The sequence below is a fragment of the Alkalibacillus silvisoli genome, from assembly GCF_039521975.1.
Lineage (GTDB): Bacteria > Bacillota > Bacilli > Bacillales > Alkalibacillaceae > Alkalibacillus > Alkalibacillus silvisoli.
On record NZ_BAAACZ010000030.1, the window covers coordinates 1 to 51042 of the forward strand.

The window sequence follows — 51042 nt, forward strand, 5'->3', positions numbered from 1 at the left end:
TTAACTTAAATCAAGTGATAAAACGCGTCTTCGACTTTGGTTGATTCTTATCTAGTTTTGAAGGTATTGAAACCTTTTAAAAATGTTTAAAAGAGTTTAAGAAAAATGAATTAAAGCTCTTGCATTTTTACTCGAAGGTGAATATAATATAATTTGTTACAGCAAATAAGACATGTTTAACTAATTTTTGTCCGGTGGTTATGGCAGAGAGGTCACACCTGTTCCCATGCCGAACACAGCAGTTAAGCTCTCTAGCGCCGATGGTAGTTGGGGTTTTTCCCCTGCGAGAGTAGGACGCCGCCGGGCTAATTATTTCTCCTTCCTGGACAGTTTTAAATATTCCAGCGTAGCTCAGTGGTAGAGCAGTTGGCTGTTAACCAATTGGTCGCAGGTTCGAATCCTGCCGCTGGAGCCATTTTTCTGGAGAGCTGTCCGAGTGGTCGAAGGAGCACGATTGGAAATCGTGTAGGCCGCCAACGCGGTCTCGAGGGTTCGAATCCCTCGCTCTCCGCCATAGATCTTTATATACGGCCCATTGGTCAAGTGGTTAAGACACCGCCCTTTCACGGCGGTAACAGGGGTTCGAATCCCCTATGGGTCATTTCTCGGAGGATTAGCTCAGCTGGGAGAGCACTTGCCTTACAAGCAAGGGGTCGGTGGTTCGAGCCCGCCATCCTCCACCATTTCTAATAATGTCATTATTTTTAATCTGGGTTCTGAATTAAAAGAACTGCAGTCAATAGCGCGGGGTGGAGCAAACCCGCTACATTGAAAAACATCTTCGCAGGTTTGCGAGGAGCGTAGGCTTCAATGAAAATACTTGCAACGCGACGAGCAGTCGTACGAATTAAACTTATATAGTCTGGGTTCTAATTAAAAGAACCGCAGTCAATATCGCGGGGTGGAGCAGTCTGGTAGCTCGTCGGGCTCATAACCCGGAGGTCGTAGGTTCAAATCCTGCCCCCGCAACCAAATTATATTACCGTAACTACATTGAAATACTACTATGTAAGGTGATATCGGGAGCAACCTAGGTTGCAACCAATAATGGTCCGGTAGTTCAGTTGGTTAGAATGCCTGCCTGTCACGCAGGAGGTCGCGGGTTCGAGTCCCGTCCGGACCGCCACTTTTATAATTACATAGCGTGAATTTCACAATTTTATTTATTAATTATCTGGCTCGGTAGCTAAGCGTAAACATCAATGAACCACATCCGTGTAGCTTTGCGAGCAAGAAGACATCTAAGAAAAACAAAAGTCTGTGAGCACACAAATGCTTCATAAGTAAGCGTGAGTTCTACAATATTATTTACTGTTTATTTGGCTCGGTAGCTAAGCGTAAACATCAATGAACCACATCCGTGTAGCTTTGCGAGCAAGAAGACATCTAAGAAAAACAAAAGTCTGTGAGCACACAAATGCTTCATAAGTAAGCGTGAGTTCTACAATATTATTTACTGTTTATTTGGCTCGGTAGCTCAGTCGGTAGAGCAACGGACTGAAAATCCGTGTGTCGGCGGTTCGATTCCGTCCCGAGCCACCATGTGTTTGGAGGGGTAGCGAAGTTGGCCAAACGCGGCGGACTGTAAATCCGCTCCCTTTGGGTTCGGCGGTTCGAATCCGTCCCCCTCCACCATTTAAATAAATTAAAAACGTAGGGGTATAGTTTAATGGTAAAACGAAGGTCTCCAAAACCTTTGATGTGGGTTCGATTCCTACTACCCCTGCCATTTTTATATGGCGGTCGTGGCGAAGGGGTTAACGCACCGGATTGTGGCTCCGGCACTCGTGGGTTCGATTCCCACCGATCGCCCTTTTTTGGGCCATAGCCAAGCGGTAAGGCAACGGGTTTTGGTCTCGTGATTCCCAGGTTCGAATCCTGGTGGCCCAGCCATTATATGCGGAAGTAGTTCAGCGGTAGAACACCACCTTGCCAAGGTGGGGGTCGCGGGTTCGAATCCCGTCTTCCGCTCCAGTATCACATTATTTGTATGTCGATCATACTGTATACGGTGGCGGCATAGCCAAGTGGTAAGGCAGAGGTCTGCAAAACCTTTATCACCGGTTCAAATCCGGTTGCCGCCTCCAAAATTATAAGAATACATAATCCAAAGTTGGTAAACAAACTTTTTGTTTATCAACTTTTTTTGTTTTATTTGAAATATTATTTTAATAATTAAATGTACGATTGACACAAAAAATTAATAAGGTTATAATTATTATAAATTTTCAGTTAAATTAATTTACTTAATTATTTAAATATGAAAGCGTTTACTATAATACTAAGGAGATCGGGTAACTGATGGACTTATCTAATTTACTTACAGAACAAAGAAATGAAAAAAGTATGAACTTAGACCAACTAAATACTTATGATATTTTAAAAACGATTCACCGAGAAGATCAAAAGGTTGAAAAAGCAGTTGAGGAAGTACTGCCAGAAATAAATGAGGTCGTTGAGAATGTGTATAAACGCTTAGCGAGTGGCGGCCGTTTATTTTATGTAGGTGCTGGTACGAGTGGAAGGTTAGGTTTTTTAGATTCATCTGAATGTCCACCAACTTTTATGACGTCACCTGAAACGGTACAAACTTTAATGGCTGGTGGCATTGATGCTTTTTTTGAAGCTGTTGAAGGGTCAGAGGATCATGAAGAACAAGGTGAGAAAGATATCGCCCGGAAAAATATTACCGATTTAGATGTCGTACTTGGAATCACAGCAAGTGGGAGAACGCCTTATCCTATTGGTTCTTTAAAGTATGCACAATCAAAAGGGGCTTACACCGTTTCACTGACTTGTAATAAAAATTCAGTGATTAGTCATCACGCTAATGCAGCGATTGAAGTATTAGTTGGACCTGAAGTATTAACTGGATCAACTAGAATGAAAGCTGCAACTGCGCATAAAATGGTCTTAAATATGATTAGTACAACGACAATGGTGAAGCTAGGGAAGGTCTATGAAAATTTAATGGTAGATGTACAGGCAAGTAATTATAAATTAATGAATCGGGCAAGACGAATTATTATGGATCTTACAGACGTTTCTTATGATGAGGCAGACCGTGTATTAGCTGCAACAGATAATCAGGTTAAACCAGCACTCGTCATGCTTAAAAGCGGTGTTAATTATGAAGAGGCTAAAAAGGCGATTACAAAATCTGATGGTTATGTAAGAGAAGCGATCAATTATGCTGTTGGTAAAAGTGATGTTTGAAATCGCATTGGTAGATAACTATTAATGCGTTTCATATATTAAAAAGTAAAAAGGGGGAGGACACGTTGAACAATATGTTCAAAGGTCACTACTTATTAGTATTAATGTCAGTATTGTTTTTGATCTTTGCGGTTGGTTGTGCTCCAGATGAGGCACCAATTGATGATGGTGAAGGCGAACCATCGGAAGAAGAGGAAACAACTGACGAAGATGAAACAGGGGATGCAGATGCTACTGATGGTGAAGTTAGTGGCGAGTTAGAAATTCAATACTTTGTTGGAGGATATGGAGATTCATGGTGGAAAGAAGTAATTGAAGACTTTGAAGCTCAATATCCAGATGTAGAAGTTGTTGAACATGCAGGGGCAAATATTAATGAAGAAATGAGAACGCGCTGGGTTTCTGAGGATCCACCTGATGTTGTTTACATCGATGGAGCAGGTTCAAGTGAAACTCAAATGGTAGAAGATGGCCAGTTAATGAATTTAACTGAGTGGGCAGAGGATATCGAATTAGAAGACGGTTCACCTTTAGTGGACAGCTTTATTGCTGAGCCATCAACATACGATGGTGAGTTATATAGCTTACCATTAGTATTCGATGCATGGGGTACTTGGTATGATATGGCTCGATTTGATGAGCATGGGTATGAAGTACCTAGTGATTTTGAAGGCTTTATGAGCACAATGGGTGACATTCAAGATAATGAAGATATTGAGCCTTTTGTTACAACAGGTCAACACCCTTATTATTTCTCTAGAGGTATGTTATATCCAGCCTTTGGTGCTTACGGTGGAAATGAGCTTTTAGCTGATATTATTCAAGGTGAAGAAGGCGCTTGGGAAACGGGTGAAGCTGTAGAAATTATGGAAAACGTTGAGCGTATGGTGGATGCTGGTTATGTTGATTCAGGTTTAGGTGCATTAAACCATACACAATCACAAATGAACTTCTTATTACATGATAATGCCTTTATTCCAGTCGGTTTCTGGTTACCAAATGAAATGGAAGGTGACACACCAGAAGACTTACAATATGGTTTTATTCCATCACCAATGAATCCTGAAGGCGAACCTATGGCAATCGTACCTGACTTAAGGCCTTTAGCAATTGCTGAGGAAGCTTCTAATCCTGAAGCAGCAAAAGCATTTGTTGAGTTCGTGTTCACTCGTGAATATGCTGAGTTATTCTCAGAGCATACGGGTGCAATTATGAACTTAGAAGATGTTGATTTATCGAATAACCCAGATGTACCTGAATATTTAATTGAGGCAAATGAAATGATTAATGATCCAGAACAAGTTCAAATCTACTATATGCCTCACCCAATGAGTGCAGACTTAGAAACACCATTAAGTGACTCACTAGTGTCATTACTACTAGGAAATATTACAGCTGAAGAGTTTATTGAAGAGGCTGAGGAGGCAGCTGCGGGTTACCGCGGTGAATAAAAGTAGCTGTATGGAATGTAGCGCAGTCTACATTCCATACATTTTTATCAAACTTTTAATAAAAGTGCCATTTATATTTTCGCCATTAGTTAAATCATTCTCATAATGAGCTAGTTTTTTAATACATATAAATAAGCCTTTTCCTTTAGGACAAATAACCTGACATACGAAAGAGTGATTGTATGGTACAGAGTAAAAAACAGAAATATTTATTTTTAGCGTTTTGTTTAATTCCAACCTTTATTATGTTTAGCATTTTTACATTATATCCTTTGTTTAGTGGACTTTATTATTCATTTTTTGAATGGTCGGGGGCTTCTCAAACTAGAGAATTTGTCGGCTTTGATAATTATACTAGACTTTTCAACGATGACATTATTCCTGCTACAATTTGGCATGATTACTTTTTAGTTATTACCAAAGTAGTTGGGATCATGATTATGGCATTATTTATTGCAGTTGCACTAACCCAGCTTAAGATTAAAGAAGCACCATTTTATCGTATAATATTCTTCTTCCCGAATATTATGTCAGTTGTTGTAATTGGTATTCTTTGGACATTTATCTATAATCCGAATCTAGGTTTAGTAAACTCAGGATTAGAGATGATTGGTTTGGAAGAGTGGACTAGGCCTTGGCTTGGTAGTGAAAGGTGGGCTTTACCGAGTTTGGTATTGCCATCAATTTGGGCTGGTATTGGTCTGTTTATGCTGTTACTAATGGGTGGTATAGCGAATATATCGAAAAGTAACTATGAAGCCGCTCGTATTGATGGGGCAAATGAGTGGCAACAGTTTTGGCATGTCACTTTACCACTTATTTGGCCGCAAATTAAGATTTCAATTTTATATATTGTTATTACAACATTGAACGGTTCATTTATCATTGTTCAAGTAATGACTGGTGGTGGGCCGAACAATTCGACACACGTCATGGGTTCATATTTATACCAGCAAGCATTCAATCAGTATAACTTCGGCTATGGTGCAACAATTGGTGTTATGATTCTAGTTATTTCACTGATTACAATTATCATTCTACAATTCTTATTAAAAAGAGAAAAAGTTGAATACTAAAGGGGGGAGTCGCAATGAGAAGAACATTTGGTGAAATGCTGGTTAGGTCAGGAATTAGATTGCCTTTAATATTATGGTCTTTAGCTGTTTTATATCCGATTTTTTGGATGTTTTTAGGATCGTTTAAAACAAATGCTGAAATATATGCTAATCCGTGGGGAATTCCTGAACAGTTTAACTTTGATAACTTCATAACAGCATGGACAGATTATAATATTGATACAAGTGTATTTAATAGTTTAATAGTAACAGGTATTGGCGCGTTATTATGCCTTGTTCTTGCGATTCCTACTGCATACGCACTTGAGCGGATCCGTTTTAAAGGAAGTCAAATGTTATTTACGTTATACATTTCAGCGATGATGATCCCAATGGTGTTAGGTTGGATTCCATTATTCTTCTTATTAGCTCAGTTTAATATGTTAGATAATATTTTTGGTTTAGCTATTGTTTATGCAATCTCGCAATTGCCTTTTACGATATTCGTGTTAACGAGCTTTATGGGGACAATTCCTAAATCATTAGAAGAGTCTGCTGCAATAGATGGTATGTCTCCATATGGCGTACTCTGGAAAATTGTCACGCCTTTAACCATGTCAGGGATTATAACGGTTACGATCATGAATGCGATACAATTTTGGAATGAGTACTTCATGGCATTAATTTTCTTGCAGTCTAGTGAAAACTATACATTAGCACTAGCAATCGACTTTATTAGTAATGAAGCACAATATACGAATGCTTGGGGCGTATTATTTGCCAGCTTAGTGTTCGCGATTGTACCGGTGATCATCTTATATGCTATCTTTCAGCGTCGTATTACGAAAGGGATGGCAGAAGGTGCGATTAAAGGTTAAAATAATTAGTCTTAAAATCCTCTGTGTAAGCAGAGGATTTTTTGATACACTTAAGATAGAATAATAGAAAGTGCTTGTTTTTTATTTTTATATCATCTATACTGTAATCAAACATCAACATATAGATGTTTGTTTTAATTTCAAAACTATATATAGTGTTATAGCTTGTGTTGATGCCTTTAAAAGGCTTAAAAGGGAATTTGGTGAGAAACCAATACTGCCCCCGCAACTGTAAACGTGACGAAATGGAAAACCACTTTATAAGGTTAGTGTTTGCTACTTATAAGGGAAGGTCCAGATTAGGAAGAAGCGTAAGTCAGGAGACCTGTCTACATGAGCCGAGTTACATTTTCTTCGGGGTGATAAGAGAATGAAGCGACTTGTCATACATATTGGCCTAAATACCAGCCAAAGTATACTCTTGCTGTCGTTTTATTCGCTTCCCCCCCCGTGGAGGCGATTTTTTATTTTTAGGAGGATTATATGACGACATTAACTAAACATGAAACACGGGTTATGAATGGGGAGGTAAAAGAAGCTTTCTCTGAAAAACGACTAAATTTATTTATTAAACAAGTAACAGAAGGATATGAACACTTAAAACTAATATCCTATGAAGACAAAGTCTTAAAAGCTCTTCAAAGTAAAGATGAAGTAACCCCTGAACAAATTACAAATGAATTATTGTTGCGTGGACTAGAAAACATTAGCCCACAGGAGCCAGATTGGACGTATGTCTGTGCCAATATTTACTTGAGGAAGCTTTATCAAAACGCGGCTATTAACCGCGGGTATAATGCGAAAAATAAATACGGTTCATTTATCGAATTACAGCAAGTTTTATCAAATAAAAATATTTACAGTGATCAAATTTTAAAACATTACACAAAAAGTGAAATTGAACAGGTAGCTTCTAAAATTAGTTCTGAACGTGACCATTTCTTTACTTATATTGGTTTAAGAACGTTAGCCGATCGTTATTTAGCCAAAGATCATAACGGTCACACTTATGAACTACCGCAAGAACGTTTCCTAACAATCGCCATGACACTAATGATTAATGAGCCTAAGAATAAACGCCTCGAATTAGTAGAAGAAGCTTACTGGGCATTAAGTAACCTTTACATGACTGTTGCAACACCAACTTTATCAAATGCCGGGAAGTCTTATGGCCAGTTATCAAGCTGTTTTATCGACACGGTCGACGATAGTTTACAAGGTATTTATGATTCGAATACAGATATCGCTAATTTGTCGAAAAATGGTGGCGGAATTGGGGTTTATTTAGGGAAAATTCGCTCTCACGGAAGTTCCATTAAAGGGTTTAAAGGTGTATCGAGCGGTGTCATGCCATGGATGAAGCAGCTTAATAATACAGCTGTTAGTGTCGATCAACTTGGCCAAAGACAAGGTGCGATTGCGGTTTATTTAGATGTGTGGCATCAAGATATTTATAAATTTTTAGATGCGAAATTAAATAATGGTGATGAGCGTCAACGTACACATGATTTATTCACAGGTGTGTCACTTCCAGATTTATTCATGGAAAAAGTAGATGCACGTGATGACTGGTATTTATTTGACCCGCATGAAGTACGAGAAGTAATGGGCTTTAGTTTAGAAGACTATTACGATGAAAAGCGAGGCTCAGGGTCATTTAGAGAGAAGTATGAGGCATGTGTGAATCATCCTGATCTATCGAAAGAGAAAGTTCCAGCAATTGATCTTATGAAGCGGGTTATGGTTAGTCAATTAGAGACTGGAACACCTTATATGTTTTATCGTGATGAAGCGAATCGTCAAAACCCGAACTCTCACCAAGGGATGATTTATTGCTCGAATCTTTGTACTGAAATTATGCAAAACCAAAGTGCGACGACAGTAGAAGAGCAGTATACAGAAGATGGTAAAATTGTCGTCACGAAAGCCCCTGGTGATTTCGTCGTTTGTAATCTTTCGAGTATTAATTTAGGGAAAGCTGTCTTTGATAATGTGCTAGAACGTTTAATCCCGATTCAAGTTAGAATGCTGGATAATGTAATTGATCTGAATACAATTCCAGTCCTGCAAGCGCAATTAACAAATCAAAAATATCGCGCAGTTGGATTGGGCACATTTGGTTATCACCATTTACTCGCACTTAAAGAGATTGTATGGGAGTCAGATGAAGCGGTTGAATTTGCGGACGAGCTGTATGAAAAAGTGGCTTATTTAACAATCAAATCGAGTATGGAACTAGCCAAAGAAAAAAGTCCTTATCCATTATTTAAAGGCTCAAAGTGGCATGACGGTAGTTATTTCGATGATAAAGGCTATCAAGGTGAGGCGTGGGATGAACTGAGGCAAGACGTACACACGCATGGACTGAGAAATGGGTACTTAATGGCTGTAGCACCAAACTCAAGTACGAGCATTATTGCAGGTAGCACTGCCAGTATCGACCCGATTTTCAAAAAGTTTTACTCAGAAGAAAAGAAAGATTACAAGATTCCAGTAACGGCACCTGATTTAAGTCCAAAGACATTCTGGTATTATAAGTCAGCTTATGACATTGATCATACATGGACAATTAAACAAAATGCAAAACGCCAGAAACATATCGACCAATCAATCTCGTTTAACTTTTATGTAAGAAACACGATTAAAGCGAAAGAATTACTGGATTTACATCTATCAGCCTGGAAGTCAGGATTTAAGACCACTTATTATACAAGGTCAACATCATCAGATATAGAAGATTGTGAAAGCTGTGAGTCATAAGGAGGAATCGTATGAGTCAAACAATACATGAAAGAAAACTATATGACATTCATGCACCAAATGCATCAACAGGGATTATTAATGGCGAAAGTTCAAACGTTTTAAACTGGGATGATGTCAGGTTTAAATGGGCTTATCCGATGTATAAAAATATGCTAGCGAACTTCTGGACACCATTTGAAATAAACATGTCAAGTGATCAAAAGCAGTGGGCAGAGCTAACTGATGCTGAACGCGAATCATTTAAGAAAATTATTGGACTACTGGCCTTTTTAGATTCAGTACAAACCGATTATTCAGCAAAAGTAGCAGATTATTTAACCGACTCAAGCTTAGCAGCACTAATGCAAGTGTTATCATTCCAAGAAGTCGTTCATAATCAGTCTTACTCCTATGTCTTATCCTCACTCGTTGAAAAGGGGGAGCAAGATGAGATCTTCGAGTATTGGAAGCATGATGAGGTGTTAATAGAACGAAATCAATTTATTGCTGATGGTTATGATCGCTTCGTCGAAGAAAAATCACCACAAGCCTTTATTGAATCCGTTGTGTATGATGTTGTGTTAGAAGGTCTGTTTTTCTATGCAGGCTTTGCGTTTTTCTACAACTTAGCCCGTAATCAAAAGATGGTCTCAACAAGTACGATGATCAATTATATTAACCGTGATGAGCTGTTACATGTTAATTTATTCGCGCATATTTTTAAAGAAACATTAAATGAAAACCCTGAACTTAATACAGAAGAAAATCTTCAGTTTGTGACAGAGACATTTAGAGAAGCAACAGAACTAGAAGTGAAGTGGGGCGAACATATTATAGGTAATAAAATTGATGGGATTAACATGGAAGAATTAGAACAATACATCCAACACACAGCAAACAAACGTTGTAAATTAATGGGCGCACCAACTCCATTCCCTGAAGTGACAGAAAACCCACTCAAATGGATTAAAGCTTACAAAGAAGTCGATGAAGGTAAATCAGATTTCTTCGAGCAAAAATCAAGACAGTATACGAAAGTGTCAGATGATAATGGATTTGATGAATTATAAAATGAGCAAAAACCAAGAGCACCTTTAAATAGGTGCTCTTACCTTTTTACATCATAAACGCAACAAATGCTATGACCGGGAAAGCAGCAGAAAGCATCATCGCCGTTTTTTGAGTCGTTTGGAAATAAGCAGTTGTCTCTTTGTCGATATTTGGATGTTGAAGGATCTCCCTACTTGAGAATAGTCTAATGAGTCCAACGATAAAGACCAATAGAGCGACAGCAAGCGGTATAATTGCACCTTGAGAACCATCGCCTTCTTCTAAATGCATAAAGCCTACGATGATTAAAATAATTGGGATAATTTCGATCACCGCAACCTTAACCATAAACCGGGTCGTTAATTTTTGTGTAAAATCTCTAGTCACTTCCCCCTGGTTTAGTTGATTTTCTAGTTGATTCATAGATTGACCAAAAGCGATAACAATACCCACCACCACAATGATAGTAGCTATGGCAAAAAACCAAACTGGATCCATTAATCATTTCTCCCTTTCTTATGTATTTTATCCTATAATATATATTAACGAATCATTGACAAAATACGTTTCAAATACTAAGATAAAATATGTTCATTATTATGCCGGTGTGGCGGAATTGGCAGACGCGCACGACTCAAAATCGTGTTCCTTCTGGAGTGTCGGTTCGAACCCGACCACCGGTATTTTTAGGTTAATTTTAGTTAAGGTTAGAAATTCATTAATTACTCACAAATGTTGATGTATTAGCATTTGTGAGTGTTTTTTTATCTTAGACAATACGTTAGAAAACGTTAGAAAATAATTTTTTTCTACACATTTTCTACACATTTATGAGTGACATGTTTTCAAATATCTTTGTTGTATTATTTTCATCTTCTTCTCTTAATTCTTTAATAACATGTGAATAATCTCTATAAGTAGTATCAATATCACCATGTCCTAGACGTTCGCTAACATATAAAATAGATACTCGCTTATACAATAAGACACTTGCGTGAGTATGTCTCAGTCCATGAACTGTTATAGGTTTTTTGATACCTAAGTCCTTTAAAACGTTTTTTAGAAGTTTGTTAGCATTATTGTTACTAATAACACTATACTTTGACGATTGGCTAAAGAAAACAAGTTGATGGATATTAGTAGGTGTTTCACCGAACAGCTTTTCAAATACATTCATGGTTTTTGGATCTATTTTTATTTTTCTAATGGACTGAACATTTTTTGTAGTTCCAAAACCTTCATGCATTTTGTTTAAATATCCCCAAGTTTTATCAACGTTTATAGTATTGTTTTGAAAATCAAAATCTTTACGAGTAAGTCCAACTAACTCACCATAACGCAAACCAGAACTTAGACCTAGTAACAACAGATAATATCCTAGTCCTCGATCTAATCGGTTACGAAGTTCCTTTAGCAACATTTCACTTTCTTCAAATCCTAGGTGTTTTTCATTAGAAGGTTTTGCTTGTACGTTTCCTGTGACTTTAGCTTTACGTGTAAAATCAACGTTAATAATGCTTTCATCAATTGCTTCATGTACACACCCTCGAATATGTGCATTTACTTTTTCAACTGTTTCTTTTGCATGATCAGAGCCATACCAATTTAAAAACTCTTGATATTCCTTTTTACGAATATCTTGAATAGGTTTATCATTAAAATAATTTTTAATGATTTTTAAAGTGTATTCATAATGTGTACGTGTACTATTAGCAATATCAGACTTAAAAACTTTATACCATTCCTCAAAATACTCATAAAGAGGGATCGGTTTTAAGTTGGGTACTATACCTTTTCTTAAATTAGTTTCAACATCAGCAGCTGCAACCCTAGCCTCTTTTTTTGTTGCAAAACCACCTTCTCTAATCGGTTTATATTTACCGTTCACCATACGACTAACAGTGTATTGCCAGGTCTTACCTCGCTTTTGAAAACTCGCCATGTTTACACCTCCTTCCTTAACCTTATTTAAGCATACATTTTTTGTTTTTTGGTAGCATTTCTATAGATCTTTTCTACTCGTTCTCTTGCAATCTCTGCTGGTACATTAAAGTCCTCTGCTAGCGTCCAATGAATTTGATCATCTTTTAGTTTGTATTGGGTTAACATGTGAAATGGAATAGCAGCATAGATCGTAAAGTGTTTTGCATCACGTTCCTGTAATTCTCTGAATGCTTCAGGCATCATCACTTGATTACCAGTGTGCCTAAAGATGTGGCATAACTCATGGAAGAACGCTTCACGTTGTTTGTGTGTCGGTAAATCATAACTAACATTAATTAATTTCAGATCATCTTCTTCAAAAGAATAAGTAAACGGTTGGTCCATAGTTAAGTAGATACCTAACTTACAGCTAATATCGCTTATATAAAGGTCGTCAGGATATAATAATCCATTCTTCCTATAAAATCGACTTACCCAGTTTTCTAGAGTAGTAGGTTGGTACGTTAATTTTGTCATAAATTATCACCTCAAGTGACATTATAAGAACAAACGTTCCTAATTTCAACACTAAAAAAGGTATAGTCATTATTTGACTACACCTTTTAGTTTACTTTTTTGTTCTTTCCATGGTATTACTTTGCTATTTAACCAATCAATACTATGTGTTTTGACTTTGAAATCATCAGCTTGTTTCATGGCTTCATTAGAGAAACGAGAAGAAGTAATAAATCTTGCAAGTAAGCAATTATGGTTTCTCTTAGCTGAACTTAGTTCTCTTAGTTCTCTTACAGTAATTTCATTACCAGACCTTATGTAATGTTTAATTTGAACAGCTTCATATGTTTGATGGTGTCGGTTATAGATTAATAAATCAACCCCACCATCAGCACCTTCTGATGTTTCTTGTGGCTTGTAACCTTTGTCTTTGAAATATAAATAACACAAACGTTCAAATTCTCTCCACGATAACTTCTCCAAAGGGAGTTTTAGTATCTCATCATCATTTAACATCCTATTGTGTGGTACGTCATTACCTTTGTTTTTTTGTATATTTTTTTCTTGCTTATATGTTGAAGTATTCTGATGGGTAGACTTGCCCTTATTTGTCTTTTTGTTTGACGTTTTAGGAATAAGAACACTAACAACTATTGGTACAAAAATAACCAATCCCAACGATATAAAGGGATTATCAATATTTTGTAAAGGTCCCATAAATACAAGATAAGCCATAATTAATGCTGTTAGTCCTGGTAGTATTGCTAACATTGTTACACTCCTAATACTTATTATTATGCTTCCATTTCACATATTCAATATGTTCTTTTATGTCCTCAATCTGTTCTTTTGAAAGACCTTCTAAATCAAAAAAGTGTAAGTTATTATCTTCTAATGGTCTTGGTGATCTACCTCGAATTAAATACTCGACTGATACTTCATATAAATCAGCTAATTTTACTAAGGTTTTATAATCAGGGGTTCTATCACCTTTTTCATAACTAGATAAGGTATTGTTTTTAACTCCTATTTTTTCGGCTACACTATTTTGTTTAAGTTCTTTTTGCTCACGACATAATCGCAATCTTTCATGTAACTCCATAGTTACACCTCCAACTTTATAGTATCATTTTTCGCATTTCGAGAAATATATTTTCTCAAATCGTGAATAAAATTGTTGACATTCACAAAACGTGAATGTAGAATGAACTCATATTCACGAATTGAGAACTAATTGAGAGGGGGAAAGGGATTGGAATTCAACTTCGGTGCTAAGGTCAAGGAAATTAGAATAGAAAAAGGTTTAAAACAAAGCTATGTCAGTTCAGAGATTGGCTATAAATCACCTTCAATGTTAAGTGAAATAGAATCAGGAAAAAAAAGCCTAGATGTAAGCAAAATACCAAGATTAGCAGAAGTGTTAGACGTAAATATAGAACAGCTTTTTTTTGACAAGAATGTTCACAATTCGAGAACTATTGAGTGTGATGAGAAGTAAACTTTCATTTTATATTATTTTTTGACTTTCTTTTGTCGAATTTTGGAAAGGGGTGTAATTTCGTGCAACAACAATTAAATGTAAATCTTAATATTCCTGTACCAGAAGGAACAGTGTTAATTAAAAAAGTCGAGCTTGAAGAATTAAAGCGTAATGAGCTTACTGGAGTTTATTGGACAATGAAAGACTTAGAAAATCGGGTTAATCGGAAACAAGAGTGGATCAAAGAGAACATACTGTACCGACAAAAGTTTAAAAAATTATTAGATGTAGAAAACGGTGGGTTTGTTTATTACCCACAAAAAAGAGGTCAAACATGGTCTTTTCATGCAATTAAGATGGCGGATTTCTTAGATCGCCACTTTCAAGAGATCTTTAATCAATACTAGGAGGGTTTTATTTATGAGCAAATACACACATATCTTTTTTGATGAATTTATGAATTTAAACCAATCACAACAAGCGTTTGTTATGTCGCTTATGATTTCAACATTTACCACGACATTTGATGATTTTAAGAAGGATTACATCAGTGATCAAGAAGTTTATGAATCATTATCAGAAGCAATCAAAACTGCTAAAGAAGTTAGGGAGGTTATATGATGGCACACTTCAGAATGCTTCAACTTGATTTTTGGAAAGACGTTAAAGTCCTAGAAGAATTTACGCCAGAGGATAGACTGTTTTTTATTTATTTACTGACTAATCCCTATACATCATCAATAGGTATTTATCAAATAACGAAAAAAGCTGCTGCCTTTGAACTGGGTTATTCTATTGAATCAATTAACAGTCTGTTTGATCGGTTTGAAAATCATCACAAGTTAATTAAATACAACTCTAAAACTAGAGAGATAGCAATTAAAAACTGGGGAAAACACAACTTTAGAAATTCTGGTAAACCAATATTGGATATGATTTCTAAGGAACTAAAATCATTGAAGGATATCGAATTAATAAAATACGTTTCAGGTCAAATTACAGACCCAAAAATAAAAACATTGTTCGATAATTATTACGATACGTATAACGCATCGTGTAACGATACGTATGACGACACGTATAACGATACGTTCAAAGATGAAGTAGAAAAAAGTGAAAAAGTAGAAGAATGCCGAGATGACGGTATTTTTAACGATACGTCAACGATTCGTCAACGCACCGTACCACGTAAGGGGGGGCAAGAAGTAGAAGTAGAAGTAGAAATAGAACAAGAAGTAGAAGAAGAAGTAGAAGTAGAAGAAGAAGTAGAAATAGAACAAGAAGTAGAAGAAGAAACTCCACAAGCAACTACAACTACTACTAATCTATCAGATGGGTACTTTAATTGTTTTGGTCAATTACCAAACCAATATCAACTTAATGATCTTAATAATTTTAGTAAAAGTCTAGAAGATGATGCTATTCTCTTTGCCATGATTAAAGCTTCTGATCAAGATAAATCTTTTGGGTATGCAAAAGCCATTATTAAAGATTGGATTAAAAAAGGTGTTACGACTTATGATGCTGCTTTAAGAGAACAAGAACAATTTAGTCAATCAAAGCAACCGCAAAAACAGGAAGTGCTACCAAAGTGGTTTAAGGAACGAAAAGAAAAGCCACAACAAGAAGATTATGAACAATTAAGTGAAGAACATAATCAAGAAGTGAACTCTTTTTTTACTCAATTTAAAAAAGGAGTTAAAAATGAGAAGTAGAGAACCATTATGGGATTTTTATAGAAGTGTATTTATGCTATTTGTCTTTTGGCATCATTTTTACTTAACTTTCCCTGATCTCTTTGATTACGTTAAGTGGTTCAACCCATTTGCTGAATTATTTGTAGGGTTAGCAGGTTTTATGATCGGTTGGATCTACTTAAACCGTAGTCATGGCTTAAAGTTCTTTAAAAAAGGGGTTTATGTGTTAGGTGCATATCTTTTAGTGGCTATTCCATATCAAATGTTAATTAACCCTAATTGGCATTCGCTAGTAGATGTGCTGTTGCTAAACACATCAAATACATTGATTGAGGTATTAAAGCTTTATGGTGTTCTATTTGTTTTTGTACCGATACTGATCATTATTTTTAAAAGAGCAAAGATATTTGTTTTGTTGCTCTCACTTGCACTATATCTAATTGGTATAAATGTGCATTTGGAAGGCATGTTTTGGGATAACTTACTTAATCAACTTATGATCTACCAGTTATATTTTGTGATTGGCATCTGGTTAGGTCATTTATATACCAATAATTTATTAATCAACCGTAAGAATATTAAACTATTATTCGTTTGCTTTGTGTTAGCCATAATTGCCCAAATTTCGCATTTTGGGTTCGGATTAGACAAATACCCTTACAACATTCAAAAAGCTTTAAATAACGTTTACATGATTCCTGTGTGCCTGTATTTGATTTATAAATTACATGATTCGATTAAATTCACGTGGTTATATAAACAAATTACAGTCATTGGTCGACATTCATTAGCCGCTTTTGTGATTTCGGAATCAACTAGGATTTTGTGGCTGTTAATACCTGTTTTGCTTTTTGATATTGAAGTGAGTGAGGTGTCAGCAACAATCATTAGCGTATTTTATGCCACTTTATTAATTTGGTTGGTTAACCAATATGCTAGGGCAAAGCAATGTATAGGAGGATTCAAATATGCAGCAAACAACCATTTACGATTATATAGGCATTGAAACAGACCCGGTTTATAAAAGGATTAAACATCTAGAAAAGGGTGAATCTATCAAACTTGGTCATGCGACTGTTACCAAAAATGAGTTTGGATTATACGAATTAGAAACTAATTCAGAGCATGAATCTGCACATGATCTAATTGATTTTTACAACAAAATTGTGTTGCAAAATATGGAGCTAAGCCATGAATGAACAGTTACAAAAATTAGTTATATATGCAGAACGCAAGGTAGGTCGGAAGTTATTGAGTCATGAGGTTAATATTCTTAATTGGATTTTGACCTTTGAGTCTGATGATCGTGAAGATAAATTAAAGCTATTAGATTTGTTTGTCAGAACACATAGTTAGGGGGATTGTAATTGGCATTTGTCAGTTTTAGTAAAAGCAATAATACAACATATGTTTACTTAAAGGCTTATCACCAAAACGATTACCTAGACAACACGTATTATTATTTATACTCGTTTGGACGAATAGACAAAGCAAAAAAAGAAATGGAGAAGATGATCCAACACTTTGACATTCTCTTTCCAGAAGAATTAGAAGAGGAAGGTTTTACTCATGACGATCTAAAAAAATGGCATAAACGAGTTAAGTATAAATTGTTAGAACAGACAACAAAAAACGTGCGGTAAATTAAAGATTATTTATAATCTATAATTTATTCCGCCTATCGCCTATCGGGTCTGGGTTATATCTGCACAAAGATACAAATACATAAGCTTTAAACATCAAGAATTAAGTGCGGTATTTTCCACGAAAAAACACAAAAATAAATTAATTTCAAATTTGTATATAGATAAATTAAAAAAGCGAGGTGAAGGAAGTTGAAGGTAACAAACAATGGCAAGGGACTAACAATTGAAGCTGATTATGTTGAATCAGCCATTCTTACAGAAGCTCTAAGAAAAAGCGTTCTAGCTTATGAACAGGAGAATTCAAAAGAATTTGCAGATGAAGCAAGGGAAATAATCAGCGATTTGATAAATAACCAAGTTGTATAGTTGTTATGGTAAGAGGTTTTAAATTGATTCATGACGGATTATGTTTATTAAAAATTAGATGGACATTAGACGGATAAAACGTAATAGAAAGGATGTTAAGAATGTTAAATAAAGAGCATTTATCAGAAATGAAAGGTATCGAAAACGGTGCGACAATTTGGGGTTATAAGAACGCTAAACTGTTAAGAGAAGTACAACGATTTGACAGTGAATTACTTACGATTATTGATGACTTACAAGAATTAGAACGAATCGAAAATAAAGTGTATGACGGTGCTAAACAATTACCTTACTTTGGTGCAATTCTCAGCGAAAAAGGAAAAGAATTTTTGAATGAACATATTGCGTAATTCGACACTTAAGTTTAGTAAGAAAGGAGAAATCAAAATGAACTATACAAAGTTAGGCGAATTTGTTGAATCATTAATGAAAAGCGTTGTAAAAGGTGAAATTGACGAGAAAGAATTTGTACAATTAGTTGACGAAAAGATTAGCGACTTGAAGAAGGTAAGTGAATAGTACGACCAAACAACGAAGGAGTGTTTTTGTGAAATTCGGTGACAAAATCAGCACTTGTGAATGTTGTGATAAAGAAAAAACATATCTTCAATATAGCAGATACTTCATTGGTTGGATTTGTGAACACTGTTGGGAATCAGTAGCAGAAAGTGTAATCAGTGGTGAGTAGTCCGAAACTAAAACGAATTAAATCAACTCTTGTCGGTATAGTCAAAAATTTGACTATACCACTTTTTTTATGTCGTTTATACAATGGTTTTAACACATTGAAGGGAAGAGGAATCATGCCAGAAAACGAAAACCTTCAAGATGAAGAAATGGAGCAAGAGGAACAAGAGCTAGATGATCGGGAAGGCGAGGAAGAAACTGAAGATCAATTAGATGAAGATCAAGAAGAAGTTGAATCTGAAGAACAACTCAATGAGGAACAAGAAGAAATTGAGGATCTAGAAGAGGAACAACCTGATGAAGAGGATAAAGAAGAACCTGAACCAGATGTGCAGATGGAAGTAGATGATCCGCAAACTGAAGATACAATTAGTGTTATCGAAACAGATAGCGGGTTCATACACATTATTCATGAAATTAGTTTAGGTGATATTTTATTAATTACTATTCTTGTCATGTTGCTATCTTTTCTAGTGATTAAGGCGATTGTGAGGCGATAAGATGTACAGCTATTTAGAATTTGATTTTGACGCTGTATTCATGACTTATATAGTCATCATTTTGAGTTCAATTGCTATTTATTTTCTTGCTCATTTGATCATTAATGCTGTAAGTAGGTGGAAAGATGGAAGTTAAAACGATAGTTTATGAGGCATTTGGTGTCGTTCTTGCTAACCCAGATGTGATGATTTTGATTGCATCTTTCACAATTGTTCTCACCGTCTTAATAACTATTGTTGATCTATTTGACAATAACAGGAGAGTGTAATTATGGGTTCGTTACAAGGTGTTTTTGATTGGGATTTCTTTTGGGGTACATTCGGATTCATATTACAGCTAGTAGCTCCCTTCTTAATGCTAGTAATTGCTATCTTTGCAGTTGGCTTATTACTTGTCGCAGTTGTAAATGCCGTAAGAAACAGTAGGAATTAGGTGATCTTATGCTACCTGAATACCAGTTATTTTTAGATGGTGAAAACTTGGATCAATTTTGGCAGATGGTAAGGTGGCTTTTATTCTTTATAGCACCTATCATTATGATCTTTTTTGCAACTGATGCTATTAAGTTATTAATAAAAGCGATAAGGAAAGGTTTGGGCATGGAAACAACTGAAAAAGATGATGACGATTATGATGTTTATCGTTACTAATCTAGCTATTAATAGCTAGTTTAATAAAATTTTAATTTATTCTAAGGAGGAATTTATTATGACAAATACTATTTTAGGTTCAACAGGTGGAGTTGACTTTTCGGGTGTATCACTTCCTTTTGATGCGGGTGAATTACTAGATGCAGCAATGGGACTGTTAGGAGTTGTTGGTCCATTCGTATTACTAGGACTTGCAATTGTCTTTACTCCTAAGATCATTTCACTTATTCGCAGTGCAGCGGCTACACGTGGTCGCAATAACTAATTTAAAAAGAAAGGGGGCATTGCTCCCTTTTTTTAATCCTAAAACGTGGGGTTTTTTAAATGAAGAAAAAATTACTAATGAGCGTAATGATTTGTTTGTTGGTGTTACATATGCCGATTACATTATTAGCTTTTCAAAATGAAACATACAATTTTGTTGAATCCTATGAATATTTTGAAGCTGGTGAGTTATGGTCAACAGATGCAATAAGAGTTGAGGTTGTAGAGAGCGTTTACTCCTATGAAGCAGAATTATATTCAAGTGGTGAATTGGTCGAATCAATGAACGCTGATGTACAACAAAATTATTGGGGGATTAATTGTAATGGTTATTGGTATATCGATTGGTATGACGAAAGCGGAAATTACTTAGGCTCAGATGAAATTGAAGTTTATGAGATTCAAGATCAAGCAAGTGCTTGTGAGAATAGTCACCAACAAGGTGATGGGGGAATGGATAGTGGTGGCGATATTTGTACATGCTTTTTTGAATCACCGCATTGGCAAGATTACGTTGGTCAAATTGATGACATTATTGGAACTATTCCAGAGCCACCTAATTGGAATCGAGTAGCTGATACGTTTTATGACCGAGTTGTTCCACAATTAGTTAGTGATTTTGAACAGATGTTGGGCACAGCACCATCAGCTCCAACTTTGCCAACAGTCGAAGAGCCAAATCCGATTGAACAACCTGAACAGCCTACAAGCAACTTAGATGATCGTAATATCAGTGATAGCGAACCAACTTTTGAAAGTCCTTCCGAAATGGAAGATGCGAGTTTTGATGAAGATGATCTCATGAATGAAGCAGAGGAAATTGAGTTTAGAGAAGATGAAAGTGAAGGGTTTGAAATCAGTGATCCGGTTGATAGTTTGCCAGAGTTACCAGATGATGATTTACCTATACCAGGAGAAACTGATCCAGGTGATTATGGTGATCATCAGCCAGAACAGGAAGAGGTTGAATTTCCTGAAAGTCCATCAAATGATGATGCAGGTGATCCGATACCAGATGAACCTCCCGCACCAGATGAAGGGGAGGAAGAAGCACCTACTCCTGGTGATGAACCGAGTGATGCACCTGTACCAGGTGGATCTGATGATGATCTTGAAGGTAGCGAGTATTACATGGATCAACCTAAAGGGGAGTGAAGATAGTGTCACAACAAGTTTTGCAATTGGTGGTTGATTACGTATTTGGAACTGTCCTTTTTTATTTAGCCCCCATTATTTTAGTGATAGCGATTATTTTGTTTAGTGATGAAATTATTAGCTTAATTTATAGATCGCTTGGTAAGAGCAACGGAAGATATTAATGGTGATTGAGGTTGGTAGATATGAGCCAGTTATTCATAACAGAGTTAATTATACTGGGGATTTTTGGGGATACGTTTGGGGAGTTGTTCTCATTCCTTGGCGATATCGTAGGTTCAATAGCTAGTGTCATATGGGATGCTATTTCTTGGATAGGTAACTTAATTTGGGATGCAATCACATGGTTAGGTGAATTGTTAAGGGATATATTTCAATTTTTGATAGACTTACTTATTTCTTTCTTTGAAGTGATCTATGCCTTGATTGATGGTTTCTTCTACTTTCTTTATAACATTGGTTTATTGGCAGTCAAAGTATTTATGATCTTTTTTGAGGTCGGTAGATTGATTATTAGCTTTATTCAAGGTATTACAGCGACTCTACAGTCATTATTCTTTACACCTGGTAGCACTGGTGGGCATGGTTATTCTGGAATGCTAGGTCAAATATTCGCAGCATTAGAAGTATTCCAGTTAAATGTGATTGCTTATGTATTGTTGTTCATTATCTGGATTAGTACAGCCTTTACCGTTGTACGTATTCTATCTAATTTGAGAGGGGCAGGTGGTTCTTGATGTTAGATGGTATTCGTGATTTTGTAGATACAATTTTTGAGCCTCCTTTAACATTTTTAGATTTAGCCATTAATAACTTACAAAACGTCAGCATGATCACCGCTCAAGGTATAGATTTATCCAATTACACCATGGTTTTTAGAGATATGCCGAGTGAATGGCAAATGGCTGTACAGTCTTTACTTATTGCGGTTGTCATGATTGGTACATTACTTTTATTCAGATTAGTATTTAGAACATATTTTGCAGTGAAGGACGGTGTTAAGTGGTGGTAGATGCGTTTATTTATATGTATGTGGTTGGACTAGGTACAAGCTTGGGGATCGGTACAGTCGTTTGGTTAGGTTATAAGTATCACCAACGTACGAATAACAAGAAAAGCAAAGGAAGAAAGGCGGTTCTCTAGATGTTTAGAAAAAAGAATGAGGATTTCTTTGAGGAAACAGATGACATTCTAGTAGTTTTTGATGATGGACAGAAAACGAGTGATATAAGTCGTATTAGTAGTGTGAATGAAGAATCCATAGTTGTAACAGGAAAATATAACGTACCTTATCATGATTGTGAAATAACAACAGGTCCTGATGGTCGTATTTTCTTTTATCGTGCTCCAAGTGAGTCAATTAAAGAAACAAAGCGTTTAGCAGAGTTAGAACGGAATACAATCCTTAGTCAAATTGCTAATTACCGTTACCAAGAAGAGAGTAGCGTTGATATTAGCAAGATTGCGTTAATCGCTGTGACTATGGTTTCTGTTTTAATGTTAGGACTTTCAAGTTGCCAGGGGTGATTAAATGAATGATCAAAATGCAAAAAATGCAGACAAACTACAGTCAGTTATTAGTGATAACTTGTTCCCAGAAGTACAACATGTGAGTGATGTTAAACAGGTTTTAGAAAACATGGAGAACAAAGCTCAGGATCTAAGGCCTGAACAAATTAAGGCAATTATGTATTTGAGGGATTTAGGCGACAATCCTTACTTACATGGTGAGGAAAATCCGTATGAGGGTTTAATTAAATTCATTATGGAAGGTAAGAAGCTAGTTGCGAACCCTTCATACTACATTGAAACAATTGAAGCATTAATACCAAAACCACCTAAGCCAATTGTTATGGCAGAGAAAGACAAAGGAGGGAAGAGGTAATGGCTTATCACATCTTTATTGAAGGTGGACTAGGAGCAGGTAAGACTTTAACTATGTCTATATTAGCTCACCATTGGCGGCACAAGGTAAGGGAACAGGGTGGCGATATAGCTTTATTTAGTAACTATGGTTTAAAAGATTCATCTAATATGTTCGATTATAAAGATTGGTATGATGTAGCACGAGTGCAGGGGAGCATTTGTTGTTGGGACGAAGCACAAATGGCTTTTGATAGTCGTCAGTCATTGAAAAGCACTTCAATTTACGCAACGCAATTGCTCATGTACGTACGTAAAATGAAGTCGATACAAATGTATTGTAGTCCATCTATTCAAAATGTTGATGGTCGAATTCGTCAGATTGTAGAAGTTTTGGTGAGTGTATCAAACCGTGGTAAAAAAGGCATGGTTTTAAACTTTTTTGATTACCAGGCTAAACAGTATGGGGCAAATGGTAAGTTTCTACATTCTCAATTTGTACCTAACTACAAGCTAAAACAAATATATAAAGCGAACCTTTATGATACGCATAATATGGTACAAGGTTTTCCGTTACCTAATACAGAGCGTAAAGCAAGTGAGTTCTTTGAAGAATTAGAACGTATCCATAATGAAAGTCGAAAGGTGGTAGCGTTATGATTAGTATTTTGCCGATTGAATATAGAGCTAAAGATCCAAGGCAATTACTCTATCATTTCCCATCAATGCCAGTCGTTAAATACGCAAAAATGATGCAAGAGTATAGTTTTAATCACGCTTTGTCAGTTGCTGAAGATGTGGCACACAAAAATGGTTACATTTTAGTGCCATACAAGTGTATGCATTGGGAACGTAAAAAGCGTTTTGTCGATAGACGAGTGAAAATAGGTCGCAACTCATTTTTTATGATGAAGCAGCATGAGTTAACAAAGTCAGAGAAAGCCAAGCTAGATGATTATATTGAGGAATTGGAGGGTGTTGGTTAATGGTTTTATTAACGAATGAAGAAGTTAGAGAGTTATTTCAAGACATGGAACATACCAAGGCACGTATTTTAATTAGCATGAAAAGTTACCTTAACAAGTATCAAGTAGAAGAAAAGTACAAGCTGTTTGAAGTAGCTTACAATGATCTAATTAAAGACTTGAAAAGAGATAAAGTAAGTCCTTCCGTTGATTTAGCTGTTTACCAACAAGATTTATTAAACATGTTTCTAGTTATCTATTTAAACCGTATTAGTGAGCAAAGAATTATCTATATGTTCTTAGAGGTCATGGATCGGATTGAACCTTATTACGTTAGGAGGTTTGTGCTCAATGAAGCGAATTGAATTTGAAAAAGGTGAGTTATCCATATTGTTAATGCTACTTAAGTTCATGAAAAGCTACACCAAACAAGCTTTGATTAATCAGTTTGGGAAAGAGCAGGGGAAAGCACAGTTTAACAATTATAAATCGTTAATTAGTGAATTAAGTCAAGCTGCTGGGAAGGTTGATGAACAGAGTGCAAATGTTGGGGTTGAGTTGAATGGTGAACACGTTAAGATATTGCAGATGTTTTTGACGGGGTATTTGCAGCAGATGGGGACAGATACATCTAATGCACAAGTGTTGATGAATGTTAGAGAAAAAGTGAGTTAGGAGGTGGCATTTTGAAAAAGAAAATATTAATTACAACACTTTTATTTTTATTATTAATACCGTTAACTATTAACGCTGATGAACGTGAATATTATATTGTATTTGATGAACCTATATCCACCGAAGTGTATCAAGAAATAACAATAAATGGATCTGGTGAATTTTATCATTTAACTGCATTTGATCATGATCGTATATTTTCTCCATATCATTCGAGGGACACACCAGAAGAACTACCCTACACGACAGCCTCTATGGTTAGTTCTTTTGAATATATAAAATATTTTAGAATTCGGGGTCATGAGAACAGTAATCTAAATGTAACAGGTGTTGATGTTATACCAGAAACAAACTACACGATTACCACCGAAGAACCACAAGAAAAATTAAACATTAAAGAATTACAATATATTACAAATACAAACTCTATAGAATTAACTTATTTCATACCAGAACATGACGGGTTTAATTATGTCCAGTTTTATTTAAATGAAGAAGTTTACGGAATTACAGAAGAAGAAAAGTATTCGATAACTGATTTAGAACCTAATACAAGTTATGAAATAGGTTTTAAGTCTGTTTATGAAGATGGCGAAGAAACAGAAACAGAAACGATCAATGTTACAACAAATGAACCAGAATTAGAAAACGTGGAAAATATAAGCGCAAATGAAAACATTGGTTCAATTGATTTAATTTACAATTTACCAACTACAAATGGTTTTGATCATTTAGAAATTTATTTAAATGGTGAATTGCATACAACGACAGCAGAAGAAGAATATTCAATAACTGGACTAGAACCTAGTACAAGTTATGAAATAGGTTTTAAGTCTGTTTATGAAGATGGAGAAGAAACAGACTTAAAAACGGTTGACGTTACAACAAATGAACCAGAAGTAGAACCAGGACAACAAGAAGTTCAAAATTTAACTGCCGATAATTCAGAAGAAGAAAAAATAAATTTAAGTTGGGATAATCCAGAATACTACTTTGATAAAGCAATAATTTATCGTAAAACAACAAGCGAAGGGCATGAAGTTTCTTTAAATTCTTTAAATTTTAATCTTTTTCAAAGTTACACGGTGCATGCTGACGAAACAGGGGACGATCACGAACCTATCTTTGAAACAAACGGTACCGAATTTAGCGACTTAACAGTTGAAGAAGGTAATGAGTACGAATACAAAGTCACAACAGAATATGATGGAATAGAATCAGAGGGTGTTTACGTACAAACAACAGCGCCTACACCACCAATTATAGACATTAGTGATGTTAGTTTACCATTTGGAGCTGAAGGATTGTTGGATTCTAGTTCATCAATTTTAAAACTTATTGGTGGCTTTGTATTGTTATCATTAGCAATCATGTTTGTACCTAAGATTATTCGATTAATCGTTGAAGCAGCAAAAAAGAGAAATAAGAATCTAAGGAATACTAGAGTTCGATAAATGATTTTATGAAACACAATAAATAATATGTTTCATAGTCGGATAAGCTACAAACCTTGGTATGACAGCATTTTTATATAAATGCTGTTTCTTTTTAAGAATTTAATAAACTTATTGTATTCTTCTATATAATAGAAAGAAACTCAATGTATATAAAATGAGGTGGTTAAATGGATCTGACAATGAGTTATAAAGAGGCTTATGAACTTGTTAATGATCATGGCTATGATAGTTTAATAGATCATGTTAGTGAGTTGTTTCCTAACAACGTTTTATACAGTTGTAGTACAGGTTGGTTTATGTATGGTGCTAAGTACATTTGTAAGCTACAAGGTAGATATGGTGATATTGTTATAAGTTGGAGTGATCAAGATGAATGAAGTTCAACCAATTAGAGATCCAGAAGTGATTGAGAAAATGAAAAGCATTCTACTAAAACGATCATATAGAGATTGGTTTTTATTTGTAATGGGGATTAATACTGGCCTGCGAATAAGTGACTTGCTAAGCTTAAAAGTGGAAGATGTTAAGAATAAAACGCACATAACCATTCAAGAGCAGAAAACAGGTAAAATGAAGCGTTTTAGGATCAACACTGATCTAAGTGATCATATAAGTGAATATATAGCAAACATGAGTGATCAGGATTATATGTTTAAGTCTAAGCGGTCTAATAAGCCGATTAAACGTGTACAAGCCTATAAAATATTAAATGCAGCTGCACGATCTGTAGGAGTTAGCGAAATTGGCACTCATACCCTTAGAAAAACATTCGGATATCATTTTTATAAAAGAACTAAAGATGTGGCATTGCTGCAAGACATCTTTAACCATTCAGCACCTTCAATTACACTTAGGTATATTGGTATTAATCAAGATATTATAGATCAAGCCATTGATGATTTTAGCTTATAAGAAAAAAATTAGCCCTCAATAAAAATTGAAGGCTAAAATATTTCTACACATATTCTACACAATATAACACCAAAACCCTATTAAAACAGTATTTAGAAGACTATAACAACCCCGACCACCGGTATTACCAAGTAAAGATAAGATAAGTTTTGAATAATACAGCAATCAAGACTGTTGATATATCAACAGTCTTGATTGCTGTTATTTTGACTCTATACTAAATGTGGTGGTGTCCCTAGATACACCATGGGATGAGAAAATCCTCAAAAAATGATAAAAAATGCACCTATTACCTTATCTTTTTGATAACCTAATGTTGTGAGACAAAAGGCAAAAGGAGAGGAAATAAGTGCAAAATCATTTTATCATAGAAAGTGCTGGGGATTAAAGATACGAATGTGGATGTATGGGAAATTCGAGAGGAATTAGGAAGCTTCGTCATCGAACTATTTACCAATGTGAGAAAGCAAAAGTTAGACCAGTGGTTCAAAGAAAGTGACGAATCAACGGCTAAACAAGGATTAGAGGTCTGTATGCAGGCCATGAATGAATCAAATATTGACGCCTTTCACCGCGTAACCAAGACGTTCCAACGATGGAAGACAGAGATCTTCCAATCCTTCATGCATCCATTCAATAATGGCTATATCGAAGGCATAAACAACACGATCAAAGTCTTAAAACGTGATTCATTTGGGGTCAAGCGTTTTGAACGATTAAGAAGTAAAATTTTGTGGCAACAAGGGGTGAAGAGAGCGTTTTAGCTCTCTTTCAAATCGTTCGGTTTTTCTTCGTTATTGTATAATTTGCACAAGGTATTGCTCTATATTATTCGCCATCTTGGTAGCATTCAGATCATTTAATAATTGGATAGTTTGTTTTATTTTTGCAGTACCTTCTTCCTTGTTACCTGTTCTGATGTCATAGGAACCCTTGAGCTGTAATAAATATACTCTTTCCGTTAAGTTGCTTTCAGGGATTGCAATGGTTTCAAGGTAGGATATAAATTCACTAATTTCCTTTTGATATGTAAACTCTTCGTGAAATCGATTCACAGAACCAAGCAAAAATATAATGGTATTAAAAAGCACAGCTGTGATCTCATCATCCACCTTTTTATATTCTCTAAAACGAGCACTTTTTTCATAAGCGGTTCTTGATAGCATAATGACCATATCTGGCTTTAGTAATAGTAACGTTCCATTATAAAGTGTTAATTCATAATATCCCCATACCTCTACTCGAAATAAATAATCAGAAAGGAGTCGAATATCATTTTCTTGTACTCCTTCATCGATATAATCCTTATCTACTATACTTTCATATACTTCAATCAATAGAGCATTATAATGATAGGTTTCTACGCCATATTGCTTCCACTTGTTTATTTGTCCGTTTTTTAATTGCTTCAGTTGTTTCACGTCTCTATTTAAATAGGCAGTGCTTGCTGTTTTAAAAAATTGTTCCAGTTGATCAGGTTGATAATCGTGATGAATGTATAAGAACTCATCAAAGTTCATCATTAGCTTTTCTATTAGTCTTGTCATAAGACTAAGTGTTATATCAGAATCCCCACGTTCAAACTTTGATAGAAAAGAAACAGAACAGATACCATCTGCAAGCTGCTTTAAGGTAATTCCTTTTTGTTTTCTTATCATTCTTAGTGTTTTACCGTATTCCACCACCACTTTAATCCCCCCTGAAAAGATAAACATTCCACTATATGATAATTTTAAAAATCTATAGTTATAATCAAGATACAATAAAATCAGAATAATGAATACAGTTACTTTAATTTAGGAGGAAAAAATAATGGGAAAATTATTAATTAAAAATGGAACGATTATTGATGTGGAGAATGGAGTATCTTTTAAAGGGGCAATTGAAGTAGAAGGAAATAAGATTAAAAGAATGATAAAGCAGGGTGAAGTATTGCCTGAAGGACCAGGAACAATTGATAAAACGATCGATGCAAAAGGGAAATTTATCATTCCAGGATTAATCGATATGCATTGTCATATTAATGAGGGATTCGCGCCTCATTTTGTAGCATCAGGAGTAACAACTGTACGGAACACGGCAGGTAATGTCCTCCTACTCAATAACTTAATTCAAAAACCTGATCATGCATCAGTACCAAGAGTGTACGCTTCAGATAGAATGATTGATGGTTCACCTGGACAATGGGGTCCGACTAGTTATGTTAATTTTGTAACTGACGATCCAGAAGAAGCAAGAATTGAAGTTCGTAGACAAGTAGAAGTAGGGGCGAAATTTATTAAACTATATGGGTGGATTAAGAGAGATGTTATGGGAGCGGCAGCTGATGAAGCAAAGAAATTTGGCTTGGAAGTATCTATTGATTTAATAAATTCTAAGGAATTAACAGCATTAGATGCAGCGAAAATGGGGGTTACATGGTTTGAACATGCATCTGGCTTTGCACAGGAGATTTATAAAGGGTGGAGTCCACTAGCGGATCAAGCAGAGTGGAGTCATATAAATTGGGAAGAACCAGATCAAGAAAAAGTTAAAGAACTGTGTGAGGAAATGTTAGAATACAATGTAAAACTATGCCCAACAATGGTTCTGTTCGATCAAGCAATGAGTTATCCAAACATTTGGTCACCTAAAAATAAAGTGATAGAATCTATTGAAAATAGTAAGCATCCTGTAGAATATTGGAAAAGTCATGAAGAACTTGAAGCGACTATAAAAGAAAGTACTGCTGTTGTAAGCAACTTAACGAAAGCAATTGCTAAAACCTATTATGAGGTTGGTGGATCAGTGGTTGCTGGAACCGATACCCCAGCCTTACTGTATACATACCCAGGGATGGCTTTACACCGGGAACTAGAAATATTTGTGGAAATTGGATTTACGGAAATAGAGGCTCTACAAGCAGCAACAGTGAATGCCGCTAAGTCTATTAATCTAGATGATATTGGAACAATCCAAGAAGGTAAAATCGCAGACCTAGTCATCTTAAATGAGAATCCATTAGACAATATTAAGCATACACAGGAAATCGATTTAATAGTTAAAGGTGGAAAAGCATACAATCAAGAGGATATTTTGCGTAGTATTCCAAGCGAGGAAGATGTTAATCGATCACTACAAGCATTTATGGAGAAATGGGAAGCAGTAAATATAAATTAAGTATTGCAGCAAGTATGGAAGCGAAGAATGCTGCAGTGCTTGCTAAGAATGTTCCCATAAATCCTAATGCAGCAATAGTTCCAAGACCACTTGCAATATAACTTGTTTGGGGTGGTGAAACCCGGTTATTTACGAAAAGACTTTTACATGGGTAATAATCGACTATTATATACAACATACTTAAGCACATACACCCAATTGTTTCATATGATGATATCGTGTAGGCAATAATAAAAGGGTGAATATGATGGATAGCAACTTACAAGCAGCTTGTATCGGGCAGGATTTACAATCTAAGGGGATTCCTGTTTTTGAAGGGGACCTTCCATATTTGCAATTCATGTTAGATACGATTCAATACTACTCTACTCCTGTTAAGGAAAGGCGCGATTGGTATCGTCAAGTGTCAATTCTTGTATTCGATCAGGAGGTAATTCGTTTTGACTGAATTAAGTTATCTAACAGCTAGTGAACTAGCACCACTTATTAAAAATAAGCAATTATCCCCTGTTGAATTAACAGAGTCACTTCTGAATCGGATTGAACAAGTTAATCAGTCTGTTAATGCTTATATTACTATAATTCCTGAGATTGCTTTAGAAGAAGCGAGGCATGCGGAAAACCAAATTATGAATGGGTTCTATAAAGGACCTTTACACGGTATTCCAATCGGGCATAAAGACAATTTTAACACGAAGGGCATTAGAACGACGTCAGGTTCAAAGCTGTTATATGATTATATCCCTAAAGAGGACGCTACAGTAGTTGAGAAGCTTTCATGTAGCGGAGCCATTATGTTAGGGAAGTTGAATCTGCATGAGTTTGGCGGGGGTCAAACTAATACAAATCAATATTATGGTCACGCACGAAATCCATGGAATCTATCTTATACGCCAGGTGGCTCTAGCGGAGGAAGTTCAGCTGCTTTAGCAGCGGGATTAACCCCCATAGCAACAGGAACTGATACATTTGGTTCAATCAGACTACCTTCTGCATGGGCCGGTGTATATGGAATAAAACCGACTTATGGATTAGTAAGCGGATATGGTTTACTTAATCTTGCCCGTTCAATGGATCACGGAGGCCCAATGGCACGATCGGTAAAGGATTTGGCTTTAATGCTTAATGTTATGGCTGGCTATGATTCAAAAGATCCGGCTAGTATAAAAGCGCCGATCCCTGATTACTGTGAAAACCTTAATAAAGGAATTAAAGGCGTTAAAATTGGTGTTCCAAGTTATTTCTTAAAAGGATTAGATGCTGATGTCGAGCGTTTGTTTAAACAGGCGATCTACAAATTAGAAGGTTTGGGAGCTAATGTAAAAGAGATAGATATTCCAGAACTAGAAATGGCCGCATATGCTGGCTATGTAACAGTGACAGGAGAAGCGGCTAATTTATATCAAGAGATGTTACAGGAAAGTGCAAAAGACTTTAATTTAGATGTTCGTATTTTTATGGAAACTGGTTTTTTGACAAATTCTAACGAGTATATAAGAGCCCAACAAGTTCGCCGAGAAATGACAGAAGCGTTTAAAAAGGCTTATGAAGATGTCGATATCCTAATCGGACCTACAGCACCTCTGACTGCTTATCCTTATCAATCTAACTGGGTCCAACAAAATCTTGAAGTGATGCAGCGTTTAATTCCTTTTACTTCACCGACAACCCTAACTGGTACACCTAATCTATCTGTTCCAATCGGCTTATCTTCTGAAGGACTTCCTTCTGGGATGCAAATTATGGGTAATCACCTTAATGAGAAGCTGATTTTTCAGGTTGGAAGTGCTTGGGAGAGTACGAATCCATTAGGAGGTCAATTACCTATGCTTCGCTGATTATTGCAAGTAGGTAAAAGCTTGTCTGATAGATTATTCATATCAGCGTTCAGGCCTATTTGAATTGCAAAACCCGAACGAGTTCATATATGATGAATCGTTCGGACTTTCTATTATTAGAACTTATTTTGCCCCAACCTTTTTTCCTTAACGTCTTAATAGGTTTACAATCACCTGGTTTGTTAGGTTAGGAACGATTTCTAGTGAATAAGTCATCTCCATTCTTTCTAGTTTCTTATGTGCATCGATGCCATAAGGACCAATATTAATAACTGGTACATTTAACTCTCGAATGTCCTGATACTCGACATAGTGTTTAGTCCCCCAACCAGGGTTATTGTTTGTTACAGCATCAATGTCCTCTTCACGATCACTAAGAGCAACAAAGCTCATATCAGAAATATAAGGGAAGAAGTTCCTAGTAACGATCGGATACTGATAGTTTGGTTGTATGTCTAAAACGGCTTGGTCTAATGCATCAATTAAGGCGAGTTCGTCCTCGTTTTTCCCTGTTAATTCAATTCTAGGGGAATACAATGACGAGTAAAAAAGGATCATGGTCGGGTCTTTATCCTTCATCCATTTCCATGCTTCTTCTACTACCCGTGCAGCAAACATACGTGTATCTAGTTCAGGGTCGTTTAATAAGTTGTCTTTAAATTCGTTCATATGAGTCTTGAACTCATCACCATTTTCTTTTATTAATAATTGCTCCATTTCTTCATACGTCAATACTCTAGGCTTCCAATTATGTTGTTCATATGGTTGTCCACTAATTTTGCAATAATGCTTATGCCTTTCTTCAAAAGAAGCAAGGGCATTGTTAAACGCAATTAACGCCTGTTCTTTTAACTTTTCAAGCACTTCCTTAGGTGTCCAGGAATGAATAAAGAAGTTATAGTAAACATAAGCAGATAGTGCTGTTTGGACAGTGTAGGTTGGCTTTAAATCCATTTGTTTCAAGGACACAGGTGGGACAGGTGTTTCCCCGTATGCCGCGTTACTTAGTTCTGGATTATAATTAATTTGTGTTGTGAGGTGAGCTGCTAGAAAATTAGGATCCATCCCTTCAAAAGCAGACCCTACATGTGTTTCTGCCCCAGTTATAAAGAAAGATGGTAACAGTTTTCCTCCCGTACCTTTATAAATGTAACGATTTTCATCACCTTCATATCGTGGTGATACAAAGTCTGCATTAATAGCCGCCACATATTCAAATCCGTGATCATTTTTCCAGAGGTTCAACGTTTTTAAGGCAGAAAGAATTCCGTTTGAACCATCCTCCTCATCACATTCTGCTAAGAAGACAATATTGCCTTCTAATTCTTCAGGGTGCTCAGAATAATATTTTAAGAGATACAGGTTACTTGCAACTCCGCTTTTCATATCAAGGACTCCGCGGCCAAATAACCAATCCTTTGAGTGTAAATGGTCTTTGATAGAAGGGGGGAGTTCTTCATCTTCAAGCGATTCCATTAACTCTTCTGGAAAGAAAGCTTTCTCTTCTAATTGATTGAAATCTTCTGTTCCAACTGTATCCATATGCCCCATTAAGATCACAGTTCGATTACTGTTTCCTTTTTTTCCTTTGACAAATGCTAGAACATTGTAGCGTTCTTGTTCATCTTGGTAAGTCTGTTCTAGAAATAGGTGGTCAGGATTTTGAGTGAAATAAGGGAAAGATGAGATCATGTTATATATGGAATGGGCAATGTTTTTTTCCCCATTAGTGTTTACGACACTTTTAGTATTAACAAGTTGTTTTGTGAAAGCTAGTACATCATTACGGCACTGTAACATTGGCTTAACCTCTTTTCTAGTTAGTATATATATTTTATCAAATTTTAAGACTTTATATAGAAGGAAATCAATTTTATAAAACATCCATTAATTCTGTATCTGAGTAAATGGAAATTAGGACTACTGCTTTTTCATTACCAATGTTTTTAACAAAATGAGGTACACTTGCATTCCAGCTAAATGAATCTCCTTCTTCAACTACTACAGAGTCTTCTCCTTGTTCAGCGAGAATTTTCCCTTCTAATACGAGATGACATTCTTCACCTTCATGCGAATGTGGTTCTCCGATCGTTGCACCAGTAGGAAGCTCTACCATCATCATTCTTAATCCACCTTTTGAAGTTAAATGCTCAACCTTTAAACCATTAAAGGTTGACTGATCCCTCGAGTTTTTACGTATGACTTGCATTTGTTTTTTCTTTTCTAAAAGTAAATATGGTAGTGGGACGCTGAGAAATGAAGCGATCGTATTTAATGTATTGATAGAAGGTGAAGTGTTATTATTTTCAACATTGCTAATGAATCCTTTTGAAAGGCCGGTTCCTTCACACATTTGTGCGATTGTTATTTTTTTTCTATTGCGTATTGCCCGTATTTTCGTGCCGATATCCAAATGAATCACCTCTAAAATTAGTTTACTAATAGGAAACATACTTATATATTAGCAAATAAATCGTTGACAATCCACACCACTTTTGTTATCTTATAGACAATATTTTTTCATATAAAAAAACAAATTGACTCAAGTATGAAATATGTAAGTACTTAAATTAAGAAACCAATGGAAAAAGGTGGTTTGTTCATGATACAAACAAAGTCTGATTCAAAGGTGGTTGCGATTCTTCAAGATCGAATACAACTGATCACGCAGGACCAAGGTGCAATTTATTTAGTTGGACCTATTAACCTTCCAGTAAATTTAAATGGTGAAACAGTTAAATTTAAATGGTATAGCTGGATAAAACGCGATGAAATAATAGAAGATGATGAAGAATTGATAAATCAACTGACTTTTGATAATTTAGCGGAATTCCAACAGTCAAGTGTGCTTGTATATGGAGATTTTGAGGGTGATGATGATGCGCTCATTCGTTTTCATTCTATTTGTCACACTGGTGATATTTTCGGAAGTAAAAGATGTGATTGTGGATACCAATTAAATCAATCCATTAAAAAGATCGTCGAACATGGTACAGGTGCATTATTTTACTTAGCTAATCATGAAGGAAGAGGGATTGGTCTATTTAGTAAAGCGATGGCTTACATTCTTCAAGAACATGATTACGATACGGTTGAAGCAAATGAAGCGCTCGGTTTTGATGATGATGTTAGAAGTTATAGTGATGCGATTGAAGTTTTAAAATCTTTAAGACATAAATCCATTACTCTTATGACTAATAATCCTAAGAAAATAGCGGCTCTAAAATATGCTGGGTTACCCGTGTCAAGAAGAGTAATGCTATGGGGAGATCGTTCAGAGTTTAATGAAGAATATTTAGAAACTAAAGTAAATCGTTCCGGTCACATTCGTGAAGAGGAGTTAAGCTAAGATTTAGTTATGATATTGATGCTTCGTTGATTAAAACAAAGAAAGTGTGATGCTTATCCTTTTTTATAGTGTTGCTTTTCTCGTCATTTTAATTGATCAAATATCTAAGTACTGGGCTCGTACGTATTTAAAATTAGGCGATACGATGGTGGTTTGGGACGGTGTTCTGAACTTTACTCATATTCAAAATAGCGGATCTGCGTTTGGATTATTTCAAGGGTATGGCCGTCTTTTTGTTCCTGTTGCGATCATCATTGCTGTTATAGTTATTTTTATGCTTCATAAGGGTTATATAAGTAGTAAGGTTATGAGAATTGGGCTTGCTCTTTATGTAGGTGGTGCGATGGGTAATGCTATTGATCGAGTTTTATTTAATCAAGTCACCGATTTTATTCATTTTCAATTTCGTGAAGGTATTCTTAATTTAGCAGATTATGCTCTTGTATTTGGTGTGATCTTAATATTTATAGATGCGATTATTATTGACTTTATTAGAAAGAGAAAGACTTTAGGAATGTCTTAATCCCCCATATGAAAATAAATTAAAGCTTCTCATAGGTTTACCAAACTTGTGGGGAGCTTTTTTTCATGGATTAAGGAAGTTTACGTTAAAATGTATAGCGTCTTTCGTAGCCCTAGTGTTCCAGACATTCAAAATATGTCATATAACATGATATAGAACAATACAATAGTAAGAGTCTGATTAAATTAGAAAGAGGTGTAGGCACATCAATAAGACCGTTCAATCTCAAGATTATGTCTTTGAAACTTATAAGGCACTTGTCGATGCCTTGTTGCCCTCAACTCATCAATATGGATATGAATCCACTTATAATGCGATCGATTTGGGGGTTCATGAATACCTCATTAGTGGTCTTGATCAGAATATTTCAATTCAAAAGCAGTTAGAACATCAAGCTGTTCCTCTAGCTTACCCCATAGCCATCATGTTAGATTCAGCAGCAACCCAGCTCGTAAATGCCAGTCAGGTACATCCTTTACACAACAGTCAGTTTCCTGATGGGGGAATGTTTTCTTATCTTTCCAAAAATGATCGAATTCGAACGTTATCTGCATTAGAGAATCTAAAGCTCGATCTTTATTTATTGCCATCTCCTTTTCAGAATAATGGTGGGATGGTTAAGTTTATTACAGATGCATTAAATCGTTTTTCTATGTTTGGCTATTATTCAGAATGGCCCGCTTATGGAACGACACGGCTCAATCCCCCAGGTTATCGTACTCTCGAATTCTTTCCCCCAGGTTGGTTTTTAGTTGGGTATCCAGGAGTCTCCTTAGGCTATCGTGATTTCCGTGGATTTTTATTAACTATGGCAGAGGTGAATACATGAGAACAGAACCAGATGTGATTGTTATTGGTGCTGGTGCTGGTGGACCGGTAATCGCTAAAGAGCTTGGAGAATTAGGTATTCGTGTGTTAGTGCTTGATGCTGGTCCTTGGTATGGAAATAAAAAGTGGCCTGAACCAAATAAAAACAGAGGTCAGGTAAAAGAAAGTTCTGATCCAAAAGATTTAGATGGAGCTCTTTACAGAAATCAATTAACAAGACTCGAAAATGACATGGATGATCTTATAAATGGTAAGTTCCGCTGGGGTCCAGCAGATCGCAGGCGTTCGCCTTGGTTTAGAAATGTTCCAGATCGGTCGTTACTATGGCAAGTTTCTGGCATTGGTGGTGGGACACTTCATTACTATTCCAATTCACCACGAGCATTTCCAGAGGCGATCGATAATGAATGGCCAATTAGCTACAATGAGCTCATTCCTTACTATGAAAAAGTAGAAGCGACTTTACCCGTTGAATTTGCACCAACAACAACGAAAGAAGCTCTTTTTTATTTTGGTGCAGAAAAGGCTGGTTATTCAATGAATCAAACATTAGATGTCACAAGCACTGGCTACCGTCCACAACCAAATGCAATCTTACCTCCCAATGAGAATTTAATGAACCCTAACTATTCCATGGAAGAAATAAGTCATATGGAAGGATGTACGCTTTCTGGCCTTTGTGGGCAAGGTTGTCCTTATGGTCCTTCTTTAGAAAAAATGGCTAAACGCTCAACAGTAGTCAGTTATGTTCCTTTGGCAATGGAGACAGGGAATGTGTCGTTTAGGCCAAATACGTTTGTAACAAAGGTATTAACAGAAAATACGGCAGGTGGTGAAAGAAGAGCGACAGGGGTCGAAATTCGTGACACTTGGACGGGTGAGACCGAAGAATTACGTGCGAAAGTAGTTGTTATGGCAGCTGGTTGTTTTGAAACACCTCGTCTATGGTTAAACTCTGACTTGCCATATAACTCATGGGTAGGCCGTGGCTTAACCAATCATTATATGGATGCGGTAACAGGAACCTTTGATGAGAGTACATTAATGGAGATTGTCGGTAGTCCATCGACATATCCATTCGCTGGTCATACTTCAGGAGCGCGACTGGACTATCCAGGGGTTGGTATGATTGAGACTTTGGGTGAAAGTCCGGGTATAGCAGCACAATCTCTATTTGGATTTAGTCAATATGGTTATAATAGTCTCCAACAAAATGACTCTAACATGTGGGACCAACGTGGAAGGCTTGTTGGTTCAGAGCTAGATGAAGCTATGAAAAACTACAGTAGAACGCTATCTTTATTAATTATTACAGATGATGAAGTCCAATATAGTAACCGAGTAGAGCTGGACCCTCATATTGAAGATGAACATGGACCAGTCCCTATCATACATTATTCGCCAAGTGAAAGGTCGAAAAAGAGAAGAGAAGAATTAACCAAAATAGCGACAAATATTTTACGAAAAGCAGGTGCGAAACAAGTTCACCGCAGTGACTTGCCACCGAACTATTTTATCCATATACATAGTACTATGAGGATGGGCTATGTTGTGGATTCATCATGTGAAGCGTATCAAGTAGAACGGCTTTTCATCGCTGATAATAGTGTTGATTATAATGGTTTAGGTGGACCTAATCCGACTGCAACAACACAAGCTCTTGCAACAAGAACAGCAGAGAAATTAGCTTTAAAGTATTTTAGTTAAAGAAAAATCCGAACGAATTCATCATCAATGAATTCGTTCGGATTTTTTGCGTTTAAAAACTTGAGCGCTGATAAATGATCCCGAGTGCTGATAAACCGGGCCTGAGCACTGATAAAAAAATGCCCGAATGCTTACAAAAAATGCCGAACGCTGAATAAAATTCCCCAACTGACTCGTGCTGTTTTCTGAAACGCACAGGTCGTGGCGTTTTCACTGACCAGCTTTCTACGTTCGTTCCCAAAAGCGTTGTTGACTAATGGCATAGACGAAATCATTTCCAAAGTTTGGGTTGTTTGCAGCAAAAACTACTCCGGCTAAGTTATTGTGTTGTGTGGAGTGAATGTAAGACTGTGCAGTGGTTGCTAAACCAATTGGCTTATAGGATTTATATGCTTCATTGATGAAATTCGTTATATTCTGTACAAACTTCCCTTGATTTTTAGCAATGCCTCCAACAACATAGAGGGAGTCATATAAGACTTGATAAGTTGTATTAAACGTCCTGTCTACTTTGATCTTTGTACCATCAGAACCTGTAACATGGCCGAGATTCTCGCTGACAATTTCTACAAATACCCCATTTTGCTTTAGGAATTGAATTGTATTTCTGACCTCTACACTGTTAAATTCATGGCCAATTAAAATACCGACCTTTTGTGTATTGGCTAGATGTGGTGTATTGGACTGGCTAATAGCTGGTGAACTTCTTGATTCTTGAACGTGCGTACCCCTAGGACGATCTACACCTATGTTATCAGCAATCTGACAAGCCATTTCTGTATCAACATTCGCCCACATCTCCACATTTTGCTGTCTGACTGATTCACTTTCGACATACCCCAAGTGGTAACTAAATGTATCTGTAAGGTCTTGTTTTTCAACTGGAGTCAAACTATTCCAGAATAGTCTCGGCTGTGTAAAGAAGTCAAAGAACGATTCACCTGGGCGTTCTCTCGTATTATGTCCTTCTACTTCACCAGGGTAATGAGCGTACCCGCCTTGTTCAGGAGGGGTTTCTGCTGGTGTATTTCCGGCTAATGAATTTTTGTGATAATGAACGGAGTCAACATCAATCCGGTGTCTCAATAAGTTATCACGTAGGTTAAAGTTTTTCTCAACGATTGGTCTATTAACGGGGAGGTTTTCAAAATTGGCCGAACTATGTCTGTGTAACTCTGTATCTCTATAAGCAATCGCTCTAGTCTGCAGGACAGGATCATTAGTAAAATCAATTCCTGGAACTAGACTAGCTGGGTCAAATACTGACTGTTCCTCTTCTGCAAAGAAATTATCAACAAGTCGATTTAATGTTAATTTACCAATTGTTTGAACAGGGATCTCTTCTTCTGGCCAAAGCTTTGTATTATCTAAAACGTCAAAGTCAAACTTAAATTCATCCTCTTCATCAATTAACTGTACACCTAGTTCATATTCAGGATAGGCTCCTTTTCTAATCGCCTCAATAATATCGCGGCGGTGAAAGTCTGGGTCAACCCCTCCGATAATATTAGCTTCATCAAGTAACAAAGAATGAACACCGAGTTTCGGCTCCCATTTAAATCTAACAAAGGTCGATTTTCCTTGTTCATTAATAAATCGAAACGTATTGATTGGCCAGCCTGCCATCATGCGCCAACTTCTCGGTCGACCACGCATTGACATTAACCACATTACCATATGAGCGGTCTCTTGATTATTTACGACAAAGTCCCAAAAGTTATCGTGTGCAACAGTTGCTTGTGGAACATGGGTTTTCGGATTCGGTTTAGCTGCATGAGTTACATCCATAAATTTCATGCCATCAGCAATAACGAAGACAGGGAATTGAAGTGCTAGAGAATCATAGTTTCCTTCCTGTGTATAAAACTTGACTGCAAAACCGCGAATATCGACTGCTGTATCCTTTGAACCTTTATTTCCGATAAAGTTAGAAAAACGACAGAAAACAGGTGTTTTGCGTCCGGGTTCTTGCAGAAAGTGAGCCTTAGTAAGGTGACTTAACGATTGATAATTTTCAAATTCACCATACACACCAAAGCCTCTAGCATGAACGACCTTTTCTGGTATTCGTTCCCGATTAAAGTGTGTTTGCTTCTTATAAAAATGGAAATCTTGTAATAATACAGGACCACGTCTTCCAGCTCTTAAAGACCACTCATCATTTGAAACTTTTGTACCGTTATCATCGGTCATTTTCTTTCCTGGACCAGTATTTTGTTCACGAAACTGTTCTAGTTGTTCGTCTTTTTCATCTCTATAAGGAGACTTCTTGCCCTTTTTTCCCCAATCCTTATCCACGACAACACCCCTCCAAAGATAGATTTCAGTCCACTAACCATATATATTAATGCCGATCAAATTTATTCATATATTTAACCATTATATGTTAACAATATTTCTCTTTTTTCATGTCATGCTGCGAATTAGTAATGAGCATGGGCACGCTAAATGAAAAGAGTTTGAAGACGAATATTTTAAAGTATACTTCCATAGCCGGTATTAGTCCCATTAGTCGTTCTTTACTGTTTAAGATTCTTATGTCTATCCTCATTTGAGTGCTTGAGTGTTTGTTTTTGTTATAATAATATAAAGCTTAAATTGTATATATGGAGAGTTGAAAAACATGTTTAATAGTATCTCAGATGGATCAGAACAATTTGGAATGTCATTACCACAACAAATAAGTAGGTTTATTTTAGAGAAAATAATAAGAGGAGAATTAACAGCCGGTGATAAGATTGTAGAAGAGGAAATAGCCAAAGAGTTAAATACAAGTCGTGCACCTGTACGAGAAGCATTATATTTATTGCAAGTAAAAGGAATTGTTGACCGTGTTCCAAGGAGAGGCACGATTGTAAAACCATTTACAGATAAGGATATTTTAGATTACCTTTTTGTTATGGTAGGGATTATTCAGCAAGGTGTTGACTTGTCCAAAGATAGTTGGACTAAAGAAAACCAAGGTGAATTTCATGGACTATTTGTTAAAGCAAAGCAAAAGTACAATGAAAAAGATGTCATTGAATATCAAAATCATACAGAAAAATTATTTAGATTTATTATTTACATGCCCAATAACAAGGCTTTAATAAAATTTTATGAAGAGGCTAACCAAATATTAAATATATTTGCTCAAGTTCAATGGGACATTAAGACGATGGAAAATTTTCACCCTAAATTTATTGAGTTTGCAACCGCAATACTAGAATCAAACTTTGTACAAGCTAAGGAAGCAATATCTGAGGCATTAAAAAAGGGAAAGGGGTAATCCTTCCTTTTTTATAAAAGTTAAAATTGTCGACAATCGACTTTTAGTTTGATACATTGAATGTGTAAACGTTAACATTAAAATTATTAGAGGGAGGTTGGTCATTGTATGCAATTAGAAGGAAAGAAAATAGTAGTAACAGGAGGAGCCCGAGGAATGGGTGCTGCAACTGTACGTTCTTATGTTAAAGAGGGAGCAATTGTTGCTTCACTTGATGTACTTGATGACCTAGGTGAAGAAGTAGTTAATGAAGTGAATCAAGCAGGTCCAGGTAAGGCAATTTATTATCATTGCGATTTACAAAATCGTTCAGAGATTGAGTCTGTATTTAAACAAGTATCTGAGGCATTGGGTGGTTTAGATGTATTAGCCCATGTCGCTGCCGTTCAAAAGTCAGCCCCTGCTTTGGATATTTCAGATCAAGATTATGAATTTCTTATGGACATAAATGTGAAAGGAACCATAACAATCAACCAAGAGGCTTTTAAACTAATGCGTAAGCAAGGATACGGAGCCATTATCAACTACGGTTCTATATCAGGCTTAAGAAAAGAAGCAGGTGCAACACTCTATTCTGCTTCTAAAGGGGCTGTGATGTCTTGGACAAGGAGTGTTGCTGCTGAATGGGGACCTGAGGGGGTTCGTGTGAATGCTGTTCTACCGGCAATTGATACCCCTATGTATAGAGATGCACGTTCTAATTTAACCCCAGAACAACTTGAAGCTATGGAGAAGGAAAACCAAAAAGAAATTCCACTCGGTGGCAAATATGGTGATCCTGATGAAGACTTAGGTCCAGTAATGGTCTTTCTAGCTAGTGATGCTTCTAAGTTCATTACAGGACAATTGTTACCAGTAGATGGTGGACAAGCTACTGTGAGGTAATGAAGTATAGTATAAAACTAAGTAAAGTGGTGGGCTCTAAGCCTTTTCCTAAACAAAATGATGATGCATGCTTTAGTTAATATAATTTAACTAAAAAATTTTAAATACAACCATCTGAGTATTTATTGATTTCTAATTATTTATTTTAATTTATTGAGCGAGGGAGAGTTGTTCTATGAAAGATAAAACAATTTTAATTACTGGTGGTGCTGGTGGAATTGGAATCGAGACAGCAAAAGCATTTTTAGAACAAGGAGCAAAAGTCGCGCTTGTTGACATTAGTTCAGAAGCTTTGGAGAAAACTAAGAAATCGTTAAATCATCCTGAGATGACATTAACTATCCAAGCAGATGTTACGAAAGAAGAAGAGGTTGAGCAATATGTTGAAAAGACAGTTGAATCATTTGGATCTATAGATGTGTTTTTTAATAACGCTGCTATAGCTGGTCCAGCAACCCCAATAAAAGACCTTGAGAAAAAACAATTTGAAAATATTATGGATATTAATGTAACAGGCGTATTTCTAGGGTTGAAATATGTCATAAAACAAATGGAAAAACAAGGGTATGGGAGCATTATAAATACAGATTCGAATGCTGCATACATTGGCTCAGCAGGTATGGTTGGTTACATTGGCTCAAAACACGCCGTAGCTGGAATTACGAAAACAGCAGCACTTGAGGTTGCGGATAGTGGAATACGTGTCAATGCAGTAGCTCCGGCTGCAATTGATACACAAATGCTATCAGGTATTCAGAGAAATGTAAGTCCGGATGACCCAGGAAGCGCTGGAGAAGCAATCAAGCAGGGAATTCCACTAGGGCGATTTGGTACGCCTAAAGATGTGGCGGAAGTTGTATTATTCTTGGCTTCTGAAAGAACGTCATTTGTTACAGGCTCACTATACAATGTAGACGGTGGTATGCAAGCAGATTAAAAGATTAAAAGATACTTCCACTTTAAGTTGGTATTTTATTTGGGGTATTAACATCTGATCAGATGTTAATACCCTGTTTTTTGATTAATTTGTCTAGTTATGAATTTCCGTTATTTTTATAATAATTATGATAGAATTAATCAATGTCATGCATTAATCATCAACATAGGAGTGGAGTTAAATTGAACAAAAAAGACATTGCTAATATACGCAAACAATTTAAAGTGAATAATGATCTATTATATATTCATGAGATCTTCAACGTTTATATTATGAAAGAATCGAGTGAAATCTACCATCATCAAAGTATGCCGTTTGATTTACTAGAAGAAGAGCAGCAAGAGTTGTTTATGAACAACTTTAAGAAAGTGTTAACAGGTAGATTAGATGAAAAGCTGTTTGAGTTAAAATTCCAACGTAATGTCGAAAATAGCAGTCAGCTCATTCTTCATCAAGGTCTTCTAAGTCAAGGAACTGAGGAATGGAAAGAACAAATGCTTAAGATTGTTTTGAAAATGTTGGAAGATAAACAATATGAAATGGATATTGTTGTCACGTTCATTCGTGCTGAGTTTCGTAATCCGTCTAAGAAGAGTAGTGATGAAACAGAGGAGAGTAGTGGCAATACGGTTTATTCACACCCGTTTATTTTGTGTAGCATGAATAAAACACAAGACCCGAAAAAGGAATTGTTGTTTGATTATGTACAAAAAGAGTTTAAATATAACATTGTTGTTGACCCAGTCATTAATTTACAAAAGCCTATTTCTGGCTTTTTATTTCCTGCTATAACAGACAATGCATCAGATATCAATCACGTGCTGTACTCATCTGGTAAGGCATATGAACTGAACTACCACTTTATTGAAGAAGTGTTAAATGCTGAGGAGGCTGTGACGGCTCAAGAGGATAAAGTCGTTTTTGAAGAAGTAATTAGAAAAGTGGCGGGAGAAAAAATAAACACATCTACTCTTTCGAATGTATACGAAGAAGTTCATCGGGTTGTAGAAGAAAGTGAAGAGGAAGAGCCACCAAAGTTAGATTACAAAGATGTAGAAAAAGTGTTAAAAAGTAGTGGGGTAAAAGATACTGATCCAGAGAAAGTTCAAGAGGCATTCAAGACCGTGATTGACGATGAGGCGTATGAGTTAAAAGCAAGTAACGTTGTACCGAAATATAATTCAAAGTCGATTAAAATTAAGACAAAAGTAGCCGATATCTCCGTTAGTCCACAAGACTTAAAATATGTCCGCCAAACACAAGTAGGTGGAAAGCTTTGCCTTATGATTGAGGTTGAAGAGAATACAGTTGTTGAAGGATTTGAGATGATTCCAGAAGCTTTAATGCAAAAGGTGGAAGACCTAAATCATGAAGAGTAATAAAAAGGTAGTCGCAACCAGCTAACGGGTTCCGTTCAAAGGTTGCAAACAGTATAATTCACGTATGAAATAGCATGTGATTTCGCAATGAAATTCACATGCTATTTTTTGTGGTATAACAACCATTTCGGAAAAATATATGGATTTATTAGCAGGGATTGGCATAACATTTCACAAACTGGACGATGGTTGAAGAAATTAAACGACTAGTTATGAATGAAACGGTTGAAGATTGGCTTCCTGAATATACCTTTCATCGTGAAAATTGCCCCATCAATGATACAACACCCTTTCATAAATCGTTCCTCATTTTATAAACGGGGAAAAACACTTCAAATTCTCAGAAATGGCAGTGTAAAGAGTGTTATAAGATTACGAATGTCTTACCGAATAGAGAAGAGTCTTTCTCTTATTAATCAAAAACGAAATGATGTCTTACCCAATATGATGAAGGATCTTTTAAGTCGAACCCCAATTAAAAGAACATGTGAAATTTTAGGTATTCTATTCGAAAGCAATAAAGCACAATAAGCATGTGAACTTAATTATTCTGCCAGATATAGAACATTTTAAAATCATTGAACCTACCACATGAGCGTGGGAAGCCGTAATTGATACACCTTTGCTACAACCTTTTATTTTGAGCTTATGCGGAGCAATTTTGAAACTGATTATTAGTTACGAACATGTTCATCACTTAAGAAAGTGGCTTATAGGGATTCCACTTTTTAATAAACCTATTTATTTTTCTAGAATTTCAAGTGTATGTTGTGGTAAATTCATCATAAAACGTTTATATTCGCTTGTTTGTTCAGAGTCTTCAATTTGGAAATTTGAGTCTATGATTTCCGCTGAATACTCGCTAATTTCTTTATCGCTTTCGTTAAGTATGAATTCTACTTCCGCAGACTCATTTTCATTTTCTAGGTGAATCACAAGATTGTCATCTTTCAGCTCATATGTCCCTTCCTCATCTTGAATAGAATTATTAACTGAATTAATGATTACATTTTCATCTGAAAATTCTAATGTCATTAAAGTGGTATATCGGTCAGGATTATTAGGAGAATCTTTCACACTAACATCGAATGTTCTCCCAGATAAATCATTATTTGTGCTTGTGCTACAAGCCGATAACAAAAGAACACCTAAGAGTAATAGAAACATAAAACGTTTAATCATATAAAAAGCCCACCCCCCATATTCTAAATTTTAGATAATATCCATATTATAACATAAATCTTCTGTTATCGAAAAAGTCTGAAAAAAAGAAATTGGAAAAAAGATATATGATAATAACAATGATGTATAACAATGTCAGTGTTCAACTAAAGTGAGCGATTGAGATTAAAAGGGTAATTAAAGTGTTTTCTAAGGAAGTAAGAGTTAATTGGTTACAGTTTATATGGCTGTACTATGTGGAATTAGGAGTTCTAGAAACAAGAAGCTTAAAGAGTATTATGATCGAAAACGAAATGAACGAAAGCCTTCAAAGGTAGCAATTATTGCTTGTGTTAATAAGTTTCTACAATGGATTTACGCTATGTTAAGAAGCAGAGAATGATTTCTAGCTTTAGCTTAACCCCACAAAAATGAAAAGTATGAAAAAACTTCTAAATATATTTGGTGTGTTATTTGGCTTGTTCTAGAATAGTATATCATGGGATATTATATTTTTTTACGGAAAATTCTTGACTCCTATTAGCTGGTTTAGTTGAAGAAATAAAATCCATGCTAAAGGGACTTAGAAAAAATTCTAAGTCCCTTTTTTGTGTGATTTCTAATGTGAATTTAGTGTTAATTTCTTTGTGAATTGCGTTACGATTTTAACTGCGATTTAACATTTTGCAGCTCACAATGGAACCCGTTAGCAACCCTGCGACTACCTTTTTATTGTTCATTTGTCGGCCAAGGTGGAATTCGCCTATGCTCAGGTATAGAGAAGCTCTTGTTATTGAAGTCATTCACTAATTAAAAGGCGTAAACTATTCGCCCATTGTTTTTACCCTTTTAGAATAACAAGACAGCAAACAGTGTTGTGACGATGAGCCCAAGTACTACCGGAATAAAGCTTCTTCTGACTAAGTCAATAACGGAAATCTTCGCAAAACCAGCTATGGCTATAATCGGTGACCAAGCAACAAGTGTACCACCACCTACCCAAATAGCTCCGATTTGCCCAATGGATGCTAAAGTTGTTGCATCCATTCCAGTTGTTGCACCTAATGCCTCAGATAAAGAGCCGATTAATGGGAGAGCAGAAAAACCAGACCCATCTAGACCAGAGACCATTCCTAATAAAAGAACACCTAATGCAGTGAAGAATGCGTTATCTGGGATGTAGGTTTGACTTGCTTGAACTAAATCGAATAAGAATGATGGTGTCATATCAGGATCAGAACCGAGAATTTGACTAGCAAGTTCACCACTTCCAATAAAGAAAAAGGCTGCAACTGGGATGACGAGTCCCATCACTTTAAAGGCGAACACGAATCCGCTAACAATATGTTGACTAACTTCTTGTAATGTATTTTTGTAGTTGCGAAACAGTGACATGATAATAATTAAGACTAGTGCTGTACCACCAACAAGAGCCGAACCTGCACCGTCTTCAATTGCTGGAATGAAATCAGAGAAGGTAGCGATGACAACGTATGTGACAATGATCAAAAAGATGACCGGTACAAGGACAGCAAAAATGGGACTGTACTTTCCCTTTTTTACATCTGTATCTTTGACTCGAATGTTTAAATCATCATCACCGCTTTTTTCCCACTCTGTAAGGTTTTCTTTTGCCGGTTTTTTAATGGACTTACGAATCATAAAGTAAGCAATTGTAATTGAAACAGCCCCAGCAATCAGAGATAAGATTAATGTTTGTTCTCCAATAGCCCCAGCTGATAGTTCACCACTACTTGAAGCCGTTAATTCAGGTGCCACTTTTAAAATGAAATCTGAAGATAATGCCATTCCATGACCCGCTAAAGAAATAGCAATCGCTGCTCCAATTGGTGGTAGACCTGCTTTAATAGCTACTGGAATCATGAGTGCCCCAATTAGAGGAACGGCTGGTGCTGGCCAGAAGAATAATGATAAAAAGTATGTGACGACAACTAGAACCCAAAATGATAATGTCCCATTTCTCATGACTTTTTGAAATGGCTGGATCATTTGTTCATCTGCTCCGATTGACTGAATCGATTTTAGAAGGGTGGTCATAACTGCGATAATTAAAAAGATATTAAACAGTTCAGTTGCAGCTGTTAAGTTTGAAGTGAACAATGCTTGAATCCCATCTAAGAAAGATCCTGTAAATGCCCACGCAACGAAAAAAACCATCACTAGTGCAGGGACGACAACATTTTGTCTAAACAACATCGTAATAATAATGATTAACGTCCCGGCTAAGTACAACCAATGCGCTAAAGTAAGTTCCATCCGCTCTAACTCCTTTGTAGGAATATAGAAATTCTTGACTATTCTTATGCGGAGTTCTAGGCAGGTGTTACGATTTAAGATCAAAAATTGATTGTGTACATAAACCAACTGAACTTGAGGTATTTTATATAATAATAAAGGGGTTGGAATCATGTATTTGTGTCCTTTGTGCAACGGATTGCAGAACTACTCTAATAAATGCTCGGAATGTGATTCAAATATAGAAGATCAAGGCAAAGTAATTGATTATTTTGATGATTATAGTGCGTACATGGATATTTCTTTGATGAAGCTGTTGGATGGTGACCCTCAGTCTTTTGACAATCACCAATGCTTACATTACTTTTACTGTGAAAACTGTAATCATGAAGAGATAATAGCAGTAAATGAAGAAGGTTCTATTCAATAATTAAATATTGAGGTGTTTTAAGTGGAATTTTTCGGTGAAATTATTGCGGGTTATTTTGATCAGCCAAACAATGAGTTCTCATTACAAAAGGTTAAACATTTAGATACAGAATCAAGACTTAATGAAGAACAGGTTGGCAATTTATATGAATACCTAGATCAACATAAAGACCAATCAGACGGACAAGTTATTACATTATATGATCAATTGATGTTACATTTAAGTCATGAGGAAATTAATCAACTTATAGAAGAACTAGATGAAGTGAGAGCATTGTATAGAATTTAAATTTGATGTGTTAAGTTAAAACAAATTAAAGGGTGTACTATGGTGAAATAATAGAAGCGGCTATTTCTCGTATAAAGGAAGTAAGGGGTAATTTATAAAGAAAACGAGTCGATCCTTTTTGAAGATTAAGGATGGACTCGTTTTTAATTTTGTATTTTTTTAACTTGCTTTAAGCAGTCTTTTATTAATTTTTTGATGGATTTCATCGGTTGAGAGGTCTAATGCTAACGCAAGTTCTTTAAATAAAATATCTTGAATATTAGTTAAGTGTTTATGGTCTTGTTCATAAAATTTCTTACCATTACTTTCGAGTTCGTGCTTTTTCTTGATTAATGTATTAACGACTTTAGCTATATCGAAACGATCTCCAGAGTTAACAACTTTTTTGTAAGTTTGAGAGCGTAAGTTTGGGTTATCAATCCATTCAGCACCTTCTTTATCAAATGATTCTAAGATCTTCTCTGCCTCATCTTTGTTAATCAATTTCATCATTTTAATTTTATCATTATCAACAGGTGCATTAATGGTCAATTGTTGTTGGTCGTTTTCAATTGGATGTAATACATAATACTTTTTTGTAACGCCATTTATTTTCATACTACTGATATCATCGATCCGACAAATTCCATGACTGGTATATATAATTAAATCTCCAATGTTTAACATTAATCAAAAACCTCCTGGCTACATCGTCAACTCAATTGACTATAATACTATTTTACTCTTTTATAGGTTCAAATGTCAACTAAGTTGACAAATGGAGAGTGTTTATATATATTTAATTGCAGTTATTTACAAGATTGGGGTGCCATTAGTTTGAAATCAATCATAGATACAATGGGGTTAATTGATATAATAAGTGAACGTCATCATCAACTTAGAAGATGTTCAGAGAGTATGTGGAGTCATAATAGCAATCTTTACATATCGAATTCTGAATGGCTAATATTAGCTAACGTTTATCATAAAGAGCATACAACGATTTCTTACGTGACTAAGAATGTTGATCTTACTCGACAAGCGACGCACAAATTCATTAAAAGATTAGAGGAGCAAGGGTTAGTTAAAGTTGAGCAAGTCCCACATAATAAGAAGGAGAAAGCGATTGAACTATCCGAATTAGGGATTGAATGTTTTGAGAAAAACGAGAAGTTTAAAGCCAAAATAGAAGAAGATATAAGTAGTCAAATTGGTGAAGAGGAATTAAGTCAGTTGAAAGAATTGTTACGAACTGATTGGCGAATTTAAATTAAATAGTGTGGATTATTAAATGTTATAAATTACTATTGATTCGTATTTAACCGCATGATATATTATTAGTCACAGGGAACAAATCCCTTACAACCAATTCTGCGATGTTCGTAGCATCATTTTGTCTTAAACCTATAATTATAAAAAGGGAAACTTATATTTTAAGCTAGACAACATGCCTGTATATATCTGGACGTTGGACAGTTTAATGCGGTTACCCACCTGCCAAAGCGGGTTTTAAAGACAATCCGAGTTACGACAATAGCGCGGAATGGTTTTATTTACATACTTGATCTTTGAATATTAATAATTTAAATTTTGAGGCTGTCCTAAATATCGTCATGAACAATGGCTGATTAGGGTAGCCTCTTTTTAGTGCTTTAAAAGTATTGTTTGAAAGGCTTTAAAAATGTCATTGTAGACATTAGAGTGCTTTATCTGAATGGGCTCAGAAGTTAAAATTTTAACGTATTTCCGAAAGAAGTCTCCCTCTTCAAGCGCGTGAAGGGCGTAGCTTAGGCGGTAAGGGGGAGATGAATTTCGGTTGGGCGGTAGCCCAAATGCCTTTGCTCTCCCATGTTGTATGGTATAATCAGTCTTATAACATATAAGGGTTGATATATAAATGAAATTA

General features: G+C 35.9%; 65 protein-coding genes, 14 tRNA genes, 1 rRNA gene, 1 other RNA gene, 1 pseudogene and 1 riboswitch. Of the genes and pseudogenes, 70 read left to right on the forward strand and 12 right to left on the reverse strand.

The features are described from left to right. Window positions 1-190 precede the first annotated feature (190 nt). The 20 genes from rrf (at window position 191) to ABDZ63_RS15075 (ending at window position 10412) form a co-directional block, all read left to right on the forward strand. A 5S ribosomal RNA gene (gene rrf / locus ABDZ63_RS14980) occupies window positions 191-306 on the forward strand. A gap of 34 nt (window positions 307-340) precedes the next feature. Then, window positions 341-415 (forward strand) — tRNA-Asn (locus ABDZ63_RS14985). Window positions 416-422: 7 nt separating this feature from the next. Further along, window positions 423-514: transfer RNA gene (locus ABDZ63_RS14990), tRNA-Ser, on the forward strand. Window positions 515-529: 15 nt separating this feature from the next. Next, window positions 530-601 (forward strand) — tRNA-Glu (locus ABDZ63_RS14995). Window positions 602-607: 6 nt separating this feature from the next. Continuing rightward, window positions 608-683, forward strand: a tRNA-Val gene (locus tag ABDZ63_RS15000). 212 nt (window positions 684-895) lie between these two features. Then, a tRNA-Met gene (locus tag ABDZ63_RS15005) sits at window positions 896-972 on the forward strand. 77 nt (window positions 973-1049) lie between these two features. After that, window positions 1050-1126, forward strand: a tRNA-Asp gene (locus ABDZ63_RS15010). A 340-nt stretch (window positions 1127-1466) separates the two neighbouring features. Beyond that, window positions 1467-1542, forward strand: a tRNA-Phe gene (locus tag ABDZ63_RS15015). A 7-nt stretch (window positions 1543-1549) separates the two neighbouring features. Next, window positions 1550-1635: transfer RNA gene (locus ABDZ63_RS15020), tRNA-Tyr, on the forward strand. A gap of 20 nt (window positions 1636-1655) precedes the next feature. Beyond that, a tRNA-Trp gene (locus tag ABDZ63_RS15025) sits at window positions 1656-1729 on the forward strand. Between the two features lie 10 nt (window positions 1730-1739). After that, window positions 1740-1812: transfer RNA gene (locus ABDZ63_RS15030), tRNA-His, on the forward strand. Window positions 1813-1818: 6 nt separating this feature from the next. Continuing rightward, window positions 1819-1893: transfer RNA gene (locus ABDZ63_RS15035), tRNA-Gln, on the forward strand. Between the two features lie 6 nt (window positions 1894-1899). Next, window positions 1900-1974: transfer RNA gene (locus ABDZ63_RS15040), tRNA-Gly, on the forward strand. 39 nt (window positions 1975-2013) lie between these two features. After that, window positions 2014-2087, forward strand: a tRNA-Cys gene (locus ABDZ63_RS15045). Between the two features lie 214 nt (window positions 2088-2301). Next, a complete protein-coding gene (gene murQ / locus ABDZ63_RS15050) occupies window positions 2302-3216 on the forward strand; it encodes an N-acetylmuramic acid 6-phosphate etherase (protein WP_343784910.1) in 915 nt (304 codons plus the stop codon). Window positions 3217-3290: 74 nt separating this feature from the next. After that, window positions 3291-4667, forward strand: a complete 1377-nt coding sequence (locus tag ABDZ63_RS15055; RefSeq protein ID WP_343785025.1) for an ABC transporter substrate-binding protein — start codon at window positions 3291-3293, stop codon at window positions 4665-4667. A gap of 182 nt (window positions 4668-4849) precedes the next feature. Continuing rightward, window positions 4850-5743, forward strand: coding sequence for a carbohydrate ABC transporter permease (locus tag ABDZ63_RS15060; protein ID WP_343784912.1), 894 nt, complete (start codon window positions 4850-4852; stop codon window positions 5741-5743). A gap of 14 nt (window positions 5744-5757) precedes the next feature. After that, window positions 5758-6600 (forward strand): carbohydrate ABC transporter permease, encoded by an 843-nt coding sequence (locus ABDZ63_RS15065; RefSeq protein ID WP_343784914.1) that lies wholly within the window; start codon window positions 5758-5760, stop codon window positions 6598-6600. Window positions 6601-6754: 154 nt separating this feature from the next. Further along, a riboswitch (cobalamin riboswitch) is annotated at window positions 6755-6947 on the forward strand. Between the two features lie 136 nt (window positions 6948-7083). Beyond that, complete coding sequence (locus tag ABDZ63_RS15070) at window positions 7084-9360, forward strand: ribonucleoside-diphosphate reductase subunit alpha (protein ID WP_343784916.1); 2277 nt, start codon at window positions 7084-7086, stop codon at window positions 9358-9360. Window positions 9361-9371: 11 nt separating this feature from the next. Beyond that, window positions 9372-10412, forward strand: coding sequence for a ribonucleotide-diphosphate reductase subunit beta (locus tag ABDZ63_RS15075; protein ID WP_343784918.1), 1041 nt, complete (start codon window positions 9372-9374; stop codon window positions 10410-10412). Between the two features lie 46 nt (window positions 10413-10458). Here the strand turns inward: ABDZ63_RS15075 and ABDZ63_RS15080 are convergent, their stop codons facing one another. Further along, entirely contained in the window at window positions 10459-10890 is a 432-nt protein-coding gene (locus tag ABDZ63_RS15080) for a hypothetical protein (RefSeq protein WP_343784919.1), read from the reverse strand. Window positions 10891-10993: 103 nt separating this feature from the next. Here ABDZ63_RS15080 and ABDZ63_RS15085 point away from each other — a divergent pair. After that, window positions 10994-11075 (forward strand) — tRNA-Leu (locus ABDZ63_RS15085). Between the two features lie 137 nt (window positions 11076-11212). Here the strand turns inward: ABDZ63_RS15085 and ABDZ63_RS15090 are convergent. From ABDZ63_RS15090 to ABDZ63_RS15105, 4 genes are all read right to left on the reverse strand, one after another. Then, entirely contained in the window at window positions 11213-12334 is a 1122-nt protein-coding gene (locus tag ABDZ63_RS15090) for a tyrosine-type recombinase/integrase (protein WP_343784921.1), read from the reverse strand. 26 nt (window positions 12335-12360) lie between these two features. Beyond that, window positions 12361-12852 carry an ImmA/IrrE family metallo-endopeptidase gene (locus ABDZ63_RS15095; RefSeq protein ID WP_343784923.1) on the reverse strand — a complete coding sequence of 164 codons (492 nt, stop codon included), beginning with the start codon at window positions 12850-12852 and terminating at the stop codon, window positions 12361-12363. A gap of 69 nt (window positions 12853-12921) precedes the next feature. Next, window positions 12922-13602, reverse strand: coding sequence for a restriction endonuclease (locus tag ABDZ63_RS15100; protein ID WP_343784925.1), 681 nt, complete (start codon window positions 13600-13602; stop codon window positions 12922-12924). A gap of 10 nt (window positions 13603-13612) precedes the next feature. Beyond that, window positions 13613-13933, reverse strand: coding sequence for a helix-turn-helix domain-containing protein (locus ABDZ63_RS15105; RefSeq protein WP_343784927.1), 321 nt, complete (start codon window positions 13931-13933; stop codon window positions 13613-13615). Window positions 13934-14083: 150 nt separating this feature from the next. Here ABDZ63_RS15105 and ABDZ63_RS15110 point away from each other — a divergent pair, with 150 nt between their 5' ends. From ABDZ63_RS15110 to ABDZ63_RS15265, 32 genes are all read left to right on the forward strand, one after another. Then, on the forward strand, window positions 14084-14329 hold the full coding sequence (locus ABDZ63_RS15110) for a helix-turn-helix domain-containing protein (protein ID WP_343784929.1): 246 nt from the start codon (window positions 14084-14086) through the stop codon (window positions 14327-14329). Window positions 14330-14391: 62 nt separating this feature from the next. After that, entirely contained in the window at window positions 14392-14718 is a 327-nt protein-coding gene (locus ABDZ63_RS15115; protein ID WP_343784931.1) for a DUF771 domain-containing protein, read from the forward strand. Window positions 14719-14731: 13 nt separating this feature from the next. After that, window positions 14732-14932 carry a hypothetical protein gene (locus ABDZ63_RS15120; RefSeq protein WP_343784933.1) on the forward strand — a complete coding sequence of 67 codons (201 nt, stop codon included), beginning with the start codon at window positions 14732-14734 and terminating at the stop codon, window positions 14930-14932. Further along, a complete protein-coding gene (locus ABDZ63_RS15125; protein WP_343784935.1) occupies window positions 14932-16026 on the forward strand; it encodes a DnaD domain protein in 1095 nt (364 codons plus the stop codon). Before ABDZ63_RS15120 ends, ABDZ63_RS15125 begins: the two co-directional genes overlap by 1 nt. After that, window positions 16016-17014, forward strand: coding sequence for an OpgC domain-containing protein (gene opgC, locus ABDZ63_RS15130; protein ID WP_343784937.1), 999 nt, complete (start codon window positions 16016-16018; stop codon window positions 17012-17014). Before ABDZ63_RS15125 ends, opgC begins: the two co-directional genes overlap by 11 nt. Next, entirely contained in the window at window positions 16977-17207 is a 231-nt protein-coding gene (locus ABDZ63_RS15135) for a hypothetical protein (RefSeq protein ID WP_343784939.1), read from the forward strand. The genes opgC and ABDZ63_RS15135 overlap by 38 nt, the downstream gene beginning before the upstream one ends. Further along, window positions 17200-17364, forward strand: a complete 165-nt coding sequence (locus tag ABDZ63_RS15140) for a hypothetical protein (RefSeq protein WP_343784941.1) — start codon at window positions 17200-17202, stop codon at window positions 17362-17364. Before ABDZ63_RS15135 ends, ABDZ63_RS15140 begins: the two co-directional genes overlap by 8 nt. A gap of 11 nt (window positions 17365-17375) precedes the next feature. After that, the gene (locus ABDZ63_RS15145; protein ID WP_343784943.1) at window positions 17376-17651 is read left to right on the forward strand and encodes a hypothetical protein; all 276 of its coding nucleotides are present in this window, start codon (window positions 17376-17378) and stop codon (window positions 17649-17651) included. A 192-nt stretch (window positions 17652-17843) separates the two neighbouring features. Further along, a complete protein-coding gene (locus tag ABDZ63_RS15150) occupies window positions 17844-18020 on the forward strand; it encodes a hypothetical protein (RefSeq protein WP_343784945.1) in 177 nt (58 codons plus the stop codon). Between the two features lie 101 nt (window positions 18021-18121). Further along, the gene (locus ABDZ63_RS15155) at window positions 18122-18370 is read left to right on the forward strand and encodes a hypothetical protein (protein WP_343784947.1); all 249 of its coding nucleotides are present in this window, start codon (window positions 18122-18124) and stop codon (window positions 18368-18370) included. A 37-nt stretch (window positions 18371-18407) separates the two neighbouring features. Further along, window positions 18408-18539 carry a hypothetical protein gene (locus ABDZ63_RS15160; protein WP_343784949.1) on the forward strand — a complete coding sequence of 44 codons (132 nt, stop codon included), beginning with the start codon at window positions 18408-18410 and terminating at the stop codon, window positions 18537-18539. 284 nt (window positions 18540-18823) lie between these two features. Then, a complete protein-coding gene (locus tag ABDZ63_RS15165; protein ID WP_343784951.1) occupies window positions 18824-19207 on the forward strand; it encodes a hypothetical protein in 384 nt (127 codons plus the stop codon). Between the two features lies 1 nt (window position 19208). Beyond that, window positions 19209-19343 carry a hypothetical protein gene (locus ABDZ63_RS15170; RefSeq protein WP_343784952.1) on the forward strand — a complete coding sequence of 45 codons (135 nt, stop codon included), beginning with the start codon at window positions 19209-19211 and terminating at the stop codon, window positions 19341-19343. After that, entirely contained in the window at window positions 19333-19476 is a 144-nt protein-coding gene (locus ABDZ63_RS15175; RefSeq protein ID WP_343784954.1) for a hypothetical protein, read from the forward strand. The genes ABDZ63_RS15170 and ABDZ63_RS15175 overlap by 11 nt, the downstream gene beginning before the upstream one ends. A 2-nt stretch (window positions 19477-19478) precedes the next feature. Next, a complete protein-coding gene (locus ABDZ63_RS15180; protein WP_343784956.1) occupies window positions 19479-19640 on the forward strand; it encodes a PTS ascorbate transporter subunit IIC in 162 nt (53 codons plus the stop codon). A gap of 8 nt (window positions 19641-19648) precedes the next feature. Continuing rightward, window positions 19649-19858 (forward strand): hypothetical protein, encoded by a 210-nt coding sequence (locus tag ABDZ63_RS15185; RefSeq protein WP_343784958.1) that lies wholly within the window; start codon window positions 19649-19651, stop codon window positions 19856-19858. A 58-nt stretch (window positions 19859-19916) separates the two neighbouring features. Beyond that, the gene (locus ABDZ63_RS15190) at window positions 19917-20123 is read left to right on the forward strand and encodes a hypothetical protein (protein ID WP_343784960.1); all 207 of its coding nucleotides are present in this window, start codon (window positions 19917-19919) and stop codon (window positions 20121-20123) included. A 77-nt stretch (window positions 20124-20200) separates the two neighbouring features. Next, window positions 20201-21277, forward strand: a complete 1077-nt coding sequence (locus ABDZ63_RS15195) for an ICP22 family protein (protein WP_343784962.1) — start codon at window positions 20201-20203, stop codon at window positions 21275-21277. Between the two features lie 5 nt (window positions 21278-21282). Beyond that, entirely contained in the window at window positions 21283-21441 is a 159-nt protein-coding gene (locus ABDZ63_RS15200) for a hypothetical protein (protein ID WP_343784964.1), read from the forward strand. Between the two features lie 21 nt (window positions 21442-21462). Next, window positions 21463-22014 carry a hypothetical protein gene (locus tag ABDZ63_RS15205; RefSeq protein WP_343784966.1) on the forward strand — a complete coding sequence of 184 codons (552 nt, stop codon included), beginning with the start codon at window positions 21463-21465 and terminating at the stop codon, window positions 22012-22014. Beyond that, window positions 22014-22289: a hypothetical protein gene (locus ABDZ63_RS15210; protein ID WP_343785027.1), complete on the forward strand. Its 276-nt coding sequence runs from the start codon at window positions 22014-22016 to the stop codon at window positions 22287-22289. Before ABDZ63_RS15205 ends, ABDZ63_RS15210 begins: the two co-directional genes overlap by 1 nt. Beyond that, window positions 22280-22420 (forward strand): hypothetical protein, encoded by a 141-nt coding sequence (locus ABDZ63_RS15215; RefSeq protein ID WP_343784968.1) that lies wholly within the window; start codon window positions 22280-22282, stop codon window positions 22418-22420. The genes ABDZ63_RS15210 and ABDZ63_RS15215 overlap by 10 nt, the downstream gene beginning before the upstream one ends. Continuing rightward, window positions 22421-22804, forward strand: a complete 384-nt coding sequence (locus ABDZ63_RS15220; RefSeq protein ID WP_343784969.1) for a hypothetical protein — start codon at window positions 22421-22423, stop codon at window positions 22802-22804. A 4-nt stretch (window positions 22805-22808) separates the two neighbouring features. Further along, on the forward strand, window positions 22809-23162 hold the full coding sequence (locus tag ABDZ63_RS15225) for a hypothetical protein (protein WP_343784971.1): 354 nt from the start codon (window positions 22809-22811) through the stop codon (window positions 23160-23162). After that, window positions 23162-23800 (forward strand): ATPase, encoded by a 639-nt coding sequence (locus tag ABDZ63_RS15230; RefSeq protein WP_343784973.1) that lies wholly within the window; start codon window positions 23162-23164, stop codon window positions 23798-23800. Before ABDZ63_RS15225 ends, ABDZ63_RS15230 begins: the two co-directional genes overlap by 1 nt. Continuing rightward, window positions 23797-24126 (forward strand): hypothetical protein, encoded by a 330-nt coding sequence (locus ABDZ63_RS15235; RefSeq protein ID WP_343784975.1) that lies wholly within the window; start codon window positions 23797-23799, stop codon window positions 24124-24126. Before ABDZ63_RS15230 ends, ABDZ63_RS15235 begins: the two co-directional genes overlap by 4 nt. Then, the gene (locus ABDZ63_RS15240) at window positions 24126-24470 is read left to right on the forward strand and encodes a hypothetical protein (RefSeq protein ID WP_343784977.1); all 345 of its coding nucleotides are present in this window, start codon (window positions 24126-24128) and stop codon (window positions 24468-24470) included. Before ABDZ63_RS15235 ends, ABDZ63_RS15240 begins: the two co-directional genes overlap by 1 nt. Further along, on the forward strand, window positions 24457-24780 hold the full coding sequence (locus ABDZ63_RS15245) for a hypothetical protein (RefSeq protein ID WP_343784979.1): 324 nt from the start codon (window positions 24457-24459) through the stop codon (window positions 24778-24780). Before ABDZ63_RS15240 ends, ABDZ63_RS15245 begins: the two co-directional genes overlap by 14 nt. A gap of 11 nt (window positions 24781-24791) precedes the next feature. Beyond that, window positions 24792-26234 (forward strand): fibronectin type III domain-containing protein, encoded by a 1443-nt coding sequence (locus ABDZ63_RS15250; RefSeq protein WP_343784980.1) that lies wholly within the window; start codon window positions 24792-24794, stop codon window positions 26232-26234. Between the two features lie 170 nt (window positions 26235-26404). Beyond that, window positions 26405-26614, forward strand: a complete 210-nt coding sequence (locus ABDZ63_RS15255; protein ID WP_343784982.1) for a hypothetical protein — start codon at window positions 26405-26407, stop codon at window positions 26612-26614. Further along, window positions 26607-27149: a site-specific integrase gene (locus ABDZ63_RS15260; protein WP_343784984.1), complete on the forward strand. Its 543-nt coding sequence runs from the start codon at window positions 26607-26609 to the stop codon at window positions 27147-27149. Before ABDZ63_RS15255 ends, ABDZ63_RS15260 begins: the two co-directional genes overlap by 8 nt. A 374-nt stretch (window positions 27150-27523) precedes the next feature. After that, window positions 27524-27913 (forward strand): transposase, encoded by a 390-nt coding sequence (locus tag ABDZ63_RS15265; RefSeq protein ID WP_343784986.1) that lies wholly within the window; start codon window positions 27524-27526, stop codon window positions 27911-27913. A 30-nt stretch (window positions 27914-27943) separates the two neighbouring features. Here the strand turns inward: ABDZ63_RS15265 and ABDZ63_RS15270 are convergent, their stop codons facing one another. After that, window positions 27944-28837: a helix-turn-helix domain-containing protein gene (locus ABDZ63_RS15270; RefSeq protein WP_343784988.1), complete on the reverse strand. Its 894-nt coding sequence runs from the start codon at window positions 28835-28837 to the stop codon at window positions 27944-27946. A 223-nt stretch (window positions 28838-29060) separates the two neighbouring features. On the opposite strand from ABDZ63_RS15270, the gene ABDZ63_RS15275 reads away from it, so the two are divergent. From ABDZ63_RS15275 to ABDZ63_RS15285, 3 genes are all read left to right on the forward strand, one after another. Continuing rightward, window positions 29061-30308, forward strand: a complete 1248-nt coding sequence (locus ABDZ63_RS15275) for an amidohydrolase family protein (protein WP_425542001.1) — start codon at window positions 29061-29063, stop codon at window positions 30306-30308. Between the two features lie 247 nt (window positions 30309-30555). After that, on the forward strand, window positions 30556-30756 hold the full coding sequence (locus tag ABDZ63_RS15280; RefSeq protein WP_343784992.1) for a hypothetical protein: 201 nt from the start codon (window positions 30556-30558) through the stop codon (window positions 30754-30756). Further along, window positions 30749-32146, forward strand: a complete 1398-nt coding sequence (locus tag ABDZ63_RS15285) for an amidase (protein WP_343784994.1) — start codon at window positions 30749-30751, stop codon at window positions 32144-32146. The genes ABDZ63_RS15280 and ABDZ63_RS15285 overlap by 8 nt, the downstream gene beginning before the upstream one ends. Window positions 32147-32293: 147 nt before the next feature. Here ABDZ63_RS15285 and ABDZ63_RS15290 read toward each other — a convergent pair whose 3' ends face one another. Beyond that, window positions 32294-33946 (reverse strand): M20/M25/M40 family metallo-hydrolase, encoded by a 1653-nt coding sequence (locus ABDZ63_RS15290; RefSeq protein ID WP_343784996.1) that lies wholly within the window; start codon window positions 33944-33946, stop codon window positions 32294-32296. 73 nt (window positions 33947-34019) lie between these two features. Further along, complete coding sequence (locus ABDZ63_RS15295) at window positions 34020-34559, reverse strand: helix-turn-helix domain-containing protein (RefSeq protein WP_343785029.1); 540 nt, start codon at window positions 34557-34559, stop codon at window positions 34020-34022. A 189-nt stretch (window positions 34560-34748) separates the two neighbouring features. Here ABDZ63_RS15295 and ABDZ63_RS15300 point away from each other — a divergent pair, with 189 nt between their 5' ends. The 4 genes from ABDZ63_RS15300 (at window position 34749) to ABDZ63_RS15315 (ending at window position 38553) form a co-directional block, all read left to right on the forward strand. Continuing rightward, entirely contained in the window at window positions 34749-35495 is a 747-nt protein-coding gene (locus ABDZ63_RS15300) for a GTP cyclohydrolase II (RefSeq protein WP_343784998.1), read from the forward strand. Between the two features lie 49 nt (window positions 35496-35544). Then, window positions 35545-36018 carry a signal peptidase II gene (gene lspA, locus ABDZ63_RS15305; RefSeq protein WP_343785000.1) on the forward strand — a complete coding sequence of 158 codons (474 nt, stop codon included), beginning with the start codon at window positions 35545-35547 and terminating at the stop codon, window positions 36016-36018. 268 nt (window positions 36019-36286) lie between these two features. Next, on the forward strand, window positions 36287-36847 hold the full coding sequence (locus tag ABDZ63_RS15310) for a hypothetical protein (RefSeq protein ID WP_343785002.1): 561 nt from the start codon (window positions 36287-36289) through the stop codon (window positions 36845-36847). Further along, window positions 36844-38553, forward strand: coding sequence for a GMC family oxidoreductase N-terminal domain-containing protein (locus tag ABDZ63_RS15315; RefSeq protein WP_343785004.1), 1710 nt, complete (start codon window positions 36844-36846; stop codon window positions 38551-38553). Before ABDZ63_RS15310 ends, ABDZ63_RS15315 begins: the two co-directional genes overlap by 4 nt. A 225-nt stretch (window positions 38554-38778) precedes the next feature. On the opposite strand, the gene ABDZ63_RS15320 is transcribed toward ABDZ63_RS15315, so the two are convergent. Further along, on the reverse strand, window positions 38779-40851 hold the full coding sequence (locus ABDZ63_RS15320; RefSeq protein ID WP_343785005.1) for a catalase: 2073 nt from the start codon (window positions 40849-40851) through the stop codon (window positions 38779-38781). 325 nt (window positions 40852-41176) lie between these two features. Between ABDZ63_RS15320 and ABDZ63_RS15325 the strand changes: the two genes are divergently transcribed. The 5 genes from ABDZ63_RS15325 (at window position 41177) to ABDZ63_RS15345 (ending at window position 45339) form a co-directional block, all read left to right on the forward strand. Continuing rightward, complete coding sequence (locus ABDZ63_RS15325) at window positions 41177-41821, forward strand: GntR family transcriptional regulator (RefSeq protein ID WP_343785007.1); 645 nt, start codon at window positions 41177-41179, stop codon at window positions 41819-41821. Between the two features lie 108 nt (window positions 41822-41929). Then, window positions 41930-42706 (forward strand): SDR family NAD(P)-dependent oxidoreductase, encoded by a 777-nt coding sequence (locus tag ABDZ63_RS15330; RefSeq protein ID WP_343785009.1) that lies wholly within the window; start codon window positions 41930-41932, stop codon window positions 42704-42706. A 175-nt stretch (window positions 42707-42881) separates the two neighbouring features. Then, a complete protein-coding gene (locus tag ABDZ63_RS15335; RefSeq protein WP_343785011.1) occupies window positions 42882-43643 on the forward strand; it encodes an SDR family NAD(P)-dependent oxidoreductase in 762 nt (253 codons plus the stop codon). Between the two features lie 182 nt (window positions 43644-43825). Continuing rightward, entirely contained in the window at window positions 43826-45022 is a 1197-nt protein-coding gene (locus tag ABDZ63_RS15340; protein WP_343785012.1) for a DUF4317 domain-containing protein, read from the forward strand. A 185-nt stretch (window positions 45023-45207) separates the two neighbouring features. Then, window positions 45208-45339: a hypothetical protein gene (locus ABDZ63_RS15345; protein ID WP_343785013.1), complete on the forward strand. Its 132-nt coding sequence runs from the start codon at window positions 45208-45210 to the stop codon at window positions 45337-45339. Between the two features lie 424 nt (window positions 45340-45763). Here the strand turns inward: ABDZ63_RS15345 and ABDZ63_RS15350 are convergent, their stop codons facing one another. Further along, window positions 45764-46204 (reverse strand): hypothetical protein, encoded by a 441-nt coding sequence (locus tag ABDZ63_RS15350; protein WP_343785015.1) that lies wholly within the window; start codon window positions 46202-46204, stop codon window positions 45764-45766. A gap of 217 nt (window positions 46205-46421) precedes the next feature. On the opposite strand from ABDZ63_RS15350, the pseudogene ABDZ63_RS15355 reads away from it, so the two are divergent. Further along, window positions 46422-46586, forward strand: a pseudogene (locus ABDZ63_RS15355) (IS110 family transposase); the annotation flags it as partial. A gap of 446 nt (window positions 46587-47032) precedes the next feature. Here the strand turns inward: ABDZ63_RS15355 and ABDZ63_RS15360 are convergent. Further along, the gene (locus ABDZ63_RS15360; protein ID WP_343785016.1) at window positions 47033-48460 is read right to left on the reverse strand and encodes a hypothetical protein; all 1428 of its coding nucleotides are present in this window, start codon (window positions 48458-48460) and stop codon (window positions 47033-47035) included. 178 nt (window positions 48461-48638) lie between these two features. Between ABDZ63_RS15360 and ABDZ63_RS15365 the strand changes: the two genes are divergently transcribed. After that, on the forward strand, window positions 48639-48869 hold the full coding sequence (locus ABDZ63_RS15365; protein ID WP_425542000.1) for a hypothetical protein: 231 nt from the start codon (window positions 48639-48641) through the stop codon (window positions 48867-48869). 21 nt (window positions 48870-48890) lie between these two features. Then, complete coding sequence (locus ABDZ63_RS15370; RefSeq protein WP_343785019.1) at window positions 48891-49157, forward strand: hypothetical protein; 267 nt, start codon at window positions 48891-48893, stop codon at window positions 49155-49157. A 159-nt stretch (window positions 49158-49316) separates the two neighbouring features. Here ABDZ63_RS15370 and ABDZ63_RS15375 read toward each other — a convergent pair whose 3' ends face one another. Then, window positions 49317-49823, reverse strand: a complete 507-nt coding sequence (locus ABDZ63_RS15375; protein ID WP_343785021.1) for a CarD family transcriptional regulator — start codon at window positions 49821-49823, stop codon at window positions 49317-49319. A gap of 150 nt (window positions 49824-49973) precedes the next feature. On the opposite strand from ABDZ63_RS15375, the gene ABDZ63_RS15380 reads away from it, so the two are divergent. After that, window positions 49974-50405: a MarR family winged helix-turn-helix transcriptional regulator gene (locus ABDZ63_RS15380; protein WP_343785023.1), complete on the forward strand. Its 432-nt coding sequence runs from the start codon at window positions 49974-49976 to the stop codon at window positions 50403-50405. Between the two features lie 96 nt (window positions 50406-50501). After that, window positions 50502-50685: non-coding RNA, 6S RNA (gene ssrS, locus ABDZ63_RS15385), on the forward strand. Window positions 50686-51042 lie beyond the last annotated feature (357 nt).

What these genes read in the sequence shown, in the direction of transcription:
- murQ (WP_343784910.1), top strand. Translation starts at nt 2,302, where the DNA reads ATGGACTTATCTAATTTACTTACAGAACAAAGAAATGAAAAAAGTATG.
- ABDZ63_RS15055 (WP_343785025.1), top strand. Translation starts at nt 3,291, where the DNA reads ATGTTCAAAGGTCACTACTTATTAGTATTAATGTCAGTATTGTTTTTG.
- ABDZ63_RS15060 (WP_343784912.1), top strand. Translation starts at nt 4,850, where the DNA reads ATGGTACAGAGTAAAAAACAGAAATATTTATTTTTAGCGTTTTGTTTA.
- ABDZ63_RS15065 (WP_343784914.1), top strand. Translation starts at nt 5,758, where the DNA reads ATGAGAAGAACATTTGGTGAAATGCTGGTTAGGTCAGGAATTAGATTG.
- ABDZ63_RS15070 (WP_343784916.1), top strand. Translation starts at nt 7,084, where the DNA reads ATGACGACATTAACTAAACATGAAACACGGGTTATGAATGGGGAGGTA.
- ABDZ63_RS15075 (WP_343784918.1), top strand. Translation starts at nt 9,372, where the DNA reads ATGAGTCAAACAATACATGAAAGAAAACTATATGACATTCATGCACCA.
- ABDZ63_RS15080 (WP_343784919.1), bottom strand. Translation starts at nt 10,890, where the DNA reads ATGGATCCAGTTTGGTTTTTTGCCATAGCTACTATCATTGTGGTGGTG.
- ABDZ63_RS15090 (WP_343784921.1), bottom strand. Translation starts at nt 12,334, where the DNA reads ATGGCGAGTTTTCAAAAGCGAGGTAAGACCTGGCAATACACTGTTAGT.
- ABDZ63_RS15095 (WP_343784923.1), bottom strand. Translation starts at nt 12,852, where the DNA reads ATGACAAAATTAACGTACCAACCTACTACTCTAGAAAACTGGGTAAGT.
- ABDZ63_RS15100 (WP_343784925.1), bottom strand. Translation starts at nt 13,602, where the DNA reads ATGTTAGCAATACTACCAGGACTAACAGCATTAATTATGGCTTATCTT.
- ABDZ63_RS15105 (WP_343784927.1), bottom strand. Translation starts at nt 13,933, where the DNA reads ATGGAGTTACATGAAAGATTGCGATTATGTCGTGAGCAAAAAGAACTT.
- ABDZ63_RS15120 (WP_343784933.1), top strand. Translation starts at nt 14,732, where the DNA reads ATGAGCAAATACACACATATCTTTTTTGATGAATTTATGAATTTAAAC.
- ABDZ63_RS15125 (WP_343784935.1), top strand. Translation starts at nt 14,932, where the DNA reads ATGGCACACTTCAGAATGCTTCAACTTGATTTTTGGAAAGACGTTAAA.
- opgC (WP_343784937.1), top strand. Translation starts at nt 16,016, where the DNA reads ATGAGAAGTAGAGAACCATTATGGGATTTTTATAGAAGTGTATTTATG.
- ABDZ63_RS15135 (WP_343784939.1), top strand. Translation starts at nt 16,977, where the DNA reads ATGCAGCAAACAACCATTTACGATTATATAGGCATTGAAACAGACCCG.
- ABDZ63_RS15140 (WP_343784941.1), top strand. Translation starts at nt 17,200, where the DNA reads ATGAATGAACAGTTACAAAAATTAGTTATATATGCAGAACGCAAGGTA.
- ABDZ63_RS15155 (WP_343784947.1), top strand. Translation starts at nt 18,122, where the DNA reads ATGTTAAATAAAGAGCATTTATCAGAAATGAAAGGTATCGAAAACGGT.
- ABDZ63_RS15160 (WP_343784949.1), top strand. Translation starts at nt 18,408, where the DNA reads ATGAACTATACAAAGTTAGGCGAATTTGTTGAATCATTAATGAAAAGC.
- ABDZ63_RS15165 (WP_343784951.1), top strand. Translation starts at nt 18,824, where the DNA reads ATGCCAGAAAACGAAAACCTTCAAGATGAAGAAATGGAGCAAGAGGAA.
- ABDZ63_RS15170 (WP_343784952.1), top strand. Translation starts at nt 19,209, where the DNA reads ATGTACAGCTATTTAGAATTTGATTTTGACGCTGTATTCATGACTTAT.
- ABDZ63_RS15175 (WP_343784954.1), top strand. Translation starts at nt 19,333, where the DNA reads ATGGAAGTTAAAACGATAGTTTATGAGGCATTTGGTGTCGTTCTTGCT.
- ABDZ63_RS15180 (WP_343784956.1), top strand. Translation starts at nt 19,479, where the DNA reads ATGGGTTCGTTACAAGGTGTTTTTGATTGGGATTTCTTTTGGGGTACA.
- ABDZ63_RS15185 (WP_343784958.1), top strand. Translation starts at nt 19,649, where the DNA reads ATGCTACCTGAATACCAGTTATTTTTAGATGGTGAAAACTTGGATCAA.
- ABDZ63_RS15190 (WP_343784960.1), top strand. Translation starts at nt 19,917, where the DNA reads ATGACAAATACTATTTTAGGTTCAACAGGTGGAGTTGACTTTTCGGGT.
- ABDZ63_RS15195 (WP_343784962.1), top strand. Translation starts at nt 20,201, where the DNA reads ATGAGCGTAATGATTTGTTTGTTGGTGTTACATATGCCGATTACATTA.
- ABDZ63_RS15205 (WP_343784966.1), top strand. Translation starts at nt 21,463, where the DNA reads ATGAGCCAGTTATTCATAACAGAGTTAATTATACTGGGGATTTTTGGG.
- ABDZ63_RS15210 (WP_343785027.1), top strand. Translation starts at nt 22,014, where the DNA reads ATGTTAGATGGTATTCGTGATTTTGTAGATACAATTTTTGAGCCTCCT.
- ABDZ63_RS15220 (WP_343784969.1), top strand. Translation starts at nt 22,421, where the DNA reads ATGTTTAGAAAAAAGAATGAGGATTTCTTTGAGGAAACAGATGACATT.
- ABDZ63_RS15225 (WP_343784971.1), top strand. Translation starts at nt 22,809, where the DNA reads ATGAATGATCAAAATGCAAAAAATGCAGACAAACTACAGTCAGTTATT.
- ABDZ63_RS15230 (WP_343784973.1), top strand. Translation starts at nt 23,162, where the DNA reads ATGGCTTATCACATCTTTATTGAAGGTGGACTAGGAGCAGGTAAGACT.
- ABDZ63_RS15235 (WP_343784975.1), top strand. Translation starts at nt 23,797, where the DNA reads ATGATTAGTATTTTGCCGATTGAATATAGAGCTAAAGATCCAAGGCAA.
- ABDZ63_RS15240 (WP_343784977.1), top strand. Translation starts at nt 24,126, where the DNA reads ATGGTTTTATTAACGAATGAAGAAGTTAGAGAGTTATTTCAAGACATG.
- ABDZ63_RS15245 (WP_343784979.1), top strand. Translation starts at nt 24,457, where the DNA reads ATGAAGCGAATTGAATTTGAAAAAGGTGAGTTATCCATATTGTTAATG.
- ABDZ63_RS15255 (WP_343784982.1), top strand. Translation starts at nt 26,405, where the DNA reads ATGGATCTGACAATGAGTTATAAAGAGGCTTATGAACTTGTTAATGAT.
- ABDZ63_RS15260 (WP_343784984.1), top strand. Translation starts at nt 26,607, where the DNA reads ATGAATGAAGTTCAACCAATTAGAGATCCAGAAGTGATTGAGAAAATG.
- ABDZ63_RS15275 (WP_425542001.1), top strand. Translation starts at nt 29,061, where the DNA reads ATGATAAAGCAGGGTGAAGTATTGCCTGAAGGACCAGGAACAATTGAT.
- ABDZ63_RS15280 (WP_343784992.1), top strand. Translation starts at nt 30,556, where the DNA reads ATGGATAGCAACTTACAAGCAGCTTGTATCGGGCAGGATTTACAATCT.
- ABDZ63_RS15290 (WP_343784996.1), bottom strand. Translation starts at nt 33,946, where the DNA reads ATGTTACAGTGCCGTAATGATGTACTAGCTTTCACAAAACAACTTGTT.
- ABDZ63_RS15300 (WP_343784998.1), top strand. Translation starts at nt 34,749, where the DNA reads ATGATACAAACAAAGTCTGATTCAAAGGTGGTTGCGATTCTTCAAGAT.
- lspA (WP_343785000.1), top strand. Translation starts at nt 35,545, where the DNA reads ATGCTTATCCTTTTTTATAGTGTTGCTTTTCTCGTCATTTTAATTGAT.
- ABDZ63_RS15315 (WP_343785004.1), top strand. Translation starts at nt 36,844, where the DNA reads ATGAGAACAGAACCAGATGTGATTGTTATTGGTGCTGGTGCTGGTGGA.
- ABDZ63_RS15325 (WP_343785007.1), top strand. Translation starts at nt 41,177, where the DNA reads ATGTTTAATAGTATCTCAGATGGATCAGAACAATTTGGAATGTCATTA.
- ABDZ63_RS15330 (WP_343785009.1), top strand. Translation starts at nt 41,930, where the DNA reads ATGCAATTAGAAGGAAAGAAAATAGTAGTAACAGGAGGAGCCCGAGGA.
- ABDZ63_RS15335 (WP_343785011.1), top strand. Translation starts at nt 42,882, where the DNA reads ATGAAAGATAAAACAATTTTAATTACTGGTGGTGCTGGTGGAATTGGA.
- ABDZ63_RS15345 (WP_343785013.1), top strand. Translation starts at nt 45,208, where the DNA reads ATGGTTGAAGAAATTAAACGACTAGTTATGAATGAAACGGTTGAAGAT.
- ABDZ63_RS15350 (WP_343785015.1), bottom strand. Translation starts at nt 46,204, where the DNA reads ATGATTAAACGTTTTATGTTTCTATTACTCTTAGGTGTTCTTTTGTTA.
- ABDZ63_RS15360 (WP_343785016.1), bottom strand. Translation starts at nt 48,460, where the DNA reads ATGGAACTTACTTTAGCGCATTGGTTGTACTTAGCCGGGACGTTAATC.
- ABDZ63_RS15375 (WP_343785021.1), bottom strand. Translation starts at nt 49,823, where the DNA reads ATGTTAAACATTGGAGATTTAATTATATATACCAGTCATGGAATTTGT.